This window comes from Marinomonas sp. 15G6-16 (assembly GCF_055809555.1).
The window spans coordinates 2,075,046-2,132,328 of record NZ_CM147916.1; the positions used below are offsets into that span (position 1 = coordinate 2,075,046).

The 57,283-nt window shown below is 43.6% G+C and carries 56 protein-coding genes and 1 pseudogene (2 of these 57 only partly in view); 40 read left to right on the forward strand and 17 right to left on the reverse strand.

Annotated features, from left to right (window positions below; all coding sequences use genetic code 11):
- The 5 genes from AC0L46_RS09990 to rlmF form a co-directional block, all read left to right on the forward strand.
- Positions 1-495: the 3' portion of a hypothetical protein gene (locus tag AC0L46_RS09990; RefSeq protein WP_473503284.1), read on the forward strand. 231 nt of this gene lie to the left of the window's left edge; 495 of the gene's 726 nt are visible here — the last part of the coding sequence; its start codon lies off the left edge, out of view; its stop codon occupies positions 493-495.
- Positions 496-515: 20 nt separating this feature from the next.
- A complete protein-coding gene (locus AC0L46_RS09995; RefSeq protein ID WP_473503286.1) occupies positions 516-1,067 on the forward strand; it encodes a DUF3833 domain-containing protein in 552 nt (183 codons plus the stop codon).
- Positions 1,068-1,220: 153 nt separating this feature from the next.
- Positions 1,221-2,774, forward strand: a complete 1,554-nt coding sequence (locus tag AC0L46_RS10000) for an EAL domain-containing protein (protein ID WP_473503288.1) — start codon at positions 1,221-1,223, stop codon at positions 2,772-2,774.
- A gap of 84 nt (positions 2,775-2,858) precedes the next feature.
- Positions 2,859-3,209, forward strand: a complete 351-nt coding sequence (locus AC0L46_RS10005; RefSeq protein ID WP_473503290.1) for a DUF6164 family protein — start codon at positions 2,859-2,861, stop codon at positions 3,207-3,209.
- Between the two features lie 67 nt (positions 3,210-3,276).
- Positions 3,277-4,257 (forward strand): 23S rRNA (adenine(1618)-N(6))-methyltransferase RlmF, encoded by a 981-nt coding sequence (rlmF, locus tag AC0L46_RS10010; RefSeq protein ID WP_473507129.1) that lies wholly within the window; start codon positions 3,277-3,279, stop codon positions 4,255-4,257.
- A gap of 48 nt (positions 4,258-4,305) precedes the next feature.
- Here rlmF and AC0L46_RS10015 read toward each other — a convergent pair whose 3' ends face one another.
- The gene (locus AC0L46_RS10015; protein WP_317005287.1) at positions 4,306-5,211 is read right to left on the reverse strand and encodes a pseudouridine-5'-phosphate glycosidase; all 906 of its coding nucleotides are present in this window, start codon (positions 5,209-5,211) and stop codon (positions 4,306-4,308) included.
- Complete coding sequence (locus AC0L46_RS10020) at positions 5,208-6,284, reverse strand: carbohydrate kinase (protein ID WP_473503292.1); 1,077 nt, start codon at positions 6,282-6,284, stop codon at positions 5,208-5,210. The genes AC0L46_RS10015 and AC0L46_RS10020 overlap by 4 nt, the downstream gene beginning before the upstream one ends.
- 188 nt (positions 6,285-6,472) lie before the next feature.
- Here AC0L46_RS10020 and AC0L46_RS10025 point away from each other — a divergent pair, with 188 nt between their 5' ends.
- The 10 genes from AC0L46_RS10025 (at position 6,473) to AC0L46_RS10070 (ending at position 20,002) form a co-directional block, all read left to right on the forward strand.
- Positions 6,473-8,794: a putative bifunctional diguanylate cyclase/phosphodiesterase gene (locus AC0L46_RS10025; RefSeq protein ID WP_473503294.1), complete on the forward strand. Its 2,322-nt coding sequence runs from the start codon at positions 6,473-6,475 to the stop codon at positions 8,792-8,794.
- Positions 8,795-8,832: 38 nt separating this feature from the next.
- Positions 8,833-9,552, forward strand: a complete 720-nt coding sequence (locus AC0L46_RS10030; RefSeq protein ID WP_473503296.1) for a 1-acylglycerol-3-phosphate O-acyltransferase — start codon at positions 8,833-8,835, stop codon at positions 9,550-9,552.
- Between the two features lie 782 nt (positions 9,553-10,334).
- Positions 10,335-11,279, forward strand: a complete 945-nt coding sequence (locus AC0L46_RS10035; RefSeq protein WP_473503298.1) for a GlxA family transcriptional regulator — start codon at positions 10,335-10,337, stop codon at positions 11,277-11,279.
- Positions 11,280-11,552: 273 nt separating this feature from the next.
- A complete protein-coding gene (gene dctP / locus AC0L46_RS10040) occupies positions 11,553-12,581 on the forward strand; it encodes a TRAP transporter substrate-binding protein DctP (protein WP_317005282.1) in 1,029 nt (342 codons plus the stop codon).
- A gap of 129 nt (positions 12,582-12,710) precedes the next feature.
- A complete protein-coding gene (locus AC0L46_RS10045; RefSeq protein WP_414681691.1) occupies positions 12,711-13,259 on the forward strand; it encodes a TRAP transporter small permease in 549 nt (182 codons plus the stop codon).
- On the forward strand, positions 13,256-14,563 hold the full coding sequence (locus AC0L46_RS10050) for a TRAP transporter large permease (RefSeq protein ID WP_414681692.1): 1,308 nt from the start codon (positions 13,256-13,258) through the stop codon (positions 14,561-14,563). Before AC0L46_RS10045 ends, AC0L46_RS10050 begins: the two co-directional genes overlap by 4 nt.
- 46 nt (positions 14,564-14,609) lie before the next feature.
- On the forward strand, positions 14,610-15,875 hold the full coding sequence (locus tag AC0L46_RS10055; RefSeq protein WP_473503301.1) for an NAD(P)/FAD-dependent oxidoreductase: 1,266 nt from the start codon (positions 14,610-14,612) through the stop codon (positions 15,873-15,875).
- Positions 15,876-15,894: 19 nt separating this feature from the next.
- Positions 15,895-16,626: a response regulator gene (locus AC0L46_RS10060; RefSeq protein ID WP_473503303.1), complete on the forward strand. Its 732-nt coding sequence runs from the start codon at positions 15,895-15,897 to the stop codon at positions 16,624-16,626.
- A complete protein-coding gene (locus tag AC0L46_RS10065; RefSeq protein ID WP_473503305.1) occupies positions 16,623-17,486 on the forward strand; it encodes a substrate-binding periplasmic protein in 864 nt (287 codons plus the stop codon). The genes AC0L46_RS10060 and AC0L46_RS10065 overlap by 4 nt, the downstream gene beginning before the upstream one ends.
- Positions 17,487-17,518: 32 nt before the next feature.
- Positions 17,519-20,002, forward strand: coding sequence for an ATP-binding protein (locus tag AC0L46_RS10070; RefSeq protein WP_473503307.1), 2,484 nt, complete (start codon positions 17,519-17,521; stop codon positions 20,000-20,002).
- 37 nt (positions 20,003-20,039) lie between these two features.
- Here AC0L46_RS10070 and AC0L46_RS10075 read toward each other — a convergent pair whose 3' ends face one another.
- Positions 20,040-20,480, reverse strand: a complete 441-nt coding sequence (locus AC0L46_RS10075; RefSeq protein ID WP_414681697.1) for a YtoQ family protein — start codon at positions 20,478-20,480, stop codon at positions 20,040-20,042.
- A gap of 259 nt (positions 20,481-20,739) precedes the next feature.
- On the opposite strand from AC0L46_RS10075, the gene AC0L46_RS10080 reads away from it, so the two are divergent.
- Positions 20,740-22,338: a methyl-accepting chemotaxis protein gene (locus tag AC0L46_RS10080; RefSeq protein ID WP_473503309.1), complete on the forward strand. Its 1,599-nt coding sequence runs from the start codon at positions 20,740-20,742 to the stop codon at positions 22,336-22,338.
- A 97-nt stretch (positions 22,339-22,435) separates the two neighbouring features.
- Here the strand turns inward: AC0L46_RS10080 and AC0L46_RS10085 are convergent, their stop codons facing one another.
- The gene (locus AC0L46_RS10085) at positions 22,436-22,900 is read right to left on the reverse strand and encodes an Lrp/AsnC family transcriptional regulator (RefSeq protein ID WP_414681699.1); all 465 of its coding nucleotides are present in this window, start codon (positions 22,898-22,900) and stop codon (positions 22,436-22,438) included.
- 144 nt (positions 22,901-23,044) lie between these two features.
- Here AC0L46_RS10085 and AC0L46_RS10090 point away from each other — a divergent pair, with 144 nt between their 5' ends.
- The 5 genes from AC0L46_RS10090 (at position 23,045) to AC0L46_RS10110 (ending at position 26,681) form a co-directional block, all read left to right on the forward strand.
- Entirely contained in the window at positions 23,045-23,998 is a 954-nt protein-coding gene (locus AC0L46_RS10090; RefSeq protein ID WP_473503311.1) for a DMT family transporter, read from the forward strand.
- A gap of 35 nt (positions 23,999-24,033) precedes the next feature.
- Positions 24,034-25,215, forward strand: coding sequence for an amino acid aminotransferase (locus tag AC0L46_RS10095; RefSeq protein WP_473503313.1), 1,182 nt, complete (start codon positions 24,034-24,036; stop codon positions 25,213-25,215).
- A gap of 74 nt (positions 25,216-25,289) precedes the next feature.
- Positions 25,290-25,673, forward strand: coding sequence for a type II toxin-antitoxin system RelE/ParE family toxin (locus AC0L46_RS10100; protein ID WP_473503315.1), 384 nt, complete (start codon positions 25,290-25,292; stop codon positions 25,671-25,673).
- Positions 25,666-25,968, forward strand: a complete 303-nt coding sequence (locus AC0L46_RS10105; protein WP_473503317.1) for a helix-turn-helix domain-containing protein — start codon at positions 25,666-25,668, stop codon at positions 25,966-25,968. Before AC0L46_RS10100 ends, AC0L46_RS10105 begins: the two co-directional genes overlap by 8 nt.
- Before the next feature lie 47 nt (positions 25,969-26,015).
- Positions 26,016-26,681, forward strand: a complete 666-nt coding sequence (locus AC0L46_RS10110) for a RusA family crossover junction endodeoxyribonuclease (RefSeq protein ID WP_473503319.1) — start codon at positions 26,016-26,018, stop codon at positions 26,679-26,681.
- Positions 26,682-26,775: 94 nt separating this feature from the next.
- Here the strand turns inward: AC0L46_RS10110 and ettA are convergent, their stop codons facing one another.
- Together ettA and AC0L46_RS10120 are read right to left on the reverse strand one after the other, a co-directional pair.
- Positions 26,776-28,437: an energy-dependent translational throttle protein EttA gene (ettA, locus tag AC0L46_RS10115; protein WP_473503321.1), complete on the reverse strand. Its 1,662-nt coding sequence runs from the start codon at positions 28,435-28,437 to the stop codon at positions 26,776-26,778.
- A gap of 56 nt (positions 28,438-28,493) precedes the next feature.
- Positions 28,494-29,399: a DMT family transporter gene (locus AC0L46_RS10120; protein ID WP_473503323.1), complete on the reverse strand. Its 906-nt coding sequence runs from the start codon at positions 29,397-29,399 to the stop codon at positions 28,494-28,496.
- A gap of 159 nt (positions 29,400-29,558) precedes the next feature.
- Between AC0L46_RS10120 and nrdR the strand changes: the two genes are divergently transcribed.
- The 3 genes from nrdR to nusB all read left to right on the forward strand — a co-directional run bounded on the left by nrdR (position 29,559) and on the right by nusB (position 32,001).
- A complete protein-coding gene (gene nrdR, locus AC0L46_RS10125) occupies positions 29,559-30,047 on the forward strand; it encodes a transcriptional regulator NrdR (RefSeq protein ID WP_414681707.1) in 489 nt (162 codons plus the stop codon).
- Positions 30,044-31,195: a bifunctional diaminohydroxyphosphoribosylaminopyrimidine deaminase/5-amino-6-(5-phosphoribosylamino)uracil reductase RibD gene (ribD, locus tag AC0L46_RS10130; protein WP_473503325.1), complete on the forward strand. Its 1,152-nt coding sequence runs from the start codon at positions 30,044-30,046 to the stop codon at positions 31,193-31,195. The genes nrdR and ribD overlap by 4 nt, the downstream gene beginning before the upstream one ends.
- Positions 31,196-31,494: 299 nt before the next feature.
- Entirely contained in the window at positions 31,495-32,001 is a 507-nt protein-coding gene (gene nusB / locus AC0L46_RS10135) for a transcription antitermination factor NusB (RefSeq protein ID WP_347984197.1), read from the forward strand.
- A gap of 109 nt (positions 32,002-32,110) precedes the next feature.
- Here the strand turns inward: nusB and AC0L46_RS10140 are convergent, their stop codons facing one another.
- The gene (locus AC0L46_RS10140; protein WP_473503327.1) at positions 32,111-32,275 is read right to left on the reverse strand and encodes a hypothetical protein; all 165 of its coding nucleotides are present in this window, start codon (positions 32,273-32,275) and stop codon (positions 32,111-32,113) included.
- An 11-nt stretch (positions 32,276-32,286) separates the two neighbouring features.
- Here AC0L46_RS10140 and AC0L46_RS10145 point away from each other — a divergent pair, with 11 nt between their 5' ends.
- On the forward strand, positions 32,287-33,576 hold the full coding sequence (locus tag AC0L46_RS10145; protein WP_414681710.1) for an MFS transporter: 1,290 nt from the start codon (positions 32,287-32,289) through the stop codon (positions 33,574-33,576).
- An 89-nt stretch (positions 33,577-33,665) separates the two neighbouring features.
- Here the strand turns inward: AC0L46_RS10145 and AC0L46_RS10150 are convergent, their stop codons facing one another.
- From AC0L46_RS10150 to AC0L46_RS10160, 3 genes are all read right to left on the reverse strand, one after another.
- A complete protein-coding gene (locus AC0L46_RS10150) occupies positions 33,666-35,687 on the reverse strand; it encodes a methyl-accepting chemotaxis protein (RefSeq protein WP_473503329.1) in 2,022 nt (673 codons plus the stop codon).
- A 101-nt stretch (positions 35,688-35,788) separates the two neighbouring features.
- Positions 35,789-36,283: a universal stress protein gene (locus AC0L46_RS10155; protein ID WP_473503331.1), complete on the reverse strand. Its 495-nt coding sequence runs from the start codon at positions 36,281-36,283 to the stop codon at positions 35,789-35,791.
- 196 nt (positions 36,284-36,479) lie between these two features.
- Complete coding sequence (locus tag AC0L46_RS10160; protein ID WP_414681713.1) at positions 36,480-37,481, reverse strand: TRAP transporter substrate-binding protein; 1,002 nt, start codon at positions 37,479-37,481, stop codon at positions 36,480-36,482.
- A gap of 97 nt (positions 37,482-37,578) precedes the next feature.
- Here AC0L46_RS10160 and AC0L46_RS10165 point away from each other — a divergent pair, with 97 nt between their 5' ends.
- The 5 genes and pseudogenes from AC0L46_RS10165 to AC0L46_RS10185 all read left to right on the forward strand — a co-directional run bounded on the left by AC0L46_RS10165 (position 37,579) and on the right by AC0L46_RS10185 (position 40,570).
- A complete protein-coding gene (locus tag AC0L46_RS10165; RefSeq protein ID WP_473503334.1) occupies positions 37,579-37,701 on the forward strand; it encodes a hypothetical protein in 123 nt (40 codons plus the stop codon).
- 674 nt (positions 37,702-38,375) lie between these two features.
- Positions 38,376-38,624: a Rho-binding antiterminator gene (locus tag AC0L46_RS10170; protein WP_473503336.1), complete on the forward strand. Its 249-nt coding sequence runs from the start codon at positions 38,376-38,378 to the stop codon at positions 38,622-38,624.
- A gap of 104 nt (positions 38,625-38,728) precedes the next feature.
- Complete coding sequence (locus AC0L46_RS10175) at positions 38,729-39,022, forward strand: DUF6172 family protein (RefSeq protein ID WP_473503338.1); 294 nt, start codon at positions 38,729-38,731, stop codon at positions 39,020-39,022.
- Positions 39,023-39,079: 57 nt separating this feature from the next.
- Positions 39,080-40,030, forward strand: coding sequence for a thiamine-phosphate kinase (thiL, locus tag AC0L46_RS10180; RefSeq protein ID WP_473503340.1), 951 nt, complete (start codon positions 39,080-39,082; stop codon positions 40,028-40,030).
- 58 nt (positions 40,031-40,088) lie between these two features.
- Positions 40,089-40,570, forward strand: a pseudogene (locus tag AC0L46_RS10185) (phosphatidylglycerophosphatase A family protein).
- A gap of 47 nt (positions 40,571-40,617) precedes the next feature.
- Here AC0L46_RS10185 and hydA read toward each other — a convergent pair.
- From hydA to AC0L46_RS10200, 3 genes are all read right to left on the reverse strand, one after another.
- Positions 40,618-42,057, reverse strand: a complete 1,440-nt coding sequence (gene hydA / locus AC0L46_RS10190; RefSeq protein ID WP_473503342.1) for a dihydropyrimidinase — start codon at positions 42,055-42,057, stop codon at positions 40,618-40,620.
- Between the two features lie 81 nt (positions 42,058-42,138).
- On the reverse strand, positions 42,139-43,623 hold the full coding sequence (locus AC0L46_RS10195; protein WP_414681721.1) for an NCS1 family nucleobase:cation symporter-1: 1,485 nt from the start codon (positions 43,621-43,623) through the stop codon (positions 42,139-42,141).
- 67 nt (positions 43,624-43,690) lie between these two features.
- Positions 43,691-44,932, reverse strand: a complete 1,242-nt coding sequence (locus AC0L46_RS10200) for an allantoate amidohydrolase (protein ID WP_473503344.1) — start codon at positions 44,930-44,932, stop codon at positions 43,691-43,693.
- 255 nt (positions 44,933-45,187) lie between these two features.
- Here AC0L46_RS10200 and AC0L46_RS10205 point away from each other — a divergent pair, with 255 nt between their 5' ends.
- The 8 genes from AC0L46_RS10205 to AC0L46_RS10240 all read left to right on the forward strand — a co-directional run bounded on the left by AC0L46_RS10205 (position 45,188) and on the right by AC0L46_RS10240 (position 52,712).
- Positions 45,188-45,829: a TetR family transcriptional regulator C-terminal domain-containing protein gene (locus AC0L46_RS10205; RefSeq protein ID WP_473503346.1), complete on the forward strand. Its 642-nt coding sequence runs from the start codon at positions 45,188-45,190 to the stop codon at positions 45,827-45,829.
- Positions 45,830-46,089: 260 nt separating this feature from the next.
- Positions 46,090-47,217, forward strand: coding sequence for a 7,8-didemethyl-8-hydroxy-5-deazariboflavin synthase CofG (cofG, locus tag AC0L46_RS10210; protein ID WP_473503348.1), 1,128 nt, complete (start codon positions 46,090-46,092; stop codon positions 47,215-47,217).
- Positions 47,214-48,428 carry a 5-amino-6-(D-ribitylamino)uracil--L-tyrosine 4-hydroxyphenyl transferase CofH gene (gene cofH, locus AC0L46_RS10215; protein ID WP_473503350.1) on the forward strand — a complete coding sequence of 405 codons (1,215 nt, stop codon included), beginning with the start codon at positions 47,214-47,216 and terminating at the stop codon, positions 48,426-48,428. Before cofG ends, cofH begins: the two co-directional genes overlap by 4 nt.
- Positions 48,428-49,402, forward strand: a complete 975-nt coding sequence (gene cofD, locus AC0L46_RS10220) for a 2-phospho-L-lactate transferase (RefSeq protein ID WP_473503352.1) — start codon at positions 48,428-48,430, stop codon at positions 49,400-49,402. The genes cofH and cofD overlap by 1 nt, the downstream gene beginning before the upstream one ends.
- A gap of 41 nt (positions 49,403-49,443) precedes the next feature.
- Positions 49,444-50,073, forward strand: a complete 630-nt coding sequence (cofC, locus tag AC0L46_RS10225; RefSeq protein WP_473503354.1) for a 2-phospho-L-lactate guanylyltransferase — start codon at positions 49,444-49,446, stop codon at positions 50,071-50,073.
- Positions 50,066-50,839, forward strand: a complete 774-nt coding sequence (gene cofE, locus AC0L46_RS10230) for a coenzyme F420-0:L-glutamate ligase (protein ID WP_347984176.1) — start codon at positions 50,066-50,068, stop codon at positions 50,837-50,839. The genes cofC and cofE overlap by 8 nt, the downstream gene beginning before the upstream one ends.
- A gap of 86 nt (positions 50,840-50,925) precedes the next feature.
- The gene (npdG, locus tag AC0L46_RS10235) at positions 50,926-51,618 is read left to right on the forward strand and encodes an NADPH-dependent F420 reductase (RefSeq protein ID WP_473503356.1); all 693 of its coding nucleotides are present in this window, start codon (positions 50,926-50,928) and stop codon (positions 51,616-51,618) included.
- A gap of 89 nt (positions 51,619-51,707) precedes the next feature.
- On the forward strand, positions 51,708-52,712 hold the full coding sequence (locus tag AC0L46_RS10240) for a TIGR03842 family LLM class F420-dependent oxidoreductase (protein WP_473503358.1): 1,005 nt from the start codon (positions 51,708-51,710) through the stop codon (positions 52,710-52,712).
- 86 nt (positions 52,713-52,798) lie between these two features.
- On the opposite strand, the gene AC0L46_RS10245 is transcribed toward AC0L46_RS10240, so the two are convergent.
- Positions 52,799-53,266, reverse strand: coding sequence for an OsmC family protein (locus tag AC0L46_RS10245; RefSeq protein WP_473503360.1), 468 nt, complete (start codon positions 53,264-53,266; stop codon positions 52,799-52,801).
- Between the two features lie 140 nt (positions 53,267-53,406).
- On the opposite strand from AC0L46_RS10245, the gene AC0L46_RS10250 reads away from it, so the two are divergent.
- Positions 53,407-54,501: a PA0069 family radical SAM protein gene (locus tag AC0L46_RS10250; RefSeq protein ID WP_473503362.1), complete on the forward strand. Its 1,095-nt coding sequence runs from the start codon at positions 53,407-53,409 to the stop codon at positions 54,499-54,501.
- An 8-nt stretch (positions 54,502-54,509) separates the two neighbouring features.
- Here the strand turns inward: AC0L46_RS10250 and AC0L46_RS10255 are convergent, their stop codons facing one another.
- Positions 54,510-55,430, reverse strand: a complete 921-nt coding sequence (locus AC0L46_RS10255; protein ID WP_473503364.1) for a LysR substrate-binding domain-containing protein — start codon at positions 55,428-55,430, stop codon at positions 54,510-54,512.
- Positions 55,431-55,540: 110 nt separating this feature from the next.
- Between AC0L46_RS10255 and AC0L46_RS10260 the strand changes: the two genes are divergently transcribed.
- The gene (locus AC0L46_RS10260; protein WP_473503366.1) at positions 55,541-56,689 is read left to right on the forward strand and encodes an alpha-hydroxy acid oxidase; all 1,149 of its coding nucleotides are present in this window, start codon (positions 55,541-55,543) and stop codon (positions 56,687-56,689) included.
- 137 nt (positions 56,690-56,826) lie between these two features.
- Here AC0L46_RS10260 and AC0L46_RS10265 read toward each other — a convergent pair whose 3' ends face one another.
- Together AC0L46_RS10265 and AC0L46_RS10270 are read right to left on the reverse strand one after the other, a co-directional pair.
- On the reverse strand, positions 56,827-57,108 hold the full coding sequence (locus tag AC0L46_RS10265) for a hypothetical protein (protein ID WP_317005211.1): 282 nt from the start codon (positions 57,106-57,108) through the stop codon (positions 56,827-56,829).
- Between the two features lie 43 nt (positions 57,109-57,151).
- Positions 57,152-57,283: the final stretch of a hypothetical protein gene (locus AC0L46_RS10270; protein ID WP_473503368.1), read on the reverse strand. Its footprint extends 141 nt past the window's final position; 132 of the gene's 273 nt are visible here — the last part of the coding sequence; the start codon falls outside the window, past its right edge; its stop codon occupies positions 57,152-57,154.

A 57,283-nucleotide genomic window follows, 5' to 3' on the forward strand; every position in this document is an offset into this window, starting at 1 on the left:
GATCTTTCCAAGTCTTTTGTGACGCCAAGTTTTAGCCAATTAAACGAACGTAATGGTGAAGCGATTAATGTTGCTCAGGAAGGCAGCAAGCTCATTGTAAACTACAAAGAAGATGCATCCGCGAAGCAAAAGACGAAGCAATTAGAGTTAACCGCTGGCATGGTTGTGGATGCGGGCTTTAATGGTTTTATCCAGCAATATTGGACGGTGTTGATGGATGGAAAAGAACTGGATGTGGATTTTTTGGTGCCTAGTAAACAGACGACGTTCCAGTTCCGTTTGAGTCGTTCTTCATGTGTAAGTGGCACAAAAGAAGGCGCAGTGTGCTTTTCATTGTCGCCTATTTCTTGGTTTGTGAAATTGGCCGTAGATCCCATTGTGGTGGCTTATGATGCCACAGAAAAAACACTATTGCGTTTTACTGGACGAGGAAATATTGCCAACTCAGAAGGCAAATATGAAAGCGTCGACATTCAATATCGTTATTTAAAATGATGTGATTCAAAGGAAATATTATGCGTAATCTTTGGCAACCAATTAAAACTAAAATACTGGCTGTGATCTGCTTATTTATGTTGTCGGCATGTTCCGCTCCAGATGTTTCTTTATATGCGAACAATGAGCCTAAATTCGAGCTAGAAGAATTCTTTTCTGGCTCATTAACCGCCCATGGCATTCTGAAAAATCGTAGTGGCGAAGTAATCCGCTATTTCAATGCAACGTTAGAAGGCCGTTGGGAAAATGGTGTAGGGACACTTGCGGAAGAGTTTTTGTTTGATGATGGCGAAATCCAAAATCGAACTTGGACTATGACTCCAGATGAGAACGGACAATACATAGCCACTGCAAACGATGTAACAGGCTTTGGTGAAGTGCAAATCTCTGGAAACGCTTTGTTTATGGATTATATTCTGCAAGTACCTTACAAAGGCGACACGTTGGAAGTGAGAGTCGATGACCGAATGTACATGGTGAAAGACGGCGTTGTTATGAATGAATCTGTGATGACAAAATTTGGTTTTGAAGTGGGTTATTTATCGATCGTGATTCAAAAAGTAAAAAACTAAGTTCTTATTGTGCTGCTTTTTTCAGGGGAATTGCCTTTTGCAGGTAATTCCCCTTTAATATGAGTGGAGGGCTTAGAGAAGATACATTAATTAACTTCCTCGATTATGGCTTTTTAGCTTTTTAATGACGTATAGAAGGGGAGCAGTTGCGTTATGTATCAAAACATTAAATCCCCAATGCCCTCTAAAATAAGAGTTGTTTCTTTCTCCGCATTTATTTCCCTACTGCTCAGTTTCGTTATTTTCAGTGTTGGCTTGTATTTATATCTTTTAAAAGATTTAGAGGAAAAAACGCTCGCTGCTGAATCGATATTAACCGACAAAATGAACACTATTCTGGTCGAGTTAAAAGGCGTTGCACAAAACGCCACCTTGTCTTGTGAAAAAGCAGATGTCAGGAACTTAATCGAAAAAAGCTTTTACTCTCCCATGTTCAAAGAATATGGCTTGTTTAACGAAGATTACCGCGTTTATTGCAGTAATTTTGGCCCTCAAACCTTCACCATATACTCATCAATTTCAAAGCGAATAAAAGAGAGTAAAGATGGCATTACCGTCTCCTTAGTTCAGTCCAATACTTTGGGACATCAAACATTTTTTGCCTTTTACCAAGGCGAAAATGGCATAGGCGTAAATGGACTCGCGCCGCCAAAAAGCCTTGTCGTAGAGTTAGAGCACTTACTTTCAAGCCAATATCCTTATAGCTTAACAGTTGGTAAACGCATTTTTTCGTCACAAGAAGCGAATCCCGATTTCAGTGTGTTAAGTCAAAGAACAGTGGCATTAGATCAGTGGACAATGTCTTTGGTGGTTTCGTTACCGTCTTACTTGTATTGGGACTACTTTTGTCAATCAATGCCATTATTCGCAGTTTTATGGTTTCTGCTTTTTGCGAGTTGTTGCGCAATCTATTGGACCATTTTGTATTACCGCTATTCCCTGTCGCACAGTTTAAAGAAAGCGATCAAAGAAGAAGCAATGGATGTGTATTTTCAGCCAATTATTTCCCTTAATGATCAAAAAGCCCGTGATATGGAAGCTCTTATCCGTTGGAAATCCCCTTATCATGGACAAGTGTCACCTTTAACTATTATTGAAATGGCCGACAGATTAGGTGTGATTGATAACCTTACTTGGATGGTTATTCGTAAAGTCGGGCGTTTTTATCGTGAAAACTCAGCGACACTGGCAGATGTTTCTATTGCTGTGAATGTTGATCGCCATAGTTTGCTTAAGGAATCCTTTATACCGAACCTGCAACGAATTCTTGCTGAGTATCCAGAATTAAAAGGGCGACTTGGGTTAGAAGTTACGGAAACCAGCGCATTGAATATGAGTGAGCTGCCTATTATGGTTAGCCAATTTGAGCGTATCAAAGCGTTAGGTATTGAGCTGTCAGTGGACGACTTTGGTACAGGGTATTCCGGCTTAGACTTCTTGCGACGCTTTCCTTATGACGTTCTTAAACTGGATAGAGTGTTTGTCTCCAGTTTCCAAGACGACCAATTTACCCGTCAGATACTCACGTCAGTCACGAAACTCGCTAGAGAATTGAATATGAGAGTGGTGGCAGAAGGCATTGAAGAGCAAGAGCAATTGGATGCCATCACGGAACTGGGTGTAGACAGTGTTCAAGGTTATTTCTTCAGTGTGCCTTTACCCGGCGACCAAATAATCCAGTGGCTTAAAGAAAAAACACAGAAGTAGAGCGCAAGAGCAATGCAAGATTGTATTCTTGGTAGGCTTCTCTTACCCTTTAGCGCTTCTGTTTGATTTTCAAGGTTTCACTCCATGGCGACACTGGTTTTTCGACTCAAATATGTACCCGATGAAGAAGCGGACGACATTCGTCAATTGCTAACCGACCATGATATTCCTTTTTATGAAACCAGTGCAGGTCGCTGGCAAGTTTCTATGGCTGGATTGTGGGTGAAAGACAAAGAGCAAGCCTTAAGAGCCAGAGAGCTAATCAGAGAGGATCAAATAGAACGAGCGAAAGACATGGTGTCGCCGTCCTTTGGGCAATGGATATTAGGTTATTTACAACATGCTCGCCAAAACCCTGTGGAAGCTCTTTTCACCCTGTTTGCGGTTGCACTTATTCTTGGTGTTTCTATCACGCCTTTTTTACTCTGGCTTTGAGGCTTATTTAGTCCGTGCCAGATAATTCGGTTATACTCGATTTCTAGCTTCAATAAATGGCATGACTGTGGTGTTAAAAAGTAAGAATACGAAAAGTAAACGGACGAACAAATTAGAGCTTCACCCTCGTAATCCGCATCGTGCGCGTTATGACTTTGCGCTTTTAGCGGATTCTTGCCCAGAACTGTCTCGCTTTATTCAGCTCAATCAATACGGAAATGAATCGGTTGATTTTGCCAATCCAGAAGCGGTGAAAACACTTAATCGAGCCTTGCTTAACCACTTTTATGGTGTTTCTTTTTGGGACATTCCTCCTGGCTATCTTTGTCCTCCTATTCCTGGTCGCGCTGATTACATTCATTATTTGGCCGATTTACTAGCAACCAGTAACGATGGCGTGATTCCTCGCGGAAAAGGCGTGAAGGTATTGGATATTGGTGTCGGTGCAAACTGCGTTTATCCGATTATCGGCCATCAAGAATATGGCTGGCAGTTTGTTGGCTCGGACGTGAATCCTGTTGCTGTAGCGACGTGTGACACCATTATTAAATCAAACGCTTGCCTAAAAGGTGTGATTTCGACTCGTTTGCAATCACAACCAAAGCATTTGTTTGGCGGCATTTGGAAAGAGAAAGAACGTTTTGATTTGACCTTGTGCAATCCGCCTTTTCATACCAGTGAATCTGCTATGCTTGATGAATCTCAGCGCAAATGGCGCGGTGTGAAAGGCAAAACGAACGAGAAAAAGCCAACTTTGAATTTTGGTGGTACTGCACCGGAATTGTGGTGCGATGGCGGAGAAGCGGGTTTTATCACTCGTATGGTAAAAGAAAGTGTTCAATACGGTGATCGCTGCTTTTGGTTTACTTCCTTAGTTGCACGTCAGGGAAATCTTGAGGCGATTTATCGCACATTAAAGCAAGCTGGCGCTCGGCAGGTGAAAACCATCGAAATGGCTCAAGGTCAGAAAATCAGTCGATTTGTCGCGTGGAGTTTTCTAGAGAATGATCAAATCGACTATTGGAAAGACAACTATTGGCAAAGCTAAGAAGCTTTTCAGGTTGAAAAGCTTCCGAGTTGAATGCTTTATGAAAGACTAAAGTGCGGCTGCAATTGCGGCTGCTAGTCGAGCATTATTAAATACCAACTGAATATTACTGGCTAAGCTGTCCCCACCTGTTAGCTCAGCAACGCGTGCTAGCAAGAAAGGAGTCGATTCTTTACCCGCCACACCTTGCTCTTCCATTTCAGCTAAAGCCTGATTGATCGCTGAATCAATCGCTGCTTTGTCCATAGCAAACTCTTCAGGAATTGGGTTAGCGATAATAGCGCCACCGTGTAATTCCATTTCCCATTTCGCCTTAATAAAGTCTGCAATTTCGTTGGCAGAAGACAAGTTGTAATCCACGGTTTGATCACTCTCACGAGTATAAAAAGCAGGCAGAGTATCAGTCTTGTAACCCAATACAGGCACACCTTGCGTTTCTAAATATTCACGAGTTAAGGCAAGGTCTAGAATAGATTTTGCACCAGCACAAACAACAGCGACATCCGTTTTTGCCAGCTCTTGTAAATCAGCAGAAATATCAAAGGTTTGCTGTGCGCCACGGTGAACGCCACCAATTCCGCCTGTTGCAAACACTTTAATACCAGCCATTGCGGCAATAATCATGGTTGCCGCAACTGTGGTTGCACCATGTTGTTTTTGTGCCACAACAAAAGGCAAATCACGACGAGAGCATTTAGTAACAGACAAGCCCGCTTTCGCTAAAGTGTCAATTTCGTCATTACTCAAGCCTGCTTTAAGACGACCATCAATAATCGCGATGGTTGCTGGAACCGCTCCGTTATCACGAATAATTTGCTCTACTTTTTTTGCTGTTTCCGCATTTTGTGGCCAAGGCATACCATGGGAAATAATAGTGCTTTCTAAAGCGACAACTGGTTTTCCAGCAGCAATGGCTGCCGCAACATCTGGGTTGATATCTAGGTACTGATTCATAGGTTTTCTATCCATTGGGTTACATTTTGAACGGTAAGGTTTGGGTTGTTCGCGTGGGGGCTTTCTAATGTGAGCGCAGCGCAAGCCAATGCGAAAGAAAGTGCTTCTTCTACGCCTTTATTTTGCTGGCATGCACTTAAATATCCAGCGAGCAAAGCATCACCAGCTCCTGTGTCGCTGCTTGGTTGACTTGGGTGGCAAGCCTGTTTGATCTGTTGTTTGGCACTGGCGTAAAGAACGCCTTGGCTGCCTAAGCTTAGGAGAACTTCTCGAACGCCTTTTTCTAACAATGCTTGTGCGAGCTTTTCAGGGCTTGTTTCATCTACATCAAGAATGGCTCTGGCTTCGTCTTGGTTCACTTTTAATAAAGCGAGTCGCGAGAGAATAGAGCCTAGCCTAGGTGCTTTTGCTGTAGAAACGGCATCGGCGACAAACTCGGCTGATAAAGGCTGTTTGGATAACCAATTAATGAGGTTTTCAGGCAAGTTGGCGTCGACAATAATTCGATAAGCGCTTTTCAATAGAGCTTGTTTCGAGTCCAGTTTTGCTTCGTCTAATGTATCGATAATGCGCATATCAGCAATGGCGGCTTGTAACTCACCGTTTTCATTACTGATGGAAAGGTATGTGCCTGTTGGTAAGGTGTCGTGACGAAGAACATTGTGCGTATTCACACCACTTAGACGTGTTTTCTCTATTAGCCAATCACCTCGTTGATCCAAACCAATGGGTGAAATTAAGTGAACATTTTCCCCAAGTCGGGCAAGGTTTTCGGCGATATTACGGCCAACGCCACCGGGGCTTTGTGAAATATTGCCAGGGTTTGAGTCACCTTGTATGAGCAAAGATGTGCTGTGTCCGCCAATGTCCACGTTCGCACCACCAATCACTATGTAGGTGTTCTGCTCAGACAATAAATAGCCTTTGCCTAATATATATCCCTGTCGAGTCAGTTGCATAATGTGTCCTGCAACCGATTCTCGGCTCATATCAAGTCGGTCTGCCAGAGCCTGTTGAGAGGCTAATGGATCGAGTTTGATGGCTTCATACACACGATAAGTTTGATCTTTCATAATGGTATTAACAAAAGTTTAAAAATTTAACTTATGTTAATATTTTCAATTAGGCAAGCACTTTAACGTGAATGTTGCATAAAATGTTATAAGATCGACTATTCTTAAAAGTCACGTATTGTTTTTGTTTAAGCCCAACTGTCTATTTGTTAAGGTCTTTTAGGGTTAACCATTAAAGAGGTTTTAAGGTGCTAAAAAGCTTTCAAGCGCGATTGATCGTGTTTCTTTTGGTGTTATTGGCGTTGGTTCAACTAGGAACTGCACTGGCTGTTTTGTCATCATTAAAAAAAGACAATTACGCTCAAGGTGTGCATGCCATTGATGTATCGAAAAATATCTTCGATCTCTTTTTAGAGTCTCGTGCTGAGCAGTTAACCCAAGGTGTCGAGATTTTGGCGTCAGACTTTGCTTTTAAGCAAGCCGTTGCCACCAGAGAAACAGGCACAATCCAATCTGTTTTACAGAATCACGGCGCACGAATTAATGCCGATATTTCTTTGTTGGTTTCTCCCAGCGGCGACATCATTACGGCCACTCAGACTCTTGAGCAGAATGATAAAATTTCTGAGCTGGTGTTAGCGGCTCGTAGAACGGGCGGTTCTTCTATCAGTACTATGATTGCTTTTGGCGATCGTGGTTATCAGTTTGTGCTGGTACCAGTTAGAGCGCCAAATGTGGTGGCTTGGGTTGGTATGGCATTTCTTTTGGATCAAGCTTTAGCAGAGCAAATCAAAAATGTTGCAGGCTTAGACATCAGTTTTGTCTATGAGACAGTCAATACGCACACTTTCTCTGGTGGCTCGACGCTTTCAGACGATAAAAAAGCCAACTTCTTAACAGACATCAAAAACATTGCCGGTCTTGAAGCGGCGATCGAAACACCTGTTTTCTCTAATAACGATGAATACCTGTCTTTGGGAATCGATTTAGGGCTACCGAACCAATGGGGAATTATCCATTTGCCTTATGGCCCTTGGTTAGCAAGCTATAACAGCACGCGTAATCAATTACTTTTGATCTTCTCAGCTGCGTTGGCGTTGGCTTTGTTGTTAGGGGCGGCTTTTGCTCGAAATATGACCTTACCAATCAATCGATTAGTCGAATACGCTCAACAGATTGGTTTGGGCAAAGAGAAGGTTCAAGCACCAAGTTTAAGCGGAGAGTTTAGTGTTCTGTCGAATACGATGGAAACTATGCAAAGCTCAATCAAGAATCGAGAAGAAGAATTGTCTTTCCGCGCCTCTCATGACGCGCTAACCGGCTTGTATAACCAAAATGCTGTTGAACGTCACTTGGCGGATATTTTGCCCAAAAAACAAGGCAGCTTGCTGTTAGTGAATATTCGTCACTTCAAGAGCATCAATAACATGCTTGGTATTGATGTGGGCAACCTGCTTTTGTCCAAAGTCGCAGAGCGCTTGAAAGAGTGGGATAAAGACATAGAAATGTTGGCCAGATTGGGCGGCGATAAGTTCTTATTGATACTGCAACAAAATGTTTCTGAGCAAGATTGCCTTGAGCTGAATGGGCTTTTTGTTAGAGAGTTCGAAACAGAAGTGTGCTTTGGTGCAAGGTCTTGTATGCGCCTTGATGTCAGTCTTGCCATTCTTCATTTTGAACACGCTACAGACAATGTAAATAGCGCGATGAGACGTTTGGATATTGTTTCAGACAAAGCTCGCGAAGAAAGCGGAGTGTGTGTTTTCTATGAGCAAGGGCAAGATGAAAACCATCAACGTCAGTTAACTATTATTCGAGATCTTCCTGTTGCTCTGGCAAGTAATCAATTATTTGTGGTGTACCAACCCAAAGTGGGTGTAGAGAAAAATGATTGTCAGGAAGCCGAGGCTTTGATTCGTTGGATTCACCCAGAATTAGGCTTTCTTCCACCGGATGAGTTTATTGCCTTGTTAGAACATGCAGGCAGCATTCAAGAGTTAACTCGCTGGATGATTAACCGAGTCTTGTACCAACTTAGCCAATGGTGGGAGCAAGGCCATGAAATCCGTGTAGCGGTAAACTTGTCTGCCCATGATTTGGTGAATGAGTCTTTGCCTCAGATGATTGAACAGGCGCTCATTGATAACAATTTACCGAAACGTGCGTTAGCGCTCGAAGTGACAGAAAGTGCGGTAATGAAAGATCGTGAGAAAGTGATTAGTGTCTTGCAAGCTTTGCAAGATATGGGGATTCATTTAGCCATTGATGACTTCGGTACAGGGCAGTCTTCTTTGGCTTATCTACGTGAATTACCGGTTAATGAAGTCAAAATAGACCGAGCATTTATCCAATATATAGAAAGCAACAAATGTGATGAGTTTATTGCCAAAGCGTCGATTAATTTGTCTCACGCACTGGGATTCACTGTTACGGCCGAAGGCGCAGAAAACCTTGCTGGTGTTGAGCTTTTGAAACAGCATGAATGTGATAAAATACAGGGCTATTTTTTCTCTAAGCCTTTGGTTGCTGACGAGTTTTTCGAATGGCGTGAGAGCTTCCATAAAGCTTAACTGAGTTTATACTCCGCAGTTTTTAGGTCCACTTTACTATGTTGTTTGTTTTACGAATCTTGTTGCTGTTCTTGCTCATTGTTGTGGTTACCCTTTGTGGCATCGTTTTTTGTTTGTTCACATTAGGCTCGAATAACCGCGTGTACCATATCGGACGTGTGTTCGCTAAGGTGGCGCCGTTATTCGGTTTGTCGGTGGAAGGGCGTGTGGCGCCTTCTGCAAGTCATAGTCCACAAGCTGTGTATGTTGCTAATCATCAGAATAATTTTGATCTATTCACTTTAGCGAAGGTGCTACCAAAAGGCGTGGTGACAGTGGGGAAAAGTAGCTTACTTTGGATTCCTTTTTTCGGCGCTTTATATTGGGTGAGCGGCAACATACTGATTAATCGAGACAACCGCAAAAAAGCCATCGCCACGATAGACCAAGTGGTGACAAAAATGAAAAAAGATACCTTGTCGATTTGGATGTTTCCTGAAGGAACGCGAAGTCGAGGAAGAGGTTGGTTGCCTTTTAAGAGAGGCGCCTTTCATGCCGCTGTTCAAGCTGGTGTACCGATTGTACCTATCGTCTGTAGTAATACGCATGAGCAAGTGCATTTGAATCGTTTGAATAATGGAAAAGTCATCGTAGAAATGCTCGATCCAATTGACACAACCGGCTTGCACGAGACAGATGTGGTTCATTTGATGAAAGCCTGCGAGCAGAAAATGCATGAAACTAAGGCTAGGCTAGACTCTGAGTTGACACAATCTTGACATAATAGGTTCATCTAAGTGACTCTCTATAGAGAGGGCTGACGCGGAATCAGAGTTCTTCTTCTCTCTAAATCTAATCTATAATCTTATCTATTGTACGGTTTCCTCTCTGTGGCCAATATTGTGCGTGGCATGCAACCTTCTTGTGCGATACGCCGTTTATGTGTTTTTCCCTTTACTGTCATGTCGAGTCTTTTTTGAAGGGCTAATGAGCAGGCATTCATTTTTATGTCACCTTGCTATGATTCTATTGAGAAAAAGCTCGAGAAACTTCATCATCGTCAATATTGTAGTTGAGCTCTCTGTTTTAAATAGAAAAATAGGTGCTGCCTATCTTTGGTGCACATTTCATTATATACTTCTTTAAATTGACTGCTTGCCGGTCAATTTTTCATGAATTTCGCTAAGCACTTCTCAAAGTTCAAGCTTCACCATCTTTCTTTTCTGACCACATATCCTCTTTTTCTACATGTGAAAGTCTGTTTACATCTAGATCACAATTTTTTACGTATTTTTTATATTGAGTTCACATTAACTTGCTAGTTTATTAAAAATATTCGAATGGTTTGTTATTTTTTACTTTCCTCATAAATATTTATATTTATTTCAGATTTCTACTTTCGTATTTAAAATATTTCAGATAAAAGGGTCGTTTTATGAATTGTGATGAATTATTCCCATCAGGGTGTAAAAAAAATCATCAGAAAGATTTAAAAGTGTCCGTCGCATTTATATTATGTGAAAACTTTATTTTTAAATATTTTTCAGATTTTATAAATGTATTGAATCAAATAAATAATGATGGAATAGGAAAAAAGACGAACGATTTTAGTTGGAGTGTTTTAGGCGAAAAAAATAAACCTATTCGTTCCTCTTGTCATATCGATTTACTTCCTAGAAATGATTTTGAACGCCCAGACGATTACGACTGTATTGTGATCATTGGCGGAACAACGCCTTCCACTGGAGATTTGGGCGAGAAAGCGGCTCAATTCATTACTGAAGCACATCAAGCTAAAATCCCTTTGGTTGGCATTGCGTCTGGTCGTCACGTTTTGGCCAGCCATAACTTATTGGATGGCAGAAAATGTGCTGTGGATGCTTTGTGTGAACTGAAGTTTCGTTCGATTTATCCTGAAATCGAAACCGTTTCTTACGAACCTTTCGTGGTCGACAGCCAGTTAGTGACATGTCCTGGTGATGACGTATTAAATCTTGCTTCAACTTTGATGCGCCAGTACTTTGATGATTTGCCAGAGCAGACTAGACAACGGATGGAGACACGGAAGAATGCTGGCATAAGCAGTGCTGAGTGCGAAGCTAAATACAATATAGACATCAATCAAGTGATTGAATTTATGGAAAATAATTTAAGTGTTCCCATGTCAATGAAAGAGTTGGCTGAGCAGTTAGATACCAGCCCGTCACAGCTGGATGGTTTATTTATGTCTAATATGGGTATGACGCCGTCTTTTGTTTGGCGTAAGTTGCGTTTAGAGCGTGCTTATTGGTTGCTAGTGAACACTCAGCAGAAAATCACAGACATTGCTCTTGAGTGTGGCTACTACGACAGTGCGCATTTCAACAAAGTCTTTAAGTCGTCTTTTTCAGTGTCGCCAAAGATTGTTCGACGAGAAGGAGTGAGCTTGACAGGCTTCCATCAACATCAACATCAACATCAACATCAACATCAACATCAACATCAACACGCTCATAGCACAATGTAGTTGCTCTTAAATTTACTCAGTCATATTTAAAAAGGCAGGTGAAAATATCTGCCTTTTTTATATTTTAAATATATTTTTAGTGTCGCTTTTAGTTTTTTTTGGCGTTAATAGATATGTTTTCTCAATTTATTATTTATTCCTTTCTTTTGGTTTTTTGTGTTTTTTATATTAATTCAAAAATAGTAATTTTAAATATTAAAAATACAATTTTACCGTTTTTATCTACTGTAGATTTTTAGATACACAACACATTGATGAAAACCGGAGAATCACATGAAACTAATTAATTTTAAGCGTAGGCTGCTATTGAAAGGAGCGGTACTAGGACTTTCACTTTCTATGTTGGGTGGAGCTATGACGGTTTCTGCTGCAACGACTTTGCGTTTGTCAACGCAGGTTCAACCTAATTCTGATGGACATTTGTTTGCACTGGATTTTGCTGAACGTGTAGAAGACGCAACGGAAGGACGCGTAAAAATTAATGTCTACCCTGCAAGCCAATTGGGTGACTGGACAGAAGTTCACGAACAATTGATGCAAGGTGCTGTTGATATAGGTCTTCAGTCTCTTTCTACTAAATTCGATAAAACATTAGCGCTTGCTTGGTTCCCGTATGCGGTTGAGGATTATGACAGTGCTCGTACAGCCTACTCGAAAGGCGGTTATGTTTACGACATCGTTGGCGATGCGATCGCAAAACAAGATCTGAAATTATTGAGTGTTTACGGTGCTGGAATGGGCGGAGCTGGTTTTGTTAAAAAATTGCCTCACCCTCGTGACCCAAACGCACGTCAAAACACCAAAATCCGTATTTGGCCAGGTGGCACAACTCACCGCGCTTTGATGGAACGTTTTGGTTTTAACACTTCTCCAGTGCCTTGGTCTGAATTGTATGTTGCTCAATCAACAGGTGTTGTTGACGGCATGATTGGTGGTACAGCGACTCAGCACGTTGAAGGCTTTAAAGACATCACGAAAATGTGGGTGCAATACAACGATCACTACGAGCCACTTTGGTTGGTAATGAACATGCAACGTTTTGAAGGTATTGACGAGAAAGACCAAGATGCCATTTTAGAAGTGGCTCAAGAAGTGAGCTTAGAGCGTTTTGATGCTGTGCAAGCAGCAGAAGAGCAAAGCTTGCAAGACTTGCGTGATGCCGGTGTTGAAGTAGTGACATTCACGAAAGATGAGTTAGCCGAGTTCGCTGATATTACACGTAAAGAAGTATGGCCAGAAATCGCAGATGAGATTGGGCCTGAAGCAATGGCTAAACTGAAGAAAGAGCTTTCTTTAGATTAGTAACAAGAAGCGAATACCTGTATGGCTAGACAGACTCTAGTCATGCAGCGTTCTAAGCGACTGTAAATCAGGTCGCTTTTCTTTTTTCTTATTGGTATCTGTCAGTTTGTTTCTTCTTGGAAGCCGTTTATGTTGTCGTCTCTCTTTAAATCAATTCTTTCTGTAGGGTGCGCGTTGTGGCGTTTTAAGCTTCAACTGCAACGCTGGACTCTATTTGTGACCAGTATGGGCGTCACTCTGTTGGTGTTTATACAAGTCATCATGCGTTACTTCTTTGATGTTCCTTTGTATGGCATTGAGGAAGTGGCGATTTACCTTGCTGTTTGGTCTTACTTTATTGGTGCTGCTTATGGCGCTCATCAGAAAGAGCATATTTCCGCGAGCCTCGTAGATGTTTTTCTACCAGAAGGGCTGGGGCAAATGCTGATTAGCATGTTGGCAAGTTTAATCAGTGTCTCTGTCAGTGCTTGGATGATTAGCTGGAGTTGGTACTACCTCTCATGGACATTCAGACGAGGGACTGTGTCTGTGGATCTTGGCCTTCATATGGGGTGGGTTCACAGTGCGATCTTCCTTGGTCTGTTGCTCATGACCATGTATTTTTTTATCGATTTCCTCGAACGTTTGTTTCAAATTTTTCAGTATAAAAAAGTCAGCAGTAAGAGAGAAACCTTATGAGTTATGACGTGATTTTAGATGGTTTGCTGTTGGTGACTCTGCTCGTTATTGGCGTCCCTGTTCCTATTTGTTTTGCGGCTGCCGCTTTGTTGTTAATTGTGTTGGGTGAATTTGGCACACCTATGTTTTTGGTGTCGGCAGGTTATTCTAAGCTGTCTTCCATCGTCTTACTTGCTATTCCTTTATATATCTTGGCCGGTGGCCTAATGAGTCACGGTGGAATTGCCGGTCGCTTGGTGGATTTTGCCGAAAGTGTTGCTGGGCGATTCCGTGGCGGTATGGGAGTTGTGGTTATTATCGCGACGGCGGTTTTCGGCGCAATTTCTGGTATGGCGAGTTCTGCCGTTGCAGCCATTGGTGGCATTATGATTCCTCGCCTTGTTGAGAGAGGTTACGATCGAAACTATGCTGTTAGCTTGGTTGCATGTTCCTCAGTATTGGCGCTGCTGATTCCACCAAGTGCAAGTATGATTATTTTTGGTTGGGTAACGAATACGTCAATTACAGCGCTTTTCTTAGCGCCTATTTTGCCGGGCTTCTTACTGATCATGTTGTTTATGTTTTGGAATAGAGTACTTACGCGCAATATGCCAATCAAAGCACCTGAGCCTGTGGGCTTTGTCGATGCAGCAAAAATCGCCAGTGTGAAAGCAAAGCGTGCAGCGTTTGGTTTGGCGATGCCTTTGATTATTTTGGGCTGTATCTACGGCGGTGTTACAACACCAACGGAAGCGGCCGCGATTGCGGTGGTTTACGCCATTCCTGTCGGTTTCCTGATCTACCGTGACCTGAACTGGAAATCTTTCTACGACATCGTTTGGAAGTCAGCGCAAACCAGTGGTGTGCTGATGGTGCTTATCTTCTTTGCTTCTATGTTGGCGCGCTTGTTTACGATGGAAAATGTGCCGCAAGATATGATGGGATCATTTCTTGCTGTGACGGAAAATAAGATCTTACTTCTGTTGATGATCAACCTATTTTTGGTCGTGATTGGCATGTTCATGGACGACGTAAGTGGTATTTTGTTGGTGTCTCCGATGTTGTTGCCGATCATGTTAAAACTGGGAGTGGATCCTATCCATTTTGGCGCAATTGTTGCTGTGAATTTGGGGATGGGGCTTATCACTCCTCCGACAGCGCCAATATTGTATTTTGCTGCGATGGTCGGGGGCGTTAAGCTTGGTGGAATCTTGAAGCCTACCTTAGTGTTTGTGTTGTTTGCGTATCTACCTGTTGTTCTTTTAACCACTTTCTTACCGGATCTTTCGATGGCGTTACCACGCTTAATTTTAGGACTGGAGTGATCTGAAAGTGTGCAGAAAAATTTATTAGACTGTTGGAGTTAGATTAATGAACAATAACACACCAAACATGCAAGGTGAGTCTCATGACGTTGTTATTATTGGGGCTGGTTTTGTGGGAGTTGCAACGGCACTTTGGCTGCAAATTCAAGGACACAAAGTAACCATTGTGGATCCTGATCCATTTGTAGAAGGGGCGTATTACGGGAATGCTTGTACGATTGCGACTTACGCCAATATTCCAGTGGCGACGCCTGCGATTTTGAAGCAAATTCCGAACTTGTTATTAAATCCACAAAGCCCTTTGTCTGTACGTTGGCCTTATTTACCACAATTAGCTCCTTGGTTAATACGCTTCCTTATGGCGAGTACGCCAAATAAAGTCGAGAACATTGCGCGTGAGCTTGGTATTTTATTGTCCCATGTAAATACCGCGTTTGAGCCTTTGTTTAAGGAGTCGAACGCGCAGGAATTATTAGATATAAATGGCACCATGTATTTGTACAGTAGCGAAGAAAGCTTTCGAAATGCACGTACGGATATTGAATTAAGGCGTAACAATGGTATTCCAGTTGAGGAATTGAGTCACGGAGACATCGCAGACTTAGAACCCAACCTTAACCCGATCTACCATAAAGGTATTATGTTCACGAACGGTTACCATGTTAGAAGCCCACTTCAATTATTGAAGAACATGGGTGCGGCTGTTGTTGCTCGTGGTGGCAAGATAGTGAAGAGCAAAGCGTTAAGTATTCAACGTATTAGTCCGACTGAAATAAATATCGCGACACAAAGTGGTGATGTGAAAGGAAACAAGGTTGTTGTAGCTGCGGGGGCTTGGTCACGTCAATTTGCTTCGCAAGTTGGTGATAAGGTGCCGCTAGACACAGAGCAGGGTTATCATGTTATGTATAACGGCGCACAAGATTTACTCAACCGACCTGTTGGTTGGGCCGATGTTGGCTTTTACATGACACCAATGGATACAGCATTGCGTGCAGCCGGCACAGTGGAACTTGGAGGGTTAAAGAACCCACCTAATCCTAAAAGAATTAAATTGATATCAGATACGGTTAAGACGTTGCTTCCGCAATTAGGAGAGCACGATGCCGAATGGACTGGCTTTCGACCATCGATACCGGATTCCATGCCAGTGATTGGGCCATCAGCAAAAGACAAAGACGTCTTTTATTCATTTGGTCACGGTCATATTGGTATGACATTGTCCGGTGTGAGTGGGAAAATTATTGCGGATCTTATTAGCCAAAATGAACCAGAGGTTAATATCCAACCTTTTAGGGTGGATAGATTCTAAAATAAAGTAGAGGGTTAGAATGTCGAGTAATGCGATAATACTTGTCGTAGATGATGAGCCGACTTCTCGGCAGATTCTTGTCGGGTATTTTGAAAGTGAAGGTTATCTGGTTCGAGAAGCTCAAACAGCAGAACAAGCAGAAGATATTCTGCAAAAAGAAACCATAGATCTGGTTTTACTCGATATTCGCATGCCTGGAAAAGACGGATTAACGCTCACTCGTGAGTTGAGAGTGAGTTCAGACATCGGCATAATTCTTGTAACCATGAGACAAGACGACATAGATCGAATTGTTGGTTTAGAGTGTGGTGCTGATGATTATGTTACTAAGCCATTCAACCCTAGAGAAATTCTTGCCAGAGCCAAAAACCTCATTCGTCGAGTTCGACAGTTGCGTACATTGGCTCAATCCTCCCAGAAAGAAGAAACCGTGAAGCACTTTGGTGACTGGAGTTTGAATGTGAACTTGCGTCGTTTGCTTCATGTTGATGGTGAGAAAGTTCAACTCACGGACGGAGAATGCCAATTACTGGCGACTTTGATTAGCCATGCGGACATGGCCATGACTCGTGATGATTTGATGGACAAAATCCGAAACCGTGAGTGGCTACCAAGTGACAGAACCATTGATGTGTTGATTGGTCGCCTTCGCAAGAAACTTCGAGATGATTCTACTGATCCTAATATTCTAATCACTGTGCATGGTACGGGTTATTTGTTTAACTCTAAAGCCACGAGAGACGACGGATGAACATTCCTCGTCGCTTTCTTAATACGATTTTTTGTGTGCTGAGTACTTTACCATTTGCGTTGGCAGAGAGTACCCAAATCACTCTTGAGGAGAACGTTTCAGATTCTGACAAAACTGTTTTTGCAAAGACAGGAGATGCAGAATTACGCCCTACAGAAACTAAAGAGATTGTATTGTGCGGACATCCAGATTACCCGCCAGTTTCATGGGCTGAGGAAGGCAAAATTGTTGGCCTTGCTCCCGCGATTGTGAAGCAGATATTTCAGCATTTGGATTATAAAGTCGATGCTAAAGCCGTCGGTAATTGGAAGCGTTGCTTACGTGAATTAGAGTTGGGGCGAGTGGATTTGGCTGTTGCGTATCGAACTCAAGAGCGAGAAAACCTTTTTGATTTTAGTCATGAAGCGGTTATCGACGATCCTATGGCCATTTTCGTTAATCGAGACCACGCTTTTCCTTTTGAGAGCTGGAGTGATTTATTAGGGAAAACCACAGGCTTGATGTTGGGTGACAGTGTCGGCAACTCTTTTGACAACTTTTTAGCTGATAATTTAGTGATAGAAAGAGTGTCGAAAGCGTCTCAGAACTTCGGCAAGCTTGGACGTGGCCACATTGATTTTATTCCCTATGGTTTGCATGCAGGGAATTTGCTTATCCAACAATTTGGTTTGAGCGATCGTGTTGTAGCCTTGCCGAATCTGGCGATAACCAATCAGTATTATCTCGCTGTATCGCGGAAATCTGACCTCAATCAGTATCTTGACTTAATCGATGCTGAGCTACAGAAAATGCATAAAAGCGGTGACGTGAAACGTTTAACCGATCGTTATATTCAAATCTATTCTGCCAAAAACCTATAATCCTCTTAGCCAATATTGAGATCCAATAAACCATGCTGCATTGGAATAACCCCAAGTTCTTTTTCAACTACAAAAATAATCATCCATTAGGCAGTCGAATCCTGCTGTGGATTTTGATTTTCAGCCTCTCTTTCACTCTTATTTCTACGACAATTCAGCTTTATTACGACTATCGAAAAGAAGTAGCTCAAATTGAAAGTCGATTTGAGTTGATTCGTAGTGGTTATGTGGACAGCTTGGCCAAAAGCTTGTGGGATTTGGACCGCGAGCAAGTTCGTGTTCAGTTGGAAGGCGTTTTGAATTTTCCTGATATTCGCTTTTTGAGGTTGGAGTCGAATATTTGGAGCGAGAATATTATCTTGGGTTCCGTGCCTCAAAATTCGGGCTTTGTCGATGATTCATCGAGGTTTGAGTTGATTCATCACACACCGTTGAAAGGCGATCAACTGCTCGGTACTTTGTTCGTCAATATTGACTATGATGCGGTGTATGGACGTTTATGGGGAACCGGTTTGATTACTGTATTTTCCAATACCTTGTTTATCTTTCTGATCAGCATTGCTCTGATGATCATAGTGCAATTAAAAGTGACACGTTATCTTGAAGCGATGGCGCTTTATACGCGCCAAATCGGTCGAGGAGAAGAAAATGGTCCACTTGAGTTAAAACACAAACCACGCGGTGCTCGACCCGATGAATTAGATCAAGTAGTTGATGCCATTAACGAAATGCGCAGTGCCATCCTTCAAGATATCATTCGACGCGAACAAGATCAAGAGAAGCTTTTATACAGCCGAGATCAGTTGCAGGAAATTGTAAAGCGCCGAACTGAAAGTCTTCAATCTGCAAAAGAAGTAGCTGAAACGGCAGATAAAGCAAAGTCTCAGTTCTTGGCAACTATGAGTCATGAAATACGGACGCCATTGAATGGTGTGATTGGTATGGCTCAGCTTCTATTAAATTCAGAGCTTGATGGAAAAAATCGTGAATACATCGAGGGCATATATCAATCGAGCACGATTTTACTAGAAACACTTAATAACGTTCTCGATTACGCGAAGCTGGTTGAAGGCGTGCATATTCCTGAAAGTATGGCCTTTCGAATAGATGAACTTTCCAAATCTGTTGCTTTACTCTTCACGCCTTTGGCAACGGAAAAGAACTTATCCTTAAGCGTCAACATTGATCCTGCGATGCATAATATGTGTTATGGAAGTGTGGGGGCATTAAGGCAAATATTATCCAACTTGTTAGCGAATGCGCTGAAGTTTACCCAAGAAGGAAGTGTTGAAATTTCAGTCTCTCCTGTGTGGTTGCACGAAGGAAAACAGCGTGTTTGCTTTCAAGTTGAAGACACCGGTATCGGCATCCCTGACGTTTTGCAGACTCGTATTTTTGAACGCTTTACTCAAGCGGATGAAAGTATTACCCGACGTTTTGGTGGAACGGGATTGGGATTGGCTATTTGTAAAAAAATGGTCGATTCACTGGGTGGGAAAATGGGCGTAAAAAGCGAAGAGGGCAAAGGTAGTCGTTTTTGGTTTGAGCTTACACTGGATACACAAGAAGGCATATCAGCAGATCGGGCAGGAATATCGATGACTAACACCTCATCGACTGCTATTCGAGCAATGGGAGCCATCGAACCCAATACACCATTAAAAGATCATGCGGCCGGTGTTTCTAAAAAGAGTCGACCGCTTCATGTTTTGTTGGTAGAAGATGTGAGTATTAATCGCCAAGTCGCCGAAGCTTTTTTATCCCTTGAAGGGTTCGAGGTGTTCTGTGTGGTTGATGGAAAGGAAGCGCTGGAGATTACGCAAGATCAAAAGTTTGACCTTATTTTGATGGACGTGCATCTTCCAGAAATGAGTGGCGTTGAAGTTTGCCAGCATATTCGAGAAAGTCATTCCGTTAATACAGACACACCAATTATTGCCCTGACCGCGAGTGTTCAGCCAAAAGAGGTAGAGCAATATAAGCGTGCGGGGATGAGCTCAGTTGTCCCTAAGCCTTTGATCCAAGGTGAGTTACGCGATGCGATACAGCAGGTTTTACAACCGACAGCTCTGCCTGCTGATAAAGCTAGCAGGCAAAAAAATCATACTGACGAAGATAATACGGTTTTAGATGAATCTTTGATCGCTTTACATCTTAAAGTGTTGGGTATTACAAAAGTTGAAAAAATCGCCAATGAGCTAAAGCACAATGCAGTTGCAACGGAATCGAAGATTCATGACGCCATGATAATTGCGGATTTGTTTGAGGTGTCAGAACAAGCGCACAAGCTTGCAGGCGCTGCAGAAACAATGGGTGCTAAAGCATTAGCATCGACGTTAAAGAGAATGGAATGCGCAGCGAACGATGAGAAGCTTGTTGAGGTTGAGCGCTTTCATCGTGCTTTGAATGGTGAAATCAGTCAAACATTAACTTTGTTGATGGATTTTATTGAACGACATCGTAAAGCGTCATCTGAATTGCAAGATAAAAACGAAAAAGCCAACTTACCTGAGTGAGTTGGCTTTTGAATATCCGAATGGAATAATCTATTCGTTACGCTTGTAGCGTATATTTAAGAATCTCAACCACTTCTCTTGGTGTCTGAGTCCAAGCCAGCGCCGCGGCATCTACCTCTTTAAGTGGGTGGATTAGGCTTTCATTGTGCATGGTGATATAAGGTGTACCTAGTGCAGCGCAATAGCCAGCATCGAATGCGGCATTCCATTGCTTATATTTCTCGCCAAATCGAATTACAACCAAATCGGCTTTTTTAATAGCAGTCTGGGTACGGATTGCGTTTACTTTTGAGGATTTGTGATCTCTCCAAAAACTTGAAGGCTCTTCTCCCAAGTGATCTGCCGCTGCATCACTTGCTTCATGGTTAGTTACTGGTGAAAGTATTTCTATATCTAGAGCAAGCTCTTTAATCCCTTGTTTAATTTCTTCGCGCCACTCACTGTGTATTTCACCTGAAAGGTAAATTGTAAAACTCATGATGTCTCTCCACTTTTAAGATGTTCTCCTCTTTAGCGAGGAGATACATACAAGTATAAAATGTGTCTTATTAAGCAGAATAGTAAAAATTAAGAGAGTAGCTTTAGATGCAAGTGTTTAATTTGTATCACTTAGTTTCTAAGTGACTTACCTCAAAATAAATGTAGGTAATTGTTAACCCCAATTGATCTTCAATTGCTGCTGACTTTATTATTGCTAGTAATGCTGCATGTGGTGGCTTTTGTTGGAGATTTGAGTCATGCGTTTCACTTCTATTCGGGTAAAAAGTTCCTTACCTGTCCTTATTATGAGTATTACCTTTGCTGTTGCCTTGTCTTCAATGCTTTACATAAGCGGACAATTAAGACATGAGTTGGACAATCAGGTTGATAAATACGAAAAAGCAGTGGTAGCCATCCTGAATGCTGACCGTGATCTTTATCAAGCTAAGGTGGCTGAGATTCATCTTGCACAGAAGCTAGGCAAGGCGGAAGATGAAGAAAAAGATCGCTTAGAGAATGCTCAGCAGGTGAAAGATAGAGTTGGCCTTTTCCGTGATTATCTTACAGAAGTGCCTAGCGTTTCTGCTTCAACAAAAGGTTTTGATAAAGCATTTGATACTTGGTTAGCCTCTTCAAATGCTGTAGTTAAAACACCTTCCAATGCCTTAGCAGAAAAAACAAATGCCGACTTCAGTGCGCTTCGAGATATTTTGGATAGAGCCGGCGAGGCCGCAACGACTCATGCGCAAGCTGAGAAAGTAGAAATAGAAGCGCAAGTTGATAGCTTCAAAAACTTTGCTTTTATTATTGTTGCTATCGGATTATTGATCGCCGTTTGGTTCAGTTATAAAACGCCGAAGACTTTGTCTGATCAGGTGAATTATCTTGGTAGCCGTATCCGTGAAATCTCAGAAGGTGATGGCGATTTAACTCAACGCATTAAGTTTGATACGAAAGATGAACTTGGTGATTTGGCCAAAGAATTCAACGGTTTCTTAGATCGTTTACGCGGCATTATCGGCAATATTCATCAGCAGTCGAATAAGCTCGGTTCCATGACAGCACAGTTGCATGAAGCGTCCAATAAAACGACTGGGATTACCTCTGCACTTTCAAATGCTTCTGCGTCTATTGTGAGCGCGGGTCATGAGATGGATATGTCTAACAAAGAAATGGCTGAGGTGGCAAAAGATACTGCAGAAGAAGCGCAGAACTCCAGTGACTTGATCCGAAACGGTATGTTGGCGGTAACGAAATCTCAGCAAGCTATCAAGGAATTGGTAACAGATATTGGTCAAGCGCAAGGGCGTTCTGGCGAGCTACAAAAAAGCTCAGAAAGTATTGCTTCTGTACTGGAAGTGATTCGAAACATTGCGGAGCAAACAAACTTATTGGCTTTGAATGCTGCCATTGAAGCGGCACGAGCAGGCGAGTATGGCCGTGGCTTTGCTGTCGTAGCAGACGAAGTTCGTACATTAGCGACACGAACTCAGGACAGCACCAATGAGATCGAAAGCATGATTGAACAACTGAAAGTAAACGTCAGTAGCTCTTCTAATGCGATTCAAAACAGCCGAGATAATGCAGACTCTACAGTAGCAAACTTCGAAGAAGTGACTCAGGTTTTCGACAAGCTAAAAGAGTCTTTCTCTAAAGTTCAAAATATGGCGGCGCAAACAGCGCAAGCGACTCAAGAACAGTCACAGGTTGCTAATGAAATTAATGTGAATATGGTTTCTTTGAAAGACCAAACAGATTCTGTGCAATCAGTATCGGATGCCATTTTGCAACAGTCTGAAGGCATCAGTAAATTGTACAAAGTACTGGACCAGCAAGTGGGCAGTTTCAAAGTTTAGGTTGATTGACTCTTCGTAATACACCAAAGCGCTTACCAATAGGGTAAGCGCTTTTTTTTGTCTATGATTTACTCAAGGCACTTTTTAGCAGCGGAAATTAGATAGGTAAAGGCGCGTCGGACTTTATTGCTCGAATGGCAAAGTTGCTGTGAATGTCTTTTACATGAGGCAAATTCTGAATAGTTTTAAGAATACCTTCGTAATCCGTGAGATCTTTTGCTACTACTTCCAGTCGATAATCTGCATGGCCAGATACCAAATAAGCGCTGATGACATTAGGTAAATTCATTACGCTTTTTTCAAAATCTTCACTGGCTTCGCTGGTGTGATTATTTAAGCCCACTTCGATAAAAACAGTCATAGATAAACCGACTTTCTTTCGCTCCAATGCTGCCCTGTAATGCTTAATAACGCCTGCATTTTCCAATTGCTTCACACGTCGCAAACAAGGAGACGCAGATAAATGAATGTGTTCCGCAAGCTCAACATTACTCAAACGGCCATCATTTTGTAGATGAGTCAGGATTTGGTTATCGGTAGAGTCTATTTTCAAAATTAGCATACCTGTAAGTTTTTGATTTATTTATTGATAGATTATGCCAAAAGGGATGTTTTTAGAAGTGGTAATGGCAAGGACATGCTCATCGTTCAGTCCATATAATGAAGATACTGACTCATTGTTAATATGTATTTTATTAGGGCAATCATGATGGATATCACTCATTCAAAAAACACACCGGAAGCGCATTATCGAAATATCGCCACAGGTAAAACATTCCAGCTTGGCTTGTTAGCGGCCTTCATTACGGTATGTATTTGGGCTAGCTGGTTGGTGAGCGTCAAAATGGGCGTGCAGTCTGCTTTAACCAGTTTTGATCTCGCCTTAATGCGATACGGTTTACCAGCTTTGGTGTTGCTGCCTTTCTTATATCAATCCCGTCGGCAGTTATTGGCGGTTCCTGCTTGGACCTTGTTAGGCATTGTCTTGGGAGCAGGGATTCCCTTTTTCTTTTTAAGCTCACAAGGTATGCATTATGCGCCAGTATCTCATGCGGGCTTGCTGCTACCTGGAACCTTTCCTCTCTTTGTGACGGCGATTGCGTTTTTTGTTTTTAAAGAACCATTAAGTCGCCCTCGTTTCATTGGTTTATTGGCGATTATGTTTGGTGTATTGGCCTTGTTAATCATATCTATGTGGTCGCTCAAAGGGGATGTTTGGAAAGGCGATTTACTCTTTTTAGGTGCTAGCTTTTTTTGGGCGGTTTACACCATAAGCTTGCGTGTTGCCGGTTTGCCTCCTTTGGCTGCAACAGGTTTATTGAGTGTTGTTTCGCTGGTGGCTTTATGTGTGATGTTCGTAACTGGAAGCGTGACATCGGGAATGAGCTTAGTAAGCACGGACGAGTTGATTTGGCAGTTTGTCGTGCAAGCGATTCTGGTTGGCCTTTTCGCTGGGTTTAGTTATGGTTACTCCATCAATTTATTAGGGGCAGAACGAACCTCTGCAATGGGCGCATTAACGCCCGTGTTAGCCTCAATAATGGCGATCCCATTATTGCAAGAATCCATCGGATTGGCGGCGGCTTTAGGGTTATGTTTTGTTTGCATTGGCGTGGTACTGGCAAGTGGTATCGTGAAGTTGCCCCGTAAATCACATTAAGTCATTTTGTTATTGAATTTTAAGGAAAATACATCATGTTTGAGCGTCTTACTCCCGCAGTAAAAGACCCAATTTTGTCTCTGTCCATCGCATGTCAGTTAGATACTCGTGCAAATAAATTGGATTTGGGCGTGGGCGTATATCGAAACGAGCAGGGCGTAACGCCTGTTTTAGAGACAGTCAAAATCGCTGAACAGCGCTTACTCGATATGCAGGAAACGAAAGCTTACGTTGGTTTAGCTGGCTGCGAACGCTTCAACCGAGCCATGATGACCTTACTCATGGGAGACAACTCTAGCCGCTCTCGTGCTGTTGCTGTACAAACGCCTGGAGCAAGTGGCGCGCTTCGTATGTTGGCCGATGTCATCGCCATGGCAAACTCATCAGCTAAAGTTTGGATGAGTGATTTAAGTTACGCAAACCATGCGCCAATTATGAAAACAGCAGGATTGGAAGTTGCCTATTTCCCTTACTTTGATCCTGAAACCAAACTGGTAAACGAGCCAGCCATGCTAGACACCTTAGCGACACTCGGTAAAAACGACGTGGTGTTGTTACATGGTTGCTGCCATAACCCAACAGGCGCAGATTTAAGCTATGCCGCATGGCAAGCCATTACGGATTTGGCGAATCAACAAGGCTTCTTGCCTTTTATCGACATGGCATATCAAGGCTTTGGCGATGGAATGGAAGAAGACGCTGTGGGCTTCCGTTATCTGGCAGAGCGCGTTCCGGCTTATCTTGTTGCCAGTTCTTGCTCGAAAAACTTTGGCTTGTACCGTGAGCGTACAGGGCTTGCTGTTGTTGTCGCGGATACATTAGCCAAAAGTGAGAGTATTAAAAGTCGCATTATGGAATGCGCGCGTAGTACTTACACCATGCCGCCAGATCACGGCGCTGCTATTGTTCGTATCATCTTGGAAGACGAAGCACTAAAAAATGCATGGTTAGCGGAAGTGACCGCCATGAGACAGCGTATTCAAGGTGTTCGGTCTTCGTTAGCTGGTGCTATTAGACAACAAACAGGCAACCAAGCCTTTGATTTTATTGAACAACATAAAGGTATGTTCTCTGTTCTTGGAACCAATGCAGAACAAATCGCACGTTTGAAAGAAGAGTTCGGTATTTACCTCGTTGACGGAGGCCGAATGAACATCGCAGGGCTAGGAGAAAAAGACGTACCTTACTTAGCAGAAAGCCTCGCGAAAGTGGTGTAATGGGGATATAGATAAAAAAGTAAAACGCAGGACGTTGTGAGTATTGTTGAAATACTACCCAAGGAGGGTATACTTTGATTTATAAAACAAAAGAGTTTTGTTCTCAGACTAAAAAAGAGAGCCTGACCGATGCAGATCTTGCTAAAGCTTGCAGGGAAATTCAACAAGGGTTAGTTGATGCTGATTTGGGAGGCCATCTTTACAAAAAAAGAGTCGCAATAGGCAACAAAGGTAAGAGCGGTGGCTTTCGTACATTGATAGGTGCCGTTATTGGTGAGAAGTACTTTTTCTTATACGCCTTCGCCAAGAACAAGCGATCAAATATTTCACACCAAGAAAAACTTGTGTTGAGAGAGTTGGCCCGTACTTTCATAGATTTTGATCTGGAAACGCTTAATCATCTAATAGTGACTGGTGAACTTATTAAAGTAGATGAGGAAGGAGATAGTTATGAGTGATATTTTAAAATCCGTTCATAAAACGGCTAAAGGGTTGAACCGAGCTGGTGCGATAGATAAAACCACCATGCGAAAGTTTGATGCGCTGTGCCTAACCTCTATTCATGAATTTTCACCTGAACAAGTTCGCCAATTACGATTGGCTAACAACCTTTCTCAACCTGTATTTGCTCAATACCTCAATGTCAGTGACAAGCTAGTCAAAAAATGGGAACAGGGTGAAAGCAAACCCAGAGGTGCGGCGCTGAAGATGCTGTCTCTAGTCGAGCGAAAAGGAATCGAAACGATCGCTTAATTTTTTCTAACGCCTATTTACTAAAGTGTTAGCATCAATGGTTTTTTATGAAAAATGACCTTACAGAAGTTTTAGAGTTATCTAATAGAGGGGAAGTGCCATCACCTCATGGTAAAGAGCAGTATATTGTTTATGGGTCTCCTGCTTCCGTTCAATCAAGTAAAGCTATTAGAGATAAATATTTAAATTCTATAAAAGAGCAATTTCAGGACCTGAAATACATTCTTACAGGTGAGATAGTGCTCGATATAGTTTGGTATGTATCTGCAAAAAATAGATATGAAACGGATGCAAAGAATGACATCGATAATTGTATTAAACCAATTATTGATGCATTTACAGGGCCTGAAGGGTTGTTCATAGATGATTGCCAATTAAGAGGACTTTACATTTGCTGGCGTCACACTGATAAGGATGAAGAAAAACTTGTCTTTGACCTGAACTTTCAAGGGGATCAATTTTCACCGAAAGAAAATCTAGCTTTTGTCCAGCTTGATGGTGCTCTATGTGTACCAGTGAATATGGATTGGCCTGAAGACTTTAAAGCTATCTTTGTGGAGTTTCTAACGAAGTCTAAAAACACAAAAGATCAATTAGAGCAGTTACGTGTGTCATATTTACAAGTCTCAGGAATCTTAGCAGGTAATCAACCGCTTCACCGAACTAGAGTGAAAGGTTTTCCCGTGTACCCACTTGATCACTTTATAAAATAAATCACTAACTTTTTTGAAGAGCTTAATAAAAAAACCGCTCTCATTTCTGAAAGCGGCTTCTCATTGCTTTACCAACCTATCCCATTAAATAGAATTACGCATCAATACGTTTGTATTTGATACGTGTTGGTGTTGCTTCGTTGCCGGTACGTTGCTTGTAGTCAGCTTCGTATTCAGCGTAGTTACCTTCGAAGAACACAGCCTTTGAATCACCTTCGTACGCTAAGATGTGAGTTGCGATACGGTCTAGGAACCAACGGTCGTGAGAAATAACAATCGCGGCGCCAGGGAAGGCCAGTAACGCGTCTTCCAGTGAACGTAAAGTTTCTACGTCAAGATCGTTGGTCGGCTCATCCAGTAGCAATACGTTGCCACCTTCTTTAAGCAGCTTCGCAAGATGCAAACGGTTACGCTCACCACCAGACAAATGCTTAACGAATTTTTGCTGATCCGCACCTTTGAAGTTAAAACGGCCGATGTAAGCACGAGAAGGTACTTTGTAGTTGTGAACTGTGATCATGTCTTGACCGTCAGAAATTTCTTCCCAAACCGTCTTATCACCATCCAATTCACGCATTTGGTCAACGTAAGCCAGTTGCACGGTTTCGCCTAACGTCACTGTGCCTGTGTCTGGCTTTTCAATGCCAGCGATCATTTTGAACAGAGTTGATTTACCAGCACCGTTACCACCAACAACACCCACAATTGCGCCTTGAGGAACAACCATGTTGAAGTCTTCTAGTAGCATCTTATGCTCGAAGCTTTTGCTCACGCCTTCGATCTCGATGACTTTCGAACCAAGACGTGGCCCTGGTGGAATGTACAATTCGTTGGTTTCGTTACGATCTTGGAACTCTTGTGAGTTCATCTCTTCGAATCGAGCCAAACGTGCTTTCGATTTAGATTGACGGCCTTTGGCGTTTTGGCGAACCCACTCAAGCTCCGATTTAATGGCTTTTTGGTGAGAGGCTTGTTGTTTCGCTTCTTGCTCTAGACGAGCGTCTTTTTGCTCCAACCAAGAAGAGTAGTTGCCTTCGTATGGAATACCGTGTCCGCGGTCAAGTTCCAGAATCCAGCCAGCTGCGTTATCAAGGAAGTAACGGTCGTGGGTAATCGCCACAACGGTACCTGGATAATCTTTCAAGAAGCGCTCTAGCCAAGCAACGGATTCCGCGTCCAAATGGTTAGTCGGTTCGTCGAGAAGAATCATGTCTGGCTTGTCTAATAGCAAACGACATAAAGCCACACGACGACGTTCACCACCAGAAAGGTGTTCAACATTCGCGTCCCAAGGTGGAAGACGAAGCGCATCGGCCGCCACTTCAAGCGCACGCTCTAGGTTGTGACCTTCTTTCGCTTCGATCAAGGCTTCAAGCTGACCTTGTTCTTTTGCCAAGGCATCGAAGTCTGCATCTGGTTCTGCGTATTCTGCGTAAACTTGGTCAAGACGCGCCATGGCGTCAATTACATCAGCAAAGGCTTCTTCAACAATGCCACGAACATTTTTAGTTGGATCAAGGTAAGGTTCTTGCTCCAAGTAGCCGATTTTGATGCCCGGCATTGGGCGAGCTTCGCCGTTATATTCTTTATCAACGCCCGCCATAATGCGTAAAAGCGTAGATTTACCTGAGCCGTTAAGACCCAAAACACCGATCTTAGCGCCAGGGAAAAAAGAAAGAGAAATGTCTTTAAGAATCTCGCGTTTAGGAGGAACGACTTTCCCAACGCGGTTCATGCTGTATACAAACTGAGCCATAAAATGAGTCACTTATTGAATGATTTGAAAGTAGGGTAAGAATAACACAGCTGTGGCTAATGAAGAATAATCTGAGCCGCACCTGTGACTACTAAAATTGCCCCTAGCCAAGCACCAAATGCAGGGCGTTGACCTGTGGTAATCCACAGTGCAGGTAAAATAAGAACAGGCACTACCGCCGACAAAGTAGTGACAATACCAACATTCGCGTTACCGATTCCCCACACCAAAATGCTCATGCCGATTACCATGCCAATGGTGGCCATTGCAGTGGCACCGATAAAATCAGCTGCTTTTAATTGCCAAATAGGCAAGGCGTCAGCTGGTTGTTTATGTCGATAAAATAACCCATAAGCAAGAATGAGAGCGATGGCGCCAGTGCTGACGCGCAATGCAGACACCGCAATAGGGTCTGCTCCATCTAATAAAGCTGGTTTGCTGAGTAACGCGCCACTGGCTTGGCCAAGTGCGCCACCTAACGCCATGAGAATACCGGCACTTAATTTGCCTTTGGTTTGCTCCCAAGCATGGTTATTGTTTCGTTTACCAAACAATATAGCGATGACAACACCAGTTAGAACCAGCCCGCAGGCGAATAATTGATTTAGCGATAAATACTCATCTAAAAATAGCCAGCTAAGCAAAATCGACATAGGTGCATTGGTTGCAAACAACACACCTGCTCGTCTGGGGCCGAGGCGATGTACAGCGCTGAATAACATGGTGTCGCCAAGAAAAATCCCCACGACGCCAGAGAGGAGAATCATCTCTGAATGTTGCCATAGTTGATCGCTAAAGCGCTGACCAACGAAACAGATAAGTAACAATATTAGGCTAGCAATAGAAATTCTTACCGTGTTGAAACGCATGCTCCCAAAACACTCGATTAATCTGGGCGCCATGAGACTAGAAACAGTCCAACACAATGCGGCAACCAAGCCAGCTAATTCTGCAAACGGCATAATTCCTCTTTAATTCCCTGCCAAGAAGAATCGAAAAAGTACATTTTTTTGAAAAGTACGTTTGTAGCTATATGTTGGCGGGATTGATATGATTTGAGCCAGAAAATGATGGCCTTTATCAAGGCATTCTTACACCAAATTAGTGATATTGGAAGCGCCATGCGATGCCCTTTTTGTGGAACTCTAGATACTAAAGTTGTCGACTCCCGTTTGGTTTCGGAAGCCGCACAAGTACGCCGTCGCCGCACTTGTATTCAGTGTCACGAACGTTTTACCACGTTTGAAGTGGCTGAATTACAAATGCCAAAGCTGATCAAAAGCGATGGCAGCCGTGAAACCTTTGATGAAGATAAGTTACGTAATGGCATCATCAAGGCGATAGAAAAGCGCCCAGTGAGCAGTGAAGCTGTGGAAACAGCCATTACTCGAATTAAAGAAAAAATGCAGGCCACAGGTGAACGAGAATTGCCTTCTCGTTGGACGGGCGAAGCGGTAATGGATGAATTGCAGCAACTCGACCAAGTGGCTTATGTTCGCTTCGCCTCGGTTTATCGAAGCTTTAAAGACATCAGTGAATTCCGTGAAGCGATTGATCGCTTAGAGAGCAACAGCGCGGAAGCATACGAATCTAAAGAAGAGAAAGAATGACAGTTTATAACCACGAATACTGGATGGCGAAGGCGATTCAACTGGCGAAAAAAGGCCTTTATACCACTCATCCAAATCCTCGTGTTGGGTGTATTTTGGTGAATGGCGATCAGTTGATTGGTCAAGGCTTTCACCTCAAAACTGGCGAAGGTCATGCGGAAGTTAATGCGTTGGCGGATGCGAAGAATAACGCGTCAGACCAAATAAAAGGCGCAACCGCTTACGTCACTTTAGAGCCATGCAGTCATCAAGGCAAAACGCCACCTTGCGCCGATGCTTTGATTAAAGCGGGTGTGAGTCGTGTGGTTTTTGGCATGCAAGACCCAAACCCTGAAGTATCAGGTCGTGGTTTAGAAAAATTAAAAAAAGCCGGTATCGAAGTCATTGGCCCTGTTTTAGAAGCGGAATGTGAAGCGCTTAATCTTGGCTTTATCAAACGCATGCGTGAAGGTTTGCCTTATGTGCGAGTGAAGCTGGCGATGAGTCTGGACGGTCGCACAGCGATGGAATCTGGTGAAAGCCAATGGATTACTGGAAGCGATGCGCGTCTTGATGTACAGCGTTTGCGTGCCCAGAGTGATGCTATCGTCACAGGGATTGGCTCTGTGTTGACGGATAATCCGAGCATGACTGTTCGTATCGATAGTGATGATCAAGAAGCGGACCCGAAAACCGTACGCCAGCCTTTACGGGTTGTGATGGACACGGCGTTGTCGATTGTTCCTGAGGCTAAGATTCTTTATCCAACGTCTCAAGCGTGTGTCTTTTCTATCGAAGAAGAAATCGAAGAAGAACATTTAGAGGTGTTGAAGAAGAAAGGCGTGACTGTGCGCTTTTCCCCTCCTGGTGAAGACGGCCGTTTGGATTTGTTGGATGCGATGGAACAACTTGCTGATGCAGGCATTAATGAAGTTTTACTTGAAACAGGTTCTGAGCTAGCTGGTGGCTTTTTACAAGCAGGATTAGTGGATGAAATCGTTGTGTACATGGCGCCTAAATTATTGGGTTCGAGTGCGCGCCCTTTGTTCCAACTGCCTTTAGAAATGATGGATGAGGCGGTGGAGTTAGAACTCAAATCCGTGCGTCAGGTTGGTCAAGATTTACGTTTGGTCTATCAACCAACGTATTTGGAAGATGACGAGTTTTAAAGGTCGTTAAAGAAAGTAATTTTCTTGCGGCTGGTGGCGAACCACATTGCTTTGTAAGCCTTTTTCTCGCTTCTTGATCTTGAGAGCAAGAAAATGATGTTTTCTTTGTGATTTTTAGAGAAGTTTGCAGAGAAACGTAGAATAAAAATTGCTATAATCGCCGGCCAAGATGAAACCTATATTTGTGCTTTGAGCCATATTGGCTTGAGGCACTGTCTAGCAGACGAACATAAGCACTACAAAACAGACGAAAAGCGTTAGCCCACAAGGCCGTATAGTCTGGATAACTGAGGCAAAAAATGAGCGAAGTGGAAACAACAAACGACCAAACTCCAGCACCGAAAAAGAAGGCGAAAAAGCCTTCGCGCTCGCAAATGCGCAGTGCTTCTCGTCGTTTGGCATTACAAGCGGTTTACCAATGGCAGATGAACCAATCTTCCGTGAGTGAGATTGAAACCCAATTCGTGATGGATCAAGACATGGCGTCTTGTGATAAATCTTACTTCCGTGAGCTTCTGCAAGGTGTGACTGCCAGCGCGAAAAAGCTAGACGGATTGTTTGAGGAATTGCTTGATCGTCCATTGAGTGAACTTGATCCAATTGAATTGGCAGTGATGCGTATTGGCGCATTTGAATTATCAGAACGTTTAGACGTTCCATACCGCGTTGCTATCAACGAAAGTGTTGAATTGGCGAAAGGCTTTGGCGCGACAGAAAGTCATAAATACGTTAATGGTATTTTAGACAAATTAGCACAACGCGTTCGTCGTGAAGAAATTGCAGCACGTCGAGAAGCGAATAAGTAATCCATCGAGTTTGATGTAACGATTACTGGAAAGCAAAAACAAGCCCTGTTATTAGAAATAATGACGGGGCTTTTTTGTGCCTGATTGTTTGAAAAATGAGTGTGTAGTTTTAGATAAATTGATGACGTTTGTGGTCAATATTATGACGGTCTTGGTTGATCTTATAAGGAGAAATAGGAATAGCGTAGTAGCAAGTGAAACCACCTAACTTAGCGCGTTTATATTGCTCGGTTTCTCTTAGGGCAAGTGAACATCTAGCGATAAAGTAAAGCATGAGGGTGGTTCATGATTCAGGTACTTTCGACAGTTTGGGCTTTATTGCTTGGGATTGTTCTTCTCATGCTTGGCAATGGCATGCATTTCACCTTGATCGGCTTACGTGGCGGAATTGAGGGCTTTTCTTCCGCTGAGCTGGCGATCATCACATCAGGTTATTATGTCGGTTTTTTATCGGGTGCACGTTTTACACCTGTCTTGATTCGTCGTGTCGGTCATGTGCGCGTATTTGCTGCGTTGGGCAGCTTTATGTCCGCAGGCTTGATCTCTTTCCCTTTGTTAACGGACCCTTGGGCTTGGACGCCGATACGTTTGTTAATAGGCTTTTGTATGTCGGGCATTTATGTCGCCGCAGAAAGCTGGTTAAACGACTCAGCGACGAACGATACACGAGGCAAGGTTTTATCGGCTTATATGATTGCTCAAACGCTTGGCATTATCGGAGCGCAAGGGTTATTAACTTTGGGTGATGCCAGCACTTCTGTTTTGTTTATTTGTGCTTCTATTCTGGTTTCTGTTTCTTTTGCTCCGATTCTTTTATCTGCGGCGGCCGTTCCTGCGGTACAAGTCGCTAAGCCCATGCCGCTTTTAGCTTTATTGAAAGTCTCTCCGTTGGGCGCGGTTGGAATCTTTTTATTGGGCAGTGTTTATGCAACACAATCTGGTATGGGAGCGGTTTTTGGTAGCCAAATAGGGCTTTCTGCGAACAGTATCGCTTTATTTGTTGCCATGTTGTTTGCTGGCGCTTTGGTGATGCAATATCCAATTGGTTGGTTGTCTGACCGTGTGAGTCGTAGCAAGTTGATTTTCTGGTTGTCCTGTATTGGCGGAGCCTCTTGTGGTTTTGGTTGGATGAGTCAAGAAGCCTTTTGGCCCCTTATGGCGTCGGCCTTTTTTGCTGGTGGTGTTTCAACGCCACTTTATGCTTTGTTTCTCGCTTACACGAATGACTCACTTTCCCCTAGTGAGATGCCAGCCGCATCCGGCGGACTGGTTTTTGCTTTTGGTGTCGGTGCGATTTCAGGACCATTATTGAGTGGCTGGTTCATGCAGGTGTTTGGCCCTAGTGCTTTTTGGTTAGTGATTGGCGTGACGTTTTTAGGGATCGCGAGCTTCGCTGTGTACAGCATGGCTCAACAAGAAGAGGAAGTCGCAGTAGAAGATACAGACAGTTATCTTGGTGTTTTACCGACAACCTCAACAGTGGCCGTTGAAGCCGCCAGCGAATGGGCGATAGACAATGCAGAGCATCAAGCGGAAGAGGAAGCCTTGCAGGAGGAGCAACAGAGTAGCCATTAGTTATCATCCTTATGATCACAGCTTGTGGCGTGATCATAAGGATGGATTGGTCTCAATTACTTCAAAGCAAAAGTTACTTCAAAGCAAAGTTATTTCAAAGTAAACGCGGATAAGTCAGTTTGCAGGTCTTCCGCAATAGCGCGAATATTATTGCTGTGGCCTTGTGTCTGATCGGCTTGTTCTAAGGTTTCCGTTGATGCCGCTTGAAGAGACTCAGCATTTTGGCGGATTTCGCTAGATGCCACGCTTTGCTCTTCGGTTGTGGTGGCAACGTTATGAACACCCGCTTCAACCGCTTTAATGGACTGATTGATTCGATCTAACAGTTGGCCTGCAGCAATGGCTAATTCGACACTTTCCGATACTTGTCCTCGTCCTTGCTCCATCTCTTTCACCGCAGAATGGCTGTTTTTCTGAAGTGTTTCGACGACTTTTTTGATTTCCTCCGTCGATTGTTGAGTACGTTGTGCAAGTACTCTCACTTCATCGGCAACCACCGCAAAACCTCGACCTTGTTCGCCTGCACGGGCGGCTTCAATAGCGGCGTTTAAAGCGAGTAAGTTGGTTTGCTCGGCAATTTCATTGATGACATTAACGACAGAGCCGATATTTTTAGAGCTGTCTGCAACATCGCCAATGGTGTCGGATGCCTTTCCAAAAGCAGACGACAATTGGCTCACTGTGTTTTCGACCGATTTAACTGCTTTGTGGCCTTCTTCAGTTGATTCTCGAACCGTTAGGGCTTCCTTCGACACAAGGTGAGCGCTGTGAGATACGTCCTGTATGGCGGTTGATATTTGAGTGACCGCAGAGCCCACTTGAATGCTGGCGTGTTGGCTATTGGTCGCGCTGTTACGTAAATCCACATTGGCGTCAGTTATCGACTGAGTTGATGCTAATAAGGCTTGGCTAGAACGCTGAACCTTGGTCACCAGTGAGACTAAATTGTCTCGCATGCGAATGGTGTCGTTTTGCAAAATATCAATTTCGTTTTGGCTGTCTTTGTCCCTTGGCGCAGGGAAATGGAAAGCAAGGTTACCTTGACCTAATTGTCCTAAACCACGGGAAATATCTTGCAGAGGTTTTAGGGCTCGACGTATCAAAAACCATAAAATACTGGTGAGAACCAAAGACGCAATCGCGGCAATGCCTGCGATCAGCCAGACGATGCTGTCAATGTCAGCTTGATATTCATCTTGGTAGGACTCCAAAGTAACCACCCAATTCCAACCCGGTACGGTTTGGAAAATCGCTTTGGAAACGCGTGCTGAGTTGGTGCTTTGGTTCGGTAATGTATATGTGACAACCCCTTCAGTGTTTTCATACATTTGGTTGAATGCATTGAGAATATCAGGATTGTTTTGATGCAGAGCCAAAAGATTTTCACCTTCATTTGAAGGGTGAATGAGCAGCTCTCCTTTATGGGCTCCAGAGTCAGAAACAAAAATATAACCGTCTTTACCAAACAGCATTTTGCTCACAGACGCTTTCAGTGGCGTTAATACTTGGGCGTATGGAACCAGCATTTCGCTGTAAAAACCAGACAAGTTAGATAGGGGAGAATAAAGCGCTATGTAGTCAGCACCATTCAAAGATACTTTGCCAACGAACTTTTCATTCTTTTGTATCGCAGCAAACGCAGGTGCGTTTCTGTCTAGTATTTCGGGAATGTCTGCCTGTGATCGAGCAATACGATAAAGTTGATCACCTTTTTTATAAACAAGGCTACTGCCCAGTTTTGAGGTTTTGGCAAAGTTTTTCATGAAGGTGCTGTGGCCGTTCAGCTTTTGGTAGCGAAGCTGCAGCGACGGTAAGTCAACGCCTTGGACTTGAACTGGCTTGTCTTCAAAAATTTGTAAGTCTTTTAATTGGTTGTTTAAGAAGTCGCTGCTGTCTTGCAGAGTCGATTCTAGAGTGTAGTAAACCTCTGATAATTGATTGGCAACCAGTTCCGTTTCTTTCAGTTGATGAGATGTCACTATGTCGTTGATTTTGGCACTGAAAAGCTGATTGATGAACATCATTAACACAATGAAAACACTGGAAACAAAAATGAAGGTTCCAATGCCCAGTTGTTTTGGTAGGGCGATTTTACGGATTATTAATAACATATATTTGCCATCCTTCTGTTGTCACTGCTGACGAGGATAAGAAAACTAATAATCATTTGGTGTCCTTATTAAAGCGGTATGTTGCCTTGTTATTTTGGCTGTCAGATTTCTTTTTTAATCAAGGGAACGACGAGTACGGGAATACGAGAGCGCGACAAAACATTTTTTGCCACACTTCCTAAAAAGGTTTCCACGAAGCCTTTTTCATGGGTTCCCATAACAATTAAGTCTGCAGATATTTCTCGTGATTTTTTCAAAATGGCTTCCATCGGGAAGGATTCAATGACTTCAAGGGATTTGATTTTGTTGCGTACAATACGGTCTTCTTCTGGGACGCTTTCCCAGAACTCATCTTGTCTTTGTTGTAGTTTTTCTTTTGCTTGCTCTTTACGAGCCTTAAGCATGTCTTTGCGTTGAGAGTCGTCCATCACATAGGTTTCTAATGTCATTTTTGCTTCGCTAGAAAGCTTTTCGACGACATGTAAAATGTGGATTTCGGCGTCTGTGCTTTTGGCAAGAAAAGCCGCGTATTTAAAGGCTTCTTCAGCGCCTTTTGAAAGGTCAGTACTGTATAGAATTTTATTAATCTGGAGCATGATTGAAATCCTCTTAAGAAAAGCGCCTGCATGAATAAGATTAAGAGAGGGTTGTGCTAATCAATAACCTAACAATCTGGATTGAATCAGTGTGATAGATGAACAAGGACAGAGTGTGTTTTTAAATCAATGCTTTATATTTGAAGCACCGCTAATGAAAAAAGGCCAAGTGTTACCACTTGGCCTTTTTCGTTTTTTAGATTTCTTCGCGACCTAAAAGGTTAAGAAGCGCATTGATCTTTTCAACACCACCAACTTGGTCGAAGAATTCAGGCCAAACACCTGCTTGCGCACGTTTTACCCATTCGCCTTCGTCTTCCAACTGGTCGATTTGCATGTCGTATTTAGACACAAGCTCTTTCTTAATGCCTGCTTCTTGTTCTTTGATCCAAGATAGGCTGTAAGCTGTCGCTTCTTTACCAGCTTCTAAGATAGCCGCTTGAACACTTGCAGATTGATCTTGGAAAACAGACTCAGAAATGATGAGAGGCTCAAGTTGGAACATGTAGTGAGTCTCTGTTAGGTATTTCTGGATCTCAGCGAATTTCATTGAGTAGATCGCTGCATAAGGTGTTTCTTGTCCATCAACCACTTTTTGTTGAAGGGCTGTAAAGGTTTCAGACCAAGCAACTGGCGTTGGGTTGATGCCTAGAGATTGGTAAGTTTTGATGATCAAGTCACTTTTAGGAACGCGAACAAACAAACCTTGAAGGTCATCGATCGTTTTCACTGGACGCTTCGAGTTAGTAAGCATACGGAAACCAGAGTAGCTCCATGCTACTACACGTACACCAGCGTTGTTGATCGCGTCTTCTACAAGCTCGTCAGTAATACCGCTGTTGATTACGGTTTCAGCTTGGTCGATGTTTTCAAAAATGTAAGGTAGAGAGAAGATTCCCATGGATGGGCTAAATGGCGCCAAGTTGTTGCTACCAAGAATCGACATGTCCAATGTGCCAAGAGAAACATCGTTCACTGTTGCTTGCTCAGAACCAAGTTGACCGTTTACAAAAAGATCTGCACTGTATTTGCCGTCTGTTTTTTCAGACAATAATTCTGAGAATTTTAAGCCCAATGCTTCTTGAGCACTGCCACCGCCGTCACCAACTGCCATTTTCCAAGTTGCTGCAAAAGTGTTTGCTGATAACACTAGACCTGCTGTCAGTGAAAGCGCTTTTACTAGTCTGCTTTTATGCATTTCTTATTACCTCATAGGTTATTACAGTTCGAGTTTTTTAGTCGTTTGATTCTTTTTTTGAACAGTGCTTATAAAGTACGATTCTGGAAGCCGCTCTATGACTGTTTCTGGTGCTTTGTTCAGTTTGGATATTTGTATCTATCACTCGATTATTAGTTTGCCTGTATATCTTTGGCAGCAAATAGAACCAGAAATCAAAATTGTTAGAACCAGTGGATAAGGTAATGATTGTTTAGGGTTTTTGCTTAAGATTCAAAGTATATCGATGAAAATTCCGCACCTATTTGGTGCGTTTTTTATATGGCGATAATCTACTGTTTTTATTGGCAAAGGGGAGAAAAGTTAAGAGCGCTTAATCTTGTGCATGGGAAGCTGTGACCCATTATGGACGTAGTTTTTGTGTATAAATGCACCAGCAAAATTTTTTTAAAGAAAGTTCTATTTAAGCGTTAATTTTTTGTAGAAACTCGCTTCTTTTTACAAGAAAGCGATGAAAACCACATCCATACCAATTTGTAAGTCTGCACAAAACGAAACACTTCGCTCTATTCTTAATGATATTTTTAGCGTTATTGGTTGATATTGAAGTGTGTCGTTTGAATCGGCATGCCTTCATCAGGCTTCACTCAGCAGCGCATTAGATAAAAAAGAGTACAATGGCTAGGGAAGGTGAGATTAAGTCTTCTGAACTTCAGTCTTATCAGAGAGACCGTTTCTCTGAAAGACCCGAAGGGCGTGGGCTAAACCCTTTTTATTCTTTGTTAAGCTTCTTGCCAATATGTTCAATATTGGACTGCGAAGCTTGCCTCGAATAATAAAGGTTTATCCACACGCTGAAGCCAGTGGACTTGTTCGCACCTTCCCTGGAATAGGATAGACCGAAGGAATTCAACAATGATCCGTTGTCACGAATATGATCTGATTGAAATTGTTTGTATGCACCGTTATCCCATCCGTTTAACCATGAAAACAGGTGAGGCTCTGGAAGGCATCGCTATGGATACTCAGCGTAATGAAATGCGAGAAGAATGCATCAAGATGAAGGTGGATGACCTAGAGCAGCTGGTGGTTTTAGATCATCTCTTTAAGCTAGAAGTCTGTGTTGAAAATCCGCATTTTTATGAGGTGATTTTTAGTGAATAAAATTCGGATTATCTTTGATATGGATGGCTGCTTTACAGGGAACCCGTTATCATGCGAGGTATCAAGGCAGCTATGTAAGCTTGTCTCATACTTTTAGGATCATAATGAAAAAGAACTTTGTTTTGTCTCACCCAAAAAAGCCATACCAGCGCCTCATTGAAGAAGCAAAGAATGAAGTGAAGAAGTACATCAAACAAGAGCGTACAAAAGCTTTGCCAGAAGGTGCGGACTTTTGGGGATTCAATTGCAAATTTGGCCAAACAAAAGACAAAGCCAGAGTGATTCATGAAGGTGATATCAACACCAATATTAGCTCAGCACAGAGCCAGCATTGGAAATCGTTTTACCTTGAAGTGATCGCCACACCAAAGCAGCGAATGAAGCGAGTTGATTCCTAAAAGGAACTTCTGACTTTAGTACTATGATCTTGAGAATGGAAACAAAGAGGCATTGAATTGAAAGAATTTGAGTTAATACAAAGCATCTTTCAAGCTTCCGTCATGGCAAATGTCCAGCAGCGCGACGATATTTTGCAAGGTATTGGCGACGACTGTGCTCAGGTGGAAATACCACAAGGGCAGAGCTTGGTGTTTTCCATGGACACCTTAGTAGAAGGCCGTCATTTCCCATTTGATGCAGACCCTGTAGACATTGGTTATCGCGCAGTAGCTACGTGCGTGAGCGACCTTGCTGCGATGGGCGCCAAGCCCGCCTTTTTCACCTTGGGATTAACCATTCCAGAATCAGACCCGCAATGGCTCGCTGGATTAGCGCAAGGCATGGCTGAATTGGCTGAGCCAATTGGTTTGGCTTTGGTCGGTGGTGACACAACAAAAGGCCCGCTGACCATTACACTTCAAGTGCATGGTTATGTGGAACCAGATAGGGCTGTTTTACGGTCTGGCGCAAAAATCGGCGACGACATTTACGTGACAGGTTTACTCGGAAATGCAGCTGCAGCTGTGCCGATTGTCACTGGTGAGTTGCAAGTATCGAGTGAGCGATTTGATTATTTCTACGAACGCTATTGGCGTCCTCAACCTAGATTAATTGCCGGAATGGCGCTGAAACGCGTTGCCCACGCCATGATGGATATTTCAGATGGCCTTGCTCAGGATATTCAACATATATTGAAAGCATCGGGCGTTGGTGCCAACCTAGACGCGCATTCTTTACCTATCTCCGCCGAACTAATGAAATGGCAGCCAGAAGCCGCTATGACATTGGCATTAACGGGTGGTGACGATTACGAATTATGTTTTACCGCACCAAAATCTCAAGCCGCTGAAATCGCTCTTATTACTCAAACACTAAGCTTGCCTTGCTGCAAAGTGGGCGAAATCGTAGAAGAAGGTTTTCGCATTCAAGGGTACAATGGCGAGATCAGCGGATGGCAACATTTCTAACCAAAGTCGTGTTGTACTCTGACTAAATCTATCGAAATACATTAGAAAGGATATTCCCATGGCAAACTCTGCTCCAGCATCGGTGTGGCGTAACCCGATACACTTTTTGGCTTTTGGCCTTGGCTCTGGTGCCGCACCGAAAGCACCGGGAACGTTTGGAACCTTGGCCGCCGTGCCGCTTTACTTCTTTTTTTACAGGACTTAGCCAGTGTCGAATATCTCGCCATTCTTGTTGTGACATCATTGGTCGGTATTTATCTTTGCGGAAAAACCTCTAAAGACCTTGGTGTTCATGATCATTCTGGGATTGTTTGGGATGAGTTCGTTGGTTACTGGATAACCATGTGGCTCGCGCCAGCAGGATGGTTTTATATCGTACTTGGCTTTGTGTTATTTCGCCTATTCGACATATTAAAACCTTGGCCGATTTCTTGGGTAGATAAGCATGTGCATGGTGGCTTTGGAATCATGCTAGATGACATCTTAGCCGGTCTTATGTCGTTTGTGGTTCTACAAGCCTTGGCGTACTTTGTTTTTTAGTTTTAAAGGGATCTGTTTACTTTAACCAGATCCCTTTATCTTTTGGCCTAACGCTCCACTGGAATGGGCTTATTCAACTCTTTACGTTTTCTCAAGGATTCGTAAAAAGGCGCATAAGTTGGTCTGTCGATGTATTTGCCATCACCAGATTGAGCGAGCAAGGTGTTGTTATGCCACGCTAATTTGCCATTACAGATGGTTGTTTCAGGCACACCATGAATTTCCATCCCTTCAAAGATACTGTGTTCAATATTGGAATGATGAGTTTTGGCAGAAATGGTTTTGGTAGCTTCTGGGTTCCAGATGACCAAATCCGCGTCTGCGCCAACACGAATACAGCCTTTATTTGGGTACATATTGAAAATCTTCGCCGTATTGGTGGAAGTGAGCGCCACAAATTCGTTCGGTGTGATTTTGCCTTCGTTCACGCCTTTTTCCCATAGCACCATCATGCGTTCTTCTACGCCCGCGGTGCCGTTTGGAATCATGGCGAAATTGTCTTTGCCCATGGCTTTTTGTTCAGCACAGAAAGCACAGTGATCGGTTCCTGTGGTTTGCAAGGTGCCGCTTTGTACACCATGCCATAATGCATCTTGGTGTTTTTTGGGTCTGAACGGAGGGCTCATCACATGCGCAGCCGCCGTTGCCCAATCCGGGTTTTGATAAACGCTGTCGTCAACGGTTAAATGCCCTGCCAAGACTTCACCGAAGACAGTTTGACCATTGTTTTTCGCATAACGAATAGCATCGACGGCTTCTTCTGTGGAGACATGTACTAGATAGATTGGCGCGCCCAATGTATTGGCAATACTGATTGCACGATTAGCCGCTTCGCCTTCTACAGATGGCGGACGAGAGAGAGGATGTGCCTCTGGGCCAGTCATGCCTTCCGCCATCAATTTGTTTTGCAAGTGATACACCAACTCGCCATTTTCTGCATGAACCGTTGGTACTGCGCCTAATTCTAAGCACTTAGTAAAGCTTGAGACGAGAATATCGTCTGTGGCCATAATGGCATTTTTGTATGCCATGAAATGTTTAAAGCTGTTCACACCATGGTCTTTCACCAAGATTTCCATTTCTTCTGCAACACTGTCTTCCCACCAAGTAATCGCCACGTGGAATGTGTAGTTGGAATGGGCTTTTTCCGCCCATTCGCGCCATTGTTTATAGGCTTCCAATAACGATTGCTGAGGGTTTGGAATCACGAAATCGATAATGGTTGTGGTGCCGCCAGCCAGCGCCGCGACAGTGCCAGAAGCGAAATCGTCTTTCGCTACGGTCCCCATAAAAGGAAGTTGCATGTGAGTGTGTGGATCGATACCGCCTGGCATAATAAGTTTGCCAGTGGCATCAATGATTTCTGCGTCTTTTGGTATATTGCTAATGCTACCAATTTCGACGATTTTGTTGTCTTTACAAAGAATATCCGCTTTGAAGGTTTCTTCGTGAGTGACGATAGTGCCACCTTTGATTAGTAGACTCATGGCCGCCTCTTTAAATAAAAATGAATGGGGTTATTAATAATAAAAATCAGCGACACAGAGGTGCCGCTGATGAACAAACCATTAAGAAGACATTGCACTAGCTTGTTTTGCTGAACCTGCTTGCATGTTGGCAAGTAGGAAATAAGCAACGGCACCAGTGAAAGCGCCTGTAAACCAGCCGTAGCTGTAGAACCAGCTCAATGCTGATACGTTTAAAGCAAGAATGGTAATAGCAACTGGAATGGCGAAAGCCGCTAAACCAGCCACGTTGAAAGATGGGTATAAGCTATTTGGTGTGTAAAGTGCGACCAAATCCAAATGCTGACGCTTGATGAAGAAGTAATCCACAATCATGATGCCTGCAATTGGCCCCAACAAGCTTGAGTAACCCAACAGCCAGTTTGAGTACATGCTCTCCACGCTCACATCAGATTCCAACCAGCCCATCTTCTTAAGCAGCTCCCAACCCATAAGCAGAATACCAACCAAACCAGTCAGTAGAACGCCACGAGTGTGGTTAATGTATTTCGGTGCGATGTTTTGGAAGTCGTTTGTTGGAGAAACGATATTCGCCGCAGTGTTTGTTGAAATCGTTGCGATAATGATCAGAACCATCGCAATCGCCACCCAGAATGGGCTATCAATTTTACCGATTAGGGAAATTGGGTCAGAAATGGTTTCGCCAACTAAGGTTGTTGAAGCAGCTGTCAACATCACACCCAAAGCGGCGAAGAAGAACATAGTGACAGGCAAGCCGATGATCTGGCCAATCACTTGGTCTTTTTGAGTTTTCGCGTAGCGGCTGAAATCAGGAATGTTCAAAGACAAGGTTGCCCAGAAGCCAACCATTGCTGTTAGACCACCAAAGAAATAGCCCATAAAGCCGGCTTCTTCAGGACGGTTTGCCGGAATAGCAAGCACTTCAGATACAGACACTTTACCGCCAGCCCAAAGCATCAAGCCAACACTGACGATCAACAATAGTGGAGCAGACAAAGTCTCTAACCATTTGATGGATTCAGAACCGCGAATAACCACTACCATTTGCAGCGCCCAGAATACGAAGAAGCCAATCACTTCACCAACGCCGCCTAAACTTGCCCAGCCAGAAGAAATTGCAGACAAGAATAAATGAATTGCCAAGCCACCAAACATGGTTTGAATGCCGAACCAACCACAGGCCACAAAGCCACGAATCAGACAAGGTATGTTGGAACCCACAATGCCGAACGACGAGCGCAATAGCACAGGGAAAGGAATACCAAATTTAGTGCCTGGGTACGCGTTCAATGTCAGTGGAACCAACAAGATCACATTAGCAATCAAAATGGTAAAAAGGGCTTCCATCACGGAAAGACCAAAGTAAGCGGTTAATACACCACCTAATGTATAAGTCGGTACACAAATTGACATACCAACCCATAACGCGGCGATATTCCATTTATTCCAAGTACGATCTTTGATTTTCGTTGGTGCTAAATCGTCGTTATATGCCGAGCTTTGTTTGAGGTCGGAATCGACCTCTAACTCATAAAACTCGCCTTGTTGAATAGACTTACTGGTCATTGTTGTTCCCCTTTTTCTATTTTTGATTCACTGATTATTTTTTCTCAGTGTGATTTATTAATGTTGTTTAACCTTGTTCTTTCGCGATGCGTTCACTGGCTTCTAACATGGTGTGTAAAAGCACATTGGCGCCAGCGGCACATTCTTCTGGTGAGCTGTATTCTGCTTCGTTATGGCTAATGCCGTTTAAACAAGGTGTGAAAATCATTCCGGTTGGGACTAAATCTGCCATGTAACAAGCGTCGTGACCTGCGCCCGCGTAAATGTCCATGTGGCTGTAACCAAGTTTTTCGGTTGCCGCTTTTACATCGTCCGAGGCGTTGAATTCCACAGGTGCGAAATACCAGAAAGGGTCGAGTTTGACTTCCAAATCGTGCTCTTTTGCGATTTTTTCACAAAAGGCGGTCAGCTCTTCATGCATGGTTAATAAAACATCTGGGCGAGGGTTGCGCAGATCGGCGCTGAATTTCACATTGCCCGGAATCGTGTTACGAGAGTTTGGCCACACCTGCATAAAGCCAACCGTGCCTAAGCCGTTTTCATGGCGAAGGGCGATGGCGTTCATTTCAGTGACAATGGCAGACGCGGCTAACATGGCGTCTTTACGCAAATGCATTGGCGTTGTGCCTGAGTGAGAAGGGCGACCGATGACTTCCACGTTGTACCAGCGAATGCCTTGTCCAAGGCGTACGATGCCGATGGATTTCTTTTCATCTTCTAGGATTGGGCCTTGCTCAATATGCGCTTCGAAAAAGGCGCCCATGTTACGGCTACCCAATTCCATTTCGCCTAAGTAACCAATGCGTTCTAGCTCGTCGCCAAGGCGAATGCCATTCACATCGGTTTTGTTTAATTCAGTTTCTAGGTCAAAGCGACCAACGTAAGTGCCAGAACCTTGCATGGCCGGTTGGAAGCGTGAACCTTCTTCGTTTGTCCAAACAGAAAACTCCATTGGCGTTGGTGTTTCAATGTTGTTTTCATGAAGTGTTCTAAGAACTTCAACGCCAGAAAGCACACCGAAAACACCATCAAATTTACCGCCTGTTGGCTGAGTGTCTAAATGGCTACCTGTACCAACAGCAGGTAAATCATTATTCTTTCCAGGGCGACGGGCAAAGATGTTGCCTATCTTGTCGACTTCCACTTCACAACCGCAGGCTTCACACCAAGAAACAAAAAGGTCACGGGATTGTTTATCAAGATCTGTACCTGCCAGTCGGTTACAGCCGCCTTTCTCCGTACCGCCAATTTCTCCCATTTCCATTAATGAGTCCCAAAGGCGTTGTTCATTTATACGAAGGTCTTTCATGGCTTTCTCCTAATACCGATGCAAAATCATTTACCAAAAGGTAAAAAATACAGCTAAAAAAATTTAAGATAACTTGTCTTTCTGGTCAGCAATAAGCAGGCCAAGTTTTAATCAAAAGCGAATAGAAAGACTCGTTTGATTCATATAAGTGTGTTAGATTTTAAATAGAGAAATTTAGGAAAATATATAAAAAACAGTACGTTATGATTCTGTTTTTTGTTTTTCAAATGAGGTTTTAAGTGGACAATAAATTGGTTGAAAAAAGTAAGAAGAACAAAGCAGTCGATAAATCGTGAAGAATTAGAAGCGCGCATCCTACGTTCTGCTGAAGTGGTCTTTGCCGAAAAAGGTTACAGCGGTTCTTCCATGGAAGCGATTGCCAAAACCGCGAATATTTCCAAGCAAAACCTAATTTATTACTTTCCAAACAAGGAGTTACTCTACAAACGCGTGCTGAAAGAGATGCTCGATATTTGGATTGAAAAGCTCTCTTTTCTGGAAACGGAGGGAGAAACGCCAGAAGTCATCATCCGTCGTTATGTTCAAGAAAAAATGGCACTTTCTCGTATTTACCCTAATGGTTCTAAAGTCTTTGCCCATGAAATTATCAGCGGCGCTCCGATGCTAAAAGAGTACCTTATTAGCCATTTAAAGCCTCAATTTGATCGTGACGTTTTGTTGGTTAAGTCTTGGATAAGTAAGGGATTAATTGACCAAACAGACCCAGAACATTTGTTTTTTACTATTTGGGCTGCGACACAAACCTACGCGGATTTTTCAATTCAAATTGAAATACTGCTAGGCAAAAATAATTTGGATCAAAACGATTTCAAACGAGCGGAAGAAGCGGTGACAGAATTTGTTATGCGCGCTCTTGGTGCTAGAAAAAATATTTAAAATAAATTTAAGGCTATTTCCTTTAATTTTTCTTATTTCAATAACGCCTTTTTCGACAAATTTTTAGTTAAAAAAAGTGCTAGTTTTCATAATCTTAACCTTTTGGTTAACTTTTTACTTATCTGAACTTTATTTCCCTAGATCAATTTTAGTGCGCGTTTTGCACTAATAAAAACGATTTACTCCGTGCCAAATGATTGCTATTAATTTTTATACCAAATGGTAAAAAAGTTAATTTTTCATTAAATATTGGAGTGAATATGATCTCTGTTTCTGAAGCCATATCGTATGAATTTGCTACTGGGCCAGACTTGTATGCACTCTGCCAACAAGCGTCCCAGATTCGTAATAACTACTGGGGTAAGCGGCTTACTTATTCTAAGAAAGTCTTTATTCCACTGACCAATATGTGTCGTGATTCTTGTGGCTATTGCACTTTTGTCCAGTCGCCAGATTCGATTCACTCCAACTACATGACGCCGGAGCAGGTGTTAAAAACAGCACGAGAAGGTCAGGCTTTAGACTGTAAGGAAGCTCTGTTTAGCTTGGGCGAACGACCAGAAGAGCGTCACCAGAAAGCCCGCGATTTATTGGCAAATTTAGGTTATGACAACACGTTAGATTATCTTCATGACCAATGTGAAAATGTTTTAACCAATACCAGTTTGCTTCCTCATGTGAATGCGGGCGCTTTGTCATTCGATGAGTTGAAACGATTAAAACCTGTTGCCGCAAGCATGGGCATGATGCTGGAAAATGTTTCCACAGATTTATTAAAACAAGGCCAAGCTCATTACGCTTGCCCAGACAAAACACCAAAGCGCCGCCTCGATACGATAGAGCAGGCAGGTAAACTGGACATTGCTTTCACCACAGGCATTTTGATCGGGATTGGCGAAAGCTGGGAAGACAGAGTTCGCAGCCTTGTGGCGATTCGAGATCGCCATCTTGCTTACGGTCATATTCAAGAAGTCATCATCCAAAACTTCCGTGCCAAAGAAGGCACAGCCATGGCAGGCTGCCAAGAACCTAATTTAGACGATATGAAACGCACGATTGCGGTTGCTCGATTGATTCTCCCTGAGGAAATCAGCATACAGGCGCCGCCTAATTTAGAGATCGAATACGGCAGCTATATCAATGCTGGCATCAACGACTGGGGTGGTATTTCCCCGCTTACCAAAGATTTTATCAACCCAGAACGTGCGTGGCCGCAGATCAGTAGTGTGGCGACTGCTTGTGAAGGTTTGGGCTATTCATTGGGCGAACGTCTGACGATTTATTCCCGTTTCCAAGATCAAAACGATAAATACTTAACCCCTAATTTAATACAAAGAGCGGCATCATTGGTTGGCTATGCAGCTCATGTAAGAGGAGCAATCGCATGAATTTATCGACCTTAACCACAGAAAAATCAATCCATCCGGCGCTATTCACCGATCAAGTTACGCCAGCGGTTCGTAGCATTTTAGAAAAATCTTTACTGGGTGAAGAACTGAGTGTGGAAGAAGCGTGTGTCCTTTTTGCGACGCAAGGTGAAGACGCTCAAGCCGTGTTAGATACCGCAGACAAGGTACGTGAAAAACGCGTTGGCGACACAGGTACCTTTGTGATTACACGCAATATCAACTTCACCAATGTGTGTTACATGGGGTGTCGGTTCTGTAATTTTGCTAAAGAAAAAGGTGATAAAGAAGCGGAGTTTTTGAGCGTAGAGCAAGTGGCAGACAGAGCGGAAGAAGCGTGGAAACGTGGCGCAACGGAAGTCTGTATTCAAGGCGGTTTGCACCCAGACATCGATGCAAATTATTACCGAGAGCTAATTGTCGCGGTGAAAAAACGCGTGCCAGAGATTCACATTCATGCTTTCTCGCCGTTTGAAATTTGGTACGGCTGCAAGAAGGCCAAGCTGGAACCAGAAGTATTTTTATCTGAGCTGAAAGCCTTGGGTTTAGGTTCCATGCCGGGCACAGCCGCAGAGATTTTGGACACAGAAGTTCGTAAGCAGTTAACCAAGAACAAACTCACCACAGAAGAGTGGGTGCGCATCATCAAAGCCGCTCATTCCGTTGGCGTGCCAACCACGTCGACCATTATGTATGGTCATGTGGATCAGCCGATTCATTGGGCAAATCACCTTAAACTATTGCGTGATATTCAAAAAGAAACGGGCGGTTTTACGGAGTTTGTTCCTCTAGGATTTATTCATTACGAAACCCGTTTGTTTAACGACAACCCTGACAAGGTGCGTCCTGGCCCAACTCGAGACGAACATTTCAAAATGCACGCCATTGCGCGACTTATGTTGCAAGGTTACATCGACAATATTCAAGCGTCTTGGGTAAAAATGGGGCCAGATGTGGCAACACAAATGTTGCGCTCTGGTGCAAATGATTTGGGTGGCACCTTGATGAACGAAAGTATTTCAAGAGCCGCTGGCGCAACCCACGGACAAGAAGTTTTCCCAGAAGATATGGTGGCGAACATTCATGCCGCCGGTTTCAATGCCATTCAGCGCAACACCAAATACGACACAGTAAAAGATTATGGCAAGACGGCTTTTCAATCTAACCGAATCGACATTGTGGGAGTGGCCTAATGGCAGACTTAACGATCACCTTGTTGGCGGGCGGTGTCGGTGGTGCAAAAGCGGCGGAAGGTTTGGCGGCGAGCCAATATGCCAGCGCGACCAGCATCATTGGCAACATTGCCGACGATGACGAGTTTCATGGTTTGTGGGTGTCGCCAGACATAGATACCTTGATCTATTCCCTTGGCGATCAAATCGACCGAGTACAAGGCTGGGGGCGAAAAAACGAAACCCACCAAGTGTTAAAAGAGCTGAATGCTTTGGGACAAAATACTTGGATGACGCTAGGGGATTTGGACTTAGCCACGCATATTTATCGCACCAGTCAAAAAGCCAAAGGCGTGAGTGCCAGTGACGTGACGACGGCTTTGGCAAAACGTCACGGTGTCAGTGTGCCTATTTTGTTGCCAACTAATGACGTGGTGCAAACCCGAGTTAAAACGCCAGCAGGTTGGCTATCCTTTCAAGAATTTTTTGTCCGTGAGCACTGCCAACCAGAGGTGTTAGACATTGAATACAAAGGCGCTTCGGATGCTGTAGCGACACCAGCAGCGTTGGCGCAGATAACACACAGCGACATTATTGTGATCGCGCCAAGCAATCCGATCGTCAGCATCGGTGCGATTCTCGCGGTGCCAGAAATCCAACAAGCTATTGAAAGCAGTGGGGCTTATGTCATCGCTGTGTCGCCACTGATTGGTGGCAAAACCATTAAAGGTCCTGCGGACAAAATGCTCGAAAGTGCAGGCAAAAGCATCGATTCAAACGGTATTTATGAGTGTTATGCGTCGTTTTTGGATGCCTTAGTCATCGACACGGTGGATCAAGAAGAGGCGACGGGGTTAGAGCAAAAAGGTCTAGATGTTTTGGTCACGCCAACCTTAATGAAGACCACAGAAGAAAAATCAGACTTGTTATCCAGTGTCGTTCAATTTGCTTTGAGTCAACGTCACTTGAAACAAGGCGCAAGGAGGGCAAGCTAATGTCACATTTTTTAATGGATAAATTGTGCGTGGTGATTCCCATGAAATCCCCGCAACGTTCTAAGCAACGTCTTGCTCACAGCATGACGGACGAAGCTCGTGAAAGCTTATCTTTGAGCCTTTTTCAAAACACCTTAGCGTTTTTCCAAACGCATTTTCCTAGGTTGGATGTGCTAGTGGTCAGTGAATCATTAGACGTGTTGGACCTTGCCCAATCTTATGACGCCAATACCTTATTTGATGATGGCGAAAACGGCTTAAACGGCGCGTTAACCTTTGCCAGTGATTGGGTGAAACAGTCTGGCTATGACAGCCAATTGATTATTCCCGGTGACATCGCCGTACTGAATCCAGATGAAATCCAAGCATTAATCACGGTCGCGGATGACGCGGAAGTGGTGATTGCAGTAGCAAAAGATGGCGGCACAAACGCCTTGCTGACATCACCGCCAGACGCCATTGAATTTGAATATGGACATCAGTCCGCGAGACTTCACAAAGGCAATGCATTTGAAAACGGCTTGAGTTGTCATTCATTAAACTTCACAGATTTGGCGTTAGACATTGACCAAAGCGATGATTTGAAACAAGCGGTCATACAAGCACCTGAACGTTTCAATGCATGGAAATCGTGCTTCATATCACCCGTTAAGGAACATCAATATGCCTGATTCTATGAGTATGTTTCGCCTAATGGGATTGCCAGATTTTCAACAAGGCGACGATTTAGCGCAGAAAATTATTGATACTTTTATCTCACAAAAACAAACCTTGGTGGCTGGCGATATTTTGGTCATTGCTCACAAAGTGGTGTCTAAAAGCGAAGGCGCGTGCGCGTATTTAGAAGACGTCACGCCAAGCGAAGAAGCCATTGAATTGGCGAAAACAGTGAATAAAGACCCGCGAAAAGTCGAAGTGATTCTTTCTCAATCAAGCCGTGTAGTGCGTGCCATGAAACGTCCAGATCAAGACGAAGGCGTTCTTATTGCTGAACACAAACACGGCTACATCTGCGCCAATGCCGCGGTCGATGAGTCAAACGCGGATCATCCAGGACAATTGATTTTATTGCCAGAAGATCCAGACAAAAGCGCCCGAGAAATCTGCCTTGCTTTAGAAAAACATTTTGGCTGTGAATTGGGTGTCATCATCAGCGATACCTTTGGTCGGCCTTGGCGATTAGGCCAAACCAACGTGGCGATTGGCTTGGCGAACGTGCCGGGCGTGATGCACATGTTGGGGGAAGAAGATGCGTTTGGTCGTCCGCTTAGTGTTACTGCACCGGCTTTTGCAGACGAACTCGCTGCCGCATCTGGCTTGCTCATGGAGAAAAGCGCCAAGTCGCCTGTGATTGTTTTCCGTGGTTTGGATTGGCCGAGAACCGACAGCTCAAGCAAAGATTTGATGCGCGCCCATAACGAAGATTTATTTAGATAAACAAGCACTTAGCGCAGCAATCGTTAATAGTCAGAAACGTAAACCGATTTAACACATTAATATTCGATAAAAAGAAAGAGGAATGTATGAGTAAAGTAGCAATCATCGGCGGTACAGGCCCGCAAGGTAAAGGCCTCGCATTGCGTCTGGCGCTGGCGGGTGTCAGTGTCGTTTTGGGCTCTCGTGATGCAACAAAAGCACAAGACGCCGCGACAGAAATGACCGCGCTCTTGTCTGACAAAGAAGTGTCCGAAAAAGGCACCATTGCTGATATCACAGGCATGAGCATGGAAGACGCCACCAAAGCGGCGGATGAATTAGTGATCTTGTCTGTGCCTTACAGCGGCCACGACGCAACACTGACCGCTCTAGCGCCTTTGCTCACAGATAAAGTGTTGGTGGACATTGTTGTGCCATTGGCGCCGGGCAATCCAAAAGCCGTTGAAATGCCAAAAGAAGGCTCTGTCACGGAAGCCGCACAAGCTTTGCTTGGCGAAAGCATTCCAGTGGTTGGCGCCTTGCATAACGTCTCTGCCGTCACCTTGAACGACCTTTCTCGCGCCATTAACTGCGACATTTTGGTGTGTGGTAATGACCTTGCCGCGAAGAAGAAAGTTATGGCGCTTATCGAACTTATGGGAACCACAGCTTACAACGCAGGCTTGGCAGAAAGCGCCCGCTGTATTGAAGCGCTGACGCCTATCTTGATTCGTTTGAATATTTCGAAAGAGGTGCCGTTTAGTCACGCGGGTGTGCGTATTTGCCCACCAGAGCATTAAGTTCGACTTCTGAGCTCACCAATACTTTGTTAAAGGTTATTGAAATTTAAAAAAACTAATTAAAAACATTATTACAAGAGGAACAGATTATGGAATTTGGTATCACGTTTAAAGGTTTTGTTAGCCCAGACCGCGCACGAAATTTGGTTCGTCAGGCGGAAGAAGCGGGTTTCACTTATTGCTGGTTTTACGATTCGCACATTCTTTGGCGCGAGTCATTTGTGGCCATGGCAATGTGTATGGAACATACGAAAACCATGCGTTTTGGGCCTTGTGTGACGAACCCGAACATTCGTGATTGGTCTTTGTCTGCCAGCTTATACGCAAGTTTGGCGCATCAAAGTAATGGCCGTTTCGATATTGGTCTTGGTCGTGGTGATTCGTCTATGCGAGTGATGGGGAAAAAGCCAGCGACTTTAGCGCGTTTGTCTGAATTTACTACCAAGGTGAAAGCCATGGTTCGTGGTGAAGAAGTGGAATATGGCGAATGCCCTGAGCCAGTGAAATTGCCTTGGGCGACAGGTTACGAATTGCCTGTTTGGATCGGCGCGTACGGCCCGAAAGCCTTGGCAACGGCGGGTCAAGTGGGTGATGGTGTGATTCTGCAAATTGGTGATCCAGACCTTGTTAAATGGTTTACGGATCAGTCGATCAAAGCGGGTGAAGAAGCGGGCCGCGATATGTCCAACTTCAAAGTCCAAGCGGCGGCACCAGCGTACTTTGGCGACATGGATTACTGTATTGAACACACGAAATGGTTCCCAGCGATGGTCGGTAACCACGTAGCAGATATCGTTGAAAAATACGGTGCCGATTCTGGATTAGTGCCAAAAAGCTTAACGGACTACATCGAAAACCGTAAAGGCTACGACTACTCGAAACACGGCCAAAGTGATAACCCATTCCTAGATTTCATCACAGAAGATATCGTGAAAAGCTTCTGTGTTCTGGGTACGCCTGAAGAGCATATTGCCAAAATCAAAGACCTTGAAGCGGCTGGCACAACGCAATTCAACATCTACCTAGACAGCGGAGACGAAGAAGAAATCATCGCGAAATATGGACGAGAAGTGATTCCGGCTTTTAACGCTTAAAATTGATTAAATAACCTTACTCCTTTCCTTTTGCTTTCTTTCCGTTAGAGCGCGAAGGGGAGGGGGAAGTTATTCTTCGAGTTGTATTACATTAAAAAAGCCTCATCCACTCTCACATTGGTCAGCACTGAGTTCGCAATAAAGCAGGCCTCGTGAGATTGATGATGTAAGGCTTTTAATACTTCTGCGCTGGGCCTTTCTCCAACAAAGATTACCTCTGGTTTTAATACCACTTCTGTCATCATCTGTTTGCCATTTGGCCCAATGGCTAAGGTGCCAACAGCTTTGTCTGTGTACTGTTCTACGATGAGTTTTTTGCGGGAAGCGAAGTCGAGAAAGAACAACATATGGCAGCTTGAGATAGAGGCCACAAAGGCTTCTTCTGGGTCCACATTATCAGCAACAGACATGGGGACGGGAACGATATGAGGAGAAGAGGAGGCTGGTACCACCACACCGCCTTCGAATTGCCATTCATGGGCGCGGCTGTATTGTCGGTCTAGGAAGTTCTGGGAATGGCGTTTCCACTCCACGATAGCAGAGTATTCTGACATAAAAGCGCTCCAGTAAGTTCTAACCATCATCATTGAATGCCTTTTATGCTAACAGGAAATTAAGGCGAATAAGCCTTGCATTGTGAATTTTAAACAATCAATATGCTGTATATATATACAGTAATTCTGGGTTGTTTTTTATGTCTATTCCAAGTAAGACGAATCCTTTTCATTTGCCAATTAAAGGGCGAGGCACGGCCAATAATCTAGCTGGGCGTTTTGCCATTACCTTGGTGGAAGTGGATGAAAATGACGAAAACGTGGCTTTATTGGAAACATCGTCGCCGAAAACCGAAGTTCGCCACGAAAGAGCCAAGAGCATCATTAGCCGAAATAACTCCCCTGATGTGCCGTTTAGGCAATCGATAAACCCTTATAAAGGGTGTGAACACGGCTGTATTTATTGTTTTGCGCGGCCTACACACGCTTATTTGGAGTTGTCTCCTGGGTTGGATTTTGAAACAAGGCTGGTGGCGAAAACCAATGCGGCGTATTTGTTTGAAGAAGAGCTGGCTCACCCGAATTATCGCTGTGAGCCCATTGCATTGGGGATCAACACAGACGCGTACCAGCCGATTGAGAAGGAACTGAAAATCACTCGCGAATTATTGCAGATTGCCTTGGCTCATCATCAACCGATTTCCCTTATTACTAAGAGCACTTTGATTCTTCGTGATATTGATATTTTGGCGCAAATGGCTGAGAAGAAGTTGGTTCATGTGGCGATTAGTGTGACTACCTTGGATAACGACTTAAAGCGTATTTTGGAGCCAAGAACGGCTTCGGGTACAACCCGTTTGAAGGTGATTCAAACACTGCGTGATGCGGGGATTCCCGTTAGTGTTTTGGCGGCTCCTGTGATTCCTTTTATTAATGATCATGAGCTAGAGGAGATTGTGGCAGCTAGTGCCAAAGTCGGTGCTCAATCCATCAATTACATTATGCTTCGCCTTCCCCATGAGGTTGCTCCTTTATTTGCTGACTGGCTACGACAGCATTACCCAGAACGTGCGGATCATGTTTTACAGCGCATTATGGACATGCGTGGCGGTAAGCTTTACGACAGTCGTTTTGGTAAACGCATGACTGGTGAAGGTCTATTTGCGGATTTGATTAATCAGCGTTTTCATGTGGCAAGAAGAAAGTATGGGCTGGATGACAACCGCCTCAGTTTTCTTGATCGCCGACAGTTTAAAGTACCGCCTAAAGAAGGCGATCAAATGCCTTTGTTTTGATGCTTGCTTTAAAAGTATTCCTTCTTGTTTTGATAGGCTTTTTTTATGTGTTCTATCAGCAGTCTAAGTTTTTCTGGTAAGTATCTAGTCTGTGGGTAAATTGCGTAGACGCCAAGTTGTCTTGGTTGGTAGTCGGTCAAAATGGCTTGTAAAGCGCCTTTCTGTAGGTCTTCATAGACGCAACAACGTGGCACATAAACAATACCAAAGCCTGCCAAAGCGGCTTTGCGTAAGGCTTGAGCGTTGTTGGTGGCTAAACTTCCGCTGATTCGCACGCTTTCTTCTATCGAGTCTTTACCTGTCTCATTTTTAATAAAGCGCCAATCGAATGAACCTTGGGCCTGATAGGTGTAAGCGAGGCAATTGTGTTCTTTTAGTTCTTCTAAATGAGTGACTTCACCATGTTTTTCAATGTAACTTGGTGAGCAACAAACCACCCAATTGGATTGAATCAGTGGCTTGGCGATTAAGCTGGAGTCTTCTAATTTTCCGGTGCGAACCGCAAGGTCGAGCCCTTCCTCGACCAGATTCACAAAGTCATTTTCCAGACGCATATCCACTGTGATATTTGGGTACATTTGGCAAAACTCAGCGATGGCTTCGGCCAGTAGTAACTCTCCAGAAATAGTGGGTACAGAGATTTTTATATGCCCGCTTAGCCCGTGACTGAAAGCTGATACCGCAGCCACGGCGTCGCTGACTTGGCCTTCTATGTTTTTAGCGTGCACATAAAGGCTTTCGCCTGCTTCTGTCAGGTTGAGCCGTCTTGTTGTTCGGTGAATCAACTGCACACCAAGTGCTTGCTCAAGGCGACTGATTCTTTTGCTCAAAGCCGGTGTGGATAGCTCTGCTAATTGAGCGGCTTTATTGAAAGAGCCTGTATCGGCCACGTAAACAAAAAGTGTTAAGTCTGCTGCGTTCAATGTCATTATGCCGTTTTAAGAAAGAGTTTATTATTTTGTGTCATATTTATCATAAATGAAACTCGGACTATAGTGACTTCTTTAAGTGAACAACTAAAAAAATAAGGGACATAGTGATGCGACTAAAAGATTGTCATAACTTTCATGATTTTCGGGTCTTGGCCAAAAAGCGTTTGCCAGGTCCGATCTTTAATTACATTGATGGTGGTTCTGATGATGAGTCGACTTATCGTCGCAATACGGCCGCTTTTGAAACTTGTGATTTGGTGCCGAGTGTTTTAACTGGTGTTCAGGATGTGGATCTTTCTGTGACTGTGATGGGGCAGAAGCTTGATATGCCAGTTTACTGTTCTCCAACGGCGTTACAGCGTTTATTTCACCATGATGGTGAGCGTGCTGTTGCTGATGCAGCAGAGAAATACGGCACCATGTTTGGTGTGTCTTCTCTTGGTACGGTCAGCATGGAGGAAATTGCAAAACAAACCAACACCCCTCAGGTTTACCAATTTTATTTTCATAAAGATCGCGAATTAAATCGCGCCATGATGCAGCGAGCAAAAGACGCAGGCGTACAAGTCATGATGCTAACGGTGGACTCCATTACCGGAGGCAACCGTGAAAGGGATTTGAGAACTGGCTTTTCTATTCCTTTTAAACTGAACTTGAAAGGCATGCTGCAATTTGTTCTGAAACCCATGTGGGGCATTAACTACGTCACACACGAACCTTTTAGTTTGCCACAACTGGATGAGCACGTTGATATGGGCAATGGCGCGACGTCTATCGGTGACTACTTTACCAATATGCTTGACCCTTCAATGAACTGGGATGATGTCGCCGAAATGGTGAAATTCTGGGATGGTCAGTTTTGTTTGAAAGGTATTATGAGCCGAGAAGACGCTCGTAAAGCGGTCGAAATTGGCTGTACAGGCGTCATTATTTCTAATCACGGTGGTCGACAATTGGATGGCTCTCGTAGTTCGTTTGATCAACTGGCCGAAATTGTTGATGAAGTCGGGGATGAAATCGATGTGATCTTTGACAGTGGTGTGCAGCGTGGCACTCATGTATTGAAAGCTTTGTCGCTTGGTGCAAAAGCGGTGGGTATTGGCAGAATGTATTTGTATCCACTTGCGGCAGCTGGCCAACCTGGGGTTGAGCGAGCGTTAGGGCTCATGCGAGCAGAGCTTGAGCGAGATATGAAGTTAATGGGCAAAACTTCCGTTGATCAGCTATCTAGAGAGAACTTACGCTTTAGGGGCTGACTTTTTGGTTTGTGAGATGCGTTAGTGATGAAGAGTAAAGGAATGAAAGCGTAAAAAAGTAAGAAGCCTCAACGAAGGGGAATCAACATTGAGGCTTCTTTCAAGGGGAGGCATCTAAAATGAAACGGAAAAGGAGATTATTCCGCTGAAGTTAGTTGCAGTGAATCAAATTGTGCTTGAAGTTCAGCATGCTTAGCGTTGTAAGCGGCTTCTTTCTGACCGAATGTGTGCGCACCATTTAAATCAACGCTTGTGTCAACAGTCTGGCCTAGGTTTTCTAGTGTTACCGCTAACGCTGCAACACCTGCTTTAGCGCTACGTAGCTCTTCACGAGGGCTGTCATCGCTAGATGCGAAAGCTGAAGTAGATAGAACAGATGCTGTGATAATTGTTGCTGCGATTGCTGTTAATTTTTTCATGATCGAGTCCTTTTCAAATTGGGTTTAATGGCTAATAAGATTCTTATTGAGCGTTTAACTCATCAAATTGAGCTTGAAGTTCAGCATGCTTAGCGTTGTAAACAGCTTCTTTTTGGCTAAAAGTGTAAGCGCCATTCAAATCAACGCTTGTATCAACTGTTTGACCTAAGTTTTC

Bases quoted from the DNA above. Each gene is read 5' to 3' on its own strand.
- cofC (WP_473503354.1), top strand. From the start codon at position 49,444: ATGAAATCCCCGCAACGTTCTAAGCAACGTCTTGCTCACAGCATGACG.
- cofG (WP_473503348.1), top strand. From the start codon at position 46,090: ATGATCTCTGTTTCTGAAGCCATATCGTATGAATTTGCTACTGGGCCA.
- AC0L46_RS10110 (WP_473503319.1), top strand. From the start codon at position 26,016: ATGAAAAATGACCTTACAGAAGTTTTAGAGTTATCTAATAGAGGGGAA.
- AC0L46_RS10060 (WP_473503303.1), top strand. From the start codon at position 15,895: ATGTCGAGTAATGCGATAATACTTGTCGTAGATGATGAGCCGACTTCT.
- AC0L46_RS10075 (WP_414681697.1), bottom strand. From the start codon at position 20,480: ATGAGTTTTACAATTTACCTTTCAGGTGAAATACACAGTGAGTGGCGC.
- AC0L46_RS10160 (WP_414681713.1), bottom strand. From the start codon at position 37,481: ATGCATAAAAGCAGACTAGTAAAAGCGCTTTCACTGACAGCAGGTCTA.
- AC0L46_RS10050 (WP_414681692.1), top strand. From the start codon at position 13,256: ATGAGTTATGACGTGATTTTAGATGGTTTGCTGTTGGTGACTCTGCTC.
- cofD (WP_473503352.1), top strand. From the start codon at position 48,428: ATGGCAGACTTAACGATCACCTTGTTGGCGGGCGGTGTCGGTGGTGCA.
- AC0L46_RS10145 (WP_414681710.1), top strand. From the start codon at position 32,287: ATGATTCAGGTACTTTCGACAGTTTGGGCTTTATTGCTTGGGATTGTT.
- AC0L46_RS10155 (WP_473503331.1), bottom strand. From the start codon at position 36,283: ATGCTCCAGATTAATAAAATTCTATACAGTACTGACCTTTCAAAAGGC.
- AC0L46_RS10200 (WP_473503344.1), bottom strand. From the start codon at position 44,932: ATGAAAGACCTTCGTATAAATGAACAACGCCTTTGGGACTCATTAATG.
- AC0L46_RS10120 (WP_473503323.1), bottom strand. From the start codon at position 29,399: ATGCCGTTTGCAGAATTAGCTGGCTTGGTTGCCGCATTGTGTTGGACT.
- AC0L46_RS10165 (WP_473503334.1), top strand. From the start codon at position 37,579: ATGACTGTTTCTGGTGCTTTGTTCAGTTTGGATATTTGTATCTATCAC.
- npdG (WP_473503356.1), top strand. From the start codon at position 50,926: ATGAGTAAAGTAGCAATCATCGGCGGTACAGGCCCGCAAGGTAAAGGC.
- AC0L46_RS10015 (WP_317005287.1), bottom strand. From the start codon at position 5,211: ATGAATCAGTACCTAGATATCAACCCAGATGTTGCGGCAGCCATTGCT.
- AC0L46_RS10090 (WP_473503311.1), top strand. From the start codon at position 23,045: ATGATGGATATCACTCATTCAAAAAACACACCGGAAGCGCATTATCGA.
- AC0L46_RS10250 (WP_473503362.1), top strand. From the start codon at position 53,407: ATGTCTATTCCAAGTAAGACGAATCCTTTTCATTTGCCAATTAAAGGG.
- AC0L46_RS10070 (WP_473503307.1), top strand. From the start codon at position 17,519: ATGCTGCATTGGAATAACCCCAAGTTCTTTTTCAACTACAAAAATAAT.
- AC0L46_RS10170 (WP_473503336.1), top strand. From the start codon at position 38,376: ATGATCCGTTGTCACGAATATGATCTGATTGAAATTGTTTGTATGCAC.
- ettA (WP_473503321.1), bottom strand. From the start codon at position 28,437: ATGGCTCAGTTTGTATACAGCATGAACCGCGTTGGGAAAGTCGTTCCT.
- dctP (WP_317005282.1), top strand. From the start codon at position 11,553: ATGAAACTAATTAATTTTAAGCGTAGGCTGCTATTGAAAGGAGCGGTA.
- AC0L46_RS10030 (WP_473503296.1), top strand. From the start codon at position 8,833: ATGTTGTTTGTTTTACGAATCTTGTTGCTGTTCTTGCTCATTGTTGTG.
- AC0L46_RS10085 (WP_414681699.1), bottom strand. From the start codon at position 22,900: ATGCTAATTTTGAAAATAGACTCTACCGATAACCAAATCCTGACTCAT.
- nrdR (WP_414681707.1), top strand. From the start codon at position 29,559: ATGCGATGCCCTTTTTGTGGAACTCTAGATACTAAAGTTGTCGACTCC.
- AC0L46_RS10255 (WP_473503364.1), bottom strand. From the start codon at position 55,430: ATGACATTGAACGCAGCAGACTTAACACTTTTTGTTTACGTGGCCGAT.
- AC0L46_RS10195 (WP_414681721.1), bottom strand. From the start codon at position 43,623: ATGACCAGTAAGTCTATTCAACAAGGCGAGTTTTATGAGTTAGAGGTC.
- hydA (WP_473503342.1), bottom strand. From the start codon at position 42,057: ATGAGTCTACTAATCAAAGGTGGCACTATCGTCACTCACGAAGAAACC.
- cofH (WP_473503350.1), top strand. From the start codon at position 47,214: ATGAATTTATCGACCTTAACCACAGAAAAATCAATCCATCCGGCGCTA.
- cofE (WP_347984176.1), top strand. From the start codon at position 50,066: ATGCCTGATTCTATGAGTATGTTTCGCCTAATGGGATTGCCAGATTTT.
- AC0L46_RS10065 (WP_473503305.1), top strand. From the start codon at position 16,623: ATGAACATTCCTCGTCGCTTTCTTAATACGATTTTTTGTGTGCTGAGT.
- AC0L46_RS10055 (WP_473503301.1), top strand. From the start codon at position 14,610: ATGAACAATAACACACCAAACATGCAAGGTGAGTCTCATGACGTTGTT.
- AC0L46_RS10175 (WP_473503338.1), top strand. From the start codon at position 38,729: ATGAAAAAGAACTTTGTTTTGTCTCACCCAAAAAAGCCATACCAGCGC.
- AC0L46_RS10105 (WP_473503317.1), top strand. From the start codon at position 25,666: ATGAGTGATATTTTAAAATCCGTTCATAAAACGGCTAAAGGGTTGAAC.
- nusB (WP_347984197.1), top strand. From the start codon at position 31,495: ATGAGCGAAGTGGAAACAACAAACGACCAAACTCCAGCACCGAAAAAG.
- AC0L46_RS10095 (WP_473503313.1), top strand. From the start codon at position 24,034: ATGTTTGAGCGTCTTACTCCCGCAGTAAAAGACCCAATTTTGTCTCTG.
- AC0L46_RS10260 (WP_473503366.1), top strand. From the start codon at position 55,541: ATGCGACTAAAAGATTGTCATAACTTTCATGATTTTCGGGTCTTGGCC.
- AC0L46_RS10265 (WP_317005211.1), bottom strand. From the start codon at position 57,108: ATGAAAAAATTAACAGCAATCGCAGCAACAATTATCACAGCATCTGTT.
- AC0L46_RS10045 (WP_414681691.1), top strand. From the start codon at position 12,711: ATGTTGTCGTCTCTCTTTAAATCAATTCTTTCTGTAGGGTGCGCGTTG.
- AC0L46_RS10080 (WP_473503309.1), top strand. From the start codon at position 20,740: ATGCGTTTCACTTCTATTCGGGTAAAAAGTTCCTTACCTGTCCTTATT.
- AC0L46_RS10150 (WP_473503329.1), bottom strand. From the start codon at position 35,687: ATGTTATTAATAATCCGTAAAATCGCCCTACCAAAACAACTGGGCATT.
- AC0L46_RS10240 (WP_473503358.1), top strand. From the start codon at position 51,708: ATGGAATTTGGTATCACGTTTAAAGGTTTTGTTAGCCCAGACCGCGCA.
- AC0L46_RS09995 (WP_473503286.1), top strand. From the start codon at position 516: ATGCGTAATCTTTGGCAACCAATTAAAACTAAAATACTGGCTGTGATC.
- AC0L46_RS10000 (WP_473503288.1), top strand. From the start codon at position 1,221: ATGTATCAAAACATTAAATCCCCAATGCCCTCTAAAATAAGAGTTGTT.
- ribD (WP_473503325.1), top strand. From the start codon at position 30,044: ATGACAGTTTATAACCACGAATACTGGATGGCGAAGGCGATTCAACTG.
- AC0L46_RS10140 (WP_473503327.1), bottom strand. From the start codon at position 32,275: ATGCTTTACTTTATCGCTAGATGTTCACTTGCCCTAAGAGAAACCGAG.
- AC0L46_RS10245 (WP_473503360.1), bottom strand. From the start codon at position 53,266: ATGTCAGAATACTCTGCTATCGTGGAGTGGAAACGCCATTCCCAGAAC.
- AC0L46_RS10005 (WP_473503290.1), top strand. From the start codon at position 2,859: ATGGCGACACTGGTTTTTCGACTCAAATATGTACCCGATGAAGAAGCG.
- AC0L46_RS10020 (WP_473503292.1), bottom strand. From the start codon at position 6,284: ATGAAAGATCAAACTTATCGTGTGTATGAAGCCATCAAACTCGATCCA.